The organism is Bacillaceae bacterium S4-13-56 (genome assembly GCA_040191315.1).
Classification (GTDB): Bacteria; Bacillota; Bacilli; order Bacillales; family JAWJLM01; genus JAWJLM01.
Map to the genome: position 1 here is coordinate 1 of JAWJLM010000034.1, position 49,607 is coordinate 49,607.

A 49,607-nucleotide genomic window follows, 5' to 3' on the forward strand; every position below is an offset into this window, starting at 1 on the left:
ACTTTCACCTGTTAGAGTTCGCCCATGCCGGGCGAACTAGAAAAGCTCGCCTTAAGGCGAGCTTGTTTAATCATCATTGTTCATACCGATAAAGATAAAAATGAAACGGGCTAACTCTAATACTGCTACAAGTGCAGCAGCAACATAAGTCCAAGCTGCAGCATTTAATACTTTTCGGGTTTCCCTTTCTTCGTCATTTCTAATAATTCCAGAGGAAACTAATTGTCCCATGGCACGATTGGATGCATCAAATTCAACTGGCAAAGTAATAAGTTGAAAAAGTACACCAGCTGCCATAAAGATAATTCCAAATAAGATCAAATTTGAAGCGTAGAAAATCATTCCTCCAAGAATAAATAACCAAGAGAGATTGGTACCTAAATTGGCTACAGGAACAAGTGCATGTCGAAATCTCAAAAACGCATAATCAGTAGCATCTTGAATAGCATGACCTACTTCATGAGCCGCAACCGCTGCGCCAGCCATGGATGGTTGATGAAAATTATCTGATGACAATCGAACGGTCTTTGTTCTTGGATCATAATGGTCGGATAATACGCCACGGACTTCCTCTACTTTTACATTGTAAAGTCCATTATCATCTAGAATTTTTCGAGCTACTTGTGCACCAGTCATATGTGATGATACATATTTCTTTGAAAAAGTTTTATAGGTGCTTCTCACTCTCATATTAGCCCAAATTGGTATAATCATTAAAAATGCTACATAAATAAGATATGCCCCAAATGACATGTTCGTACTACCTCCATGGTGTAATTTTCTTTATTACTAAGGTCAATTTTAGTCAAATTACACGTAATCGTCAACTAACAAACTCAGCTTTCCGCAAGAAATTTTCTCCAAGCCACATAACTTAATGTTGCAGTAAGAATACTGCCTATAGTTAATAATAACCTCCAAAAAGAATCATCCGCCTGTCGATGGGGAGATTGAGCAACGATGGCCCATTTATCTTCCATCGTCATAATCGCCTCTTCTGTGTTGTCATCAAATTCTTTGGAATTTATGATTTGTCCAACTAACTCACGGAGATCTTCCCATTCTTGTTGATTTTCAATTGCAGGGTACATCACATCGTATACAGCAAATAAGTTCTCATATTCCTGCTTAAGTTCTCCTTTTAATCGTCCCCAATTCTTATCTTTCTTATCGATTGATACTGAAATCTTCATCAGTTTTTGCTCAAACATGTTTTTTCTAACCTGCCAAAAATCCTCCGAGTTTTTCCCAATAGCTTGAACCAAATACGAAATTCTAACAGCCTTATCCTTTTTTATTTGATTTGAATAAACAGGTTGGTCAATGATTTGTTGTAATTCTATGACATTTGATAACAGTGTATTTCTTACATTTGATTTTTCCCTTTCTTTTAGCAGTTCATCTTGAAAATTCAAAAGAAGGTTGTCCGCTTTTTGCCATTCACCATTTTCAACATATTCAACTAATTCATTCGCAAAATGCTCATATTCGTTTGAATGTAAGGCATTGACCCTAGAGTTAGTGTTCGGAACCAGTATTTCTAAAAGAAGTACACTGGTAATGATCACATAGGCTAGTACAATTTTTTTCCTCATTAGGCTCCCCACTCCTCTATTGTTCTCATCACATTTTATTCAAAAGAGTGAGCGTTTATGCCTAATGAAAAAATCTGTATTGATGAATCATTGTTTTCCTTACAGTAAGTGCATACGCAAGCGCGATACAAGCCACGCTTAACCAGAATGTAAAATAACCAATTTCGTCCATATAGTGGGAGAGTGAACCATAGACAGGCATCATATGAAAGACATAGTCTATGATTTCGTTATGTAAAACCCATAAAGAAGCAACTACTAAGTGTCTTATCTTGATACGATAATACGGACTATATAAGATACCTTGAATAGCCATCGCTCCATGGGAAGCAATTAACATATACCCTGTCCAATGCAAAGAACCTGAAACAAATAACGTCAGCAAATTCATGACAACGGCCCATATCCCATATTTTAATAACGACACTAAAGCCAAGGCCTCCATATATGGGAAATGTTTTTTTAATAAAAAGGCTGTTAATACGAAAACAAAAAATAAACTGGCAGTTGGGCTATCTGGAACAAATAACAAAAATTCCATCGGGGTTCTTTTTAATTGGTCCATATACCAATAGTAGCCGTAGAGAGTCCCCACAAGGTTAGTAATCCACAACAGCCATAGAAACGAGCGATTCATTAATATTGAGTAAATCACTTGCTTTCCTCCATTCAAAAAGAAAGCTGACTTTTTAGTCAGCTTTCTTAAAATCATTACTTCTCATTCATTTTAACAATAAATTCTGCAAGTTGCTCAAGTTCTTCATCGGTACCTTTAAATACTCCTGCAGGCATAGCTCCCTTACCATTTACAGCAATATCTTTAATCTCTTCTGCTGTATAATCAATATCTAATAAAGGTGGAGCAGAATCACCTTGTAGATCTGATCCATGGCACATCAAACAGTTATTTTCATAAACAGCATAACCTGGATCTTCTTTATCAATTTCAACCGCTTCGACAATCTTAGCTGATTTTGCACGTTGTTCCCAATCGACATGTGCAGCAGATTCATATGTCAACCATGTAACAGAGGCTAAAGCAAGTAACATGAGCCCAGTTGTAATAGGGCGTCTTGTAGGACGTCTCTCAGGACCATTGTCAAGAAACGGAGTTAATAGAAGTGCTCCAAAAGCAAGTCCTGGTATAACTAGAGCACCAATTAGGATATAATCTCCACCGGCAAACTCGTATTTCAATAATTGATAAAGAAATAAGAAATACCAGTCTGGAAGGGGGATATAGCTTCCATCTGTTGGATCAGCAACTTTCTCTAACGGCGATGGGTGAGCTGCAGTTAAAGTTAAAAATCCCACCAAAAAAACTGCACCAATCAGCCATTCTTTCAATAAGAAGTTAGGCCAAAAAGCTTCTGTTTTTCCTGGATATTCTGAATAATCTTTCGGTATATGTGGTTTACGTTCAGCGGTGACTCGGGAATCACCGACAAACTTCATTCCTTTTCCTTTATGCACAGTGTTCCCTCCTTTTTCTTTGTCCTATTTACATTGGTCCGGAAATACCTTGTTTTCGAATCATAACAAAGTGTAATGCCATGAGTCCAAATAAGGCAGCCGGTAAAAAGAAAACATGGATGGCAAAGAAACGAGTGAGGGTTTGTGCACCAACAATTTCAGGGTCCCCAGCAAGTAATGTTTTCACTTGCTCTCCTATAAACGGAACTTGTTCTGCAATTTCTAAACCAACTTGTGTAGCAAAATATGCCTTATTATCCCAAGGTAATAGATAACCGGTAAATCCTAAACCTAATATAACAAAAAAGATAAGGACACCAACAATCCAGTTTAACTCACGGGGCTTTTTATAGGCACCTTGGAAGAAAACCCTTAATGTATGTAAGAACATCATAACGATGACAAGGCTTGCCCCCCAGTGATGCATTCCACGAACAATTTGTCCATAAGCCACTTCTTGTTGCAAATAAAAGACGGATTGCCATGCTCTTTCAATATCCGGTGTATAATACATAGTTAAAAACATACCTGATAACACTTGGATAACAGTTACAAAAAAGGTCAATCCTCCAAAACAATAAACGAAAGCAGAGAAGTGATATGCTGGATTAACATGTTCTGGTACTTCATGGTCTGCGATATCCCTCCAGAGAGGTGCTATGTCCAGACGATCATCTACCCAGTTATATAATTTTTGAATCACAATTTATGCCTCCCCTCTCGGCTTAGCTTTAGTACTTAGATATAGCATGCCATCATCGACTTGATGTTCATATCGATGAAGTGGCTCAGTAGGTGGTGTACCTTTAATGTTTGTTCCATCCTTCTCATAACGACCGCCATGACATGGACAGAAAAATTGATCAGGGTAATCTTCGTTCCCTTCCCAACTTACAGTACAACCTAAATGAGTACATACTGGCGACATCGCAATAATATCTTCATTTTCATCAATATACACCCATGCTGACTTTGTAACGGTAGAAGTATACCATGCATCTTCTTGTTCAAATTCAAAGTCGAAACGCTGAGGTTCATTCGTTAACTTCTCCACTTCTACTACTGAAATAAATTCACCCTTCTTTTTAGGCTGTAGTACAGGATCAATTGCAAATCGAACCATAGGTGCGAGCATTCCTGCTGCCATAAAACCACCCACACCTGTTAGTGTGTAGTTTAAAAACTGGCGTCGGGATACCTGTTGTTTTTTATCTGCCATTGTTTTCCCCCCTCTATCTCATCTTTCGTTTAAGAATAGATTTATACATGATTACTAGGACATTATCATGATAGCGTAAAGTCATAATCCGGTCAATAAATTATCATTATTTAGACAAATTTTAAGACTTCCAAATCATTTTCATGAATTGTGATACTTCATCCACTTGTGTTTGAATGATTTTCTTAACTTCTTGGTCCTGCAGTTCTTTAGTTGGAATGGAAGGAAACCATACAAAATAACCATCCATAAACTTTTCAACTAGTTTCCAGCTATGATCCGATGTAATAAACACAAAATATTTAAAGGGTAATGGAGCAAAAGATTGTTGCCACATCAGTAACCTTTCTTTTTCATTATTCCACAAATCCCCGGTAAAATATGTATAGGGTGGTGTAAGTAAACATCTTCCTTTATATTGATTTTCGATTTCATTCGAAAAGAGGGTTAGTAATTCATTTTGATCAGCTGTTTTTTTAGACTCATTTTCATTTTTCATAGATATAGGTAACAAAGGGATTAATAAGGTATCTATATATTCTTTTGCACTATAATATTGTTCCAAATCATGAGATTGATATAACATATTTTCATTCGTCCTTTCCTTTTCCATATCCCCATTCTACATGAAAAGTACCTTTCTGCACAAAAGAAAAAGGTCTGCCAAAAGCAGACCACCCTTGATAAAGTGAAACTTCAATCAGTGGGGGTTTTCTTCAGCCCCCACCGATTGTTAGTTAAACCAATCGGACATTTACGGGCAGTTTATCCCCCACCTACTCTTTTCGTTTCTCTTAAGAATTGAGGTGGGGGTATTACTGTTCGTTAATGCGGAATAAAACAATTTAGTTTGTAGACTGTTTTTGCTTGTTAAGCTGACTAGACAATTTCAGGAAAGTTTCCTGATCCCCATCATCTAATGCTTTATCAATGGCTTGCAGCAATTTCTCTTCTTGATATAGCTTAATACTTTCTTCTAAAAATTGTTCGGCAACTTGTTGATCCTTTTCTGTAATATAAAGATCCGTTGGAATAAAAGGATTTTCCTCTAACACAGCAGCATATTGAGCAGAGCGATTTGAATCCTTAAAGTTTAACTGGATGTAAACGGGTTCATCTCGGTTTAGCCTAATGTCATGAAAAGACTTCTCTGCATCTGTTGTCATAATCTGATCCTTGTAAAAACGGAAAGGAACGTCCTCTACACAATGGGTTGAGATAACAATACCCCTAGGACAAAATCTTGCTTCCTCAACAAAATGAACCTGTCTCATTAACGAATCATGATTCATTAAATAATTGAGAATCCAAACGCTCTCTCTGCGTTTCAATTGGAAATTATTTAAAAACCACCTGACAAACTCTTTTTTATCTTCGACAGACACAGGAATGTTCATCATTACCCCTCCTATACAGAGAAAGGCTTGTTAATTTACTTCTCCCGAAATTCGTTCAACCAGTTCATGAACTTCCATATCTGTAGGTTCATTTTCTAGATAGGAGCGTAAAATTTGAGAAGCCATATTTAACTTTCCTTCCTCGAGTAAGAAATAACCATATTCCTTTAAAAATTCTAAATCTTCCTTTAAAGAATTATATGCTTCGGTATAATCATTTAATGCATAAGAATATTCTTCAAGTCTCTGATAAGCTCTTGCGCGTTCCCAAAAATAAAGAGGATCTTCTTCCCCAAATTTAATGGTATCGGTAATTAGGTCTACTAACTCATCATCCATATCATTCTGTTTAAACAATTCAACCAAGTACATGACAGCTTCTTTGTACCCTGGATCAAAGGCAATGGCCTCTCTTATAAATTGAATAGCTTCCTCTACTTTGTTTAAACGAAAAGCCAGCTTCCCTGTATGATAAAACAATTGCTGATTATATTCATCTCTTTCTATACCCTTTTTTGCAATATTATAAGCTTCTTCGATCCTACCTTCTTCTTCTAACGCCTCCGAAAGCAGAGGATAAACAGAATGGTAATCCGGATCAACATTTATTAACTTTTTCCAGATTTGTATTGCTCGTTCAAAATTCTCTTGTTTCCATGCTGTAAATCCAAATTGAAACAAAGTGTCTGGTTCTTCATGCTCTGTTTTATCAAAGAAATCCAAAGCTTCTTCAAAGGATCCTGTCATAGCATATGCCTCTGCTAATCGTTGGGTCACATCTACATCCTCAATATGCAAATTTGAGTTTGCAACCTTTTCATAATACGAGATAGCTTTTTTATACTCCCCACTTGAAAAAGCTAATTCTCCTAAAGCAAAATCTAACAATCGTTCTTCAGGCGCTATCCTTTTAGCCTCTTGCAATTTTTGTTCAGCAACCTCAAACAATCCTTGAGACTGATATAAATCAGCCATTTGTAATAGGGCTTGAATATAAAAGTCATTCTCCTTATCAATATGATGGAGACGATCTAAAGCCCGATCATCCTCTTCCCATTCGATATAAATTTCAGCAAGCAGTAAGTCCAATTCATTTTCCTCAGGATATAATTCCTTTAAATCAAGAAAAATAGCTTCGGCATCATTTAATAGGCCCCATTGCAGAAATAATGTTCCAACTTCAAACTTTTCTTCATCTTTTGCATGTGGAATAAATAACTTCAATTCATTTATTGCCTTTTCCGTAAGTCCAATTTCCATTAAGTTCATTGCTTCTTCTATCTTATTCATAACGTACACACCTCGACTACTTTTTACGATGATCGAAAGAGATTAGGACTCGTCCCTGTATAGTATTCCCCAAATCCTGGTATATCTAAGAGTTCTGTACCTGACCTAATCACTTTCCCCCTTAATACAGTAACAGATGGGATTGCGGAATGGTAGTCTGATGAATCAGATAAATTCTTTCCATTCACATCCTCCTCGAGAAAAAGGTTGAAATCTGCGTCTTTATTATTATATAATTCTCCTTTTTTAGGTGAAATTCCTGTTTTTTTCAATGAATCTTTCGTTAAAGGTAGTTGCTGAAGAGGTGTATCAAGTGTGTATATACCTTGCTTTTTCATATCATGGATCAATGATGTATCCAAAGGATCATAATGAGGGACGATAGGAGTGGAATAATATCCTTGGGCTTGTTTGATCCAGTCCCAGACAGGATAACGATTATTGATTGGTTTTGTGATACTGATGAATGGGAGTTTATGATAGCCTGCATACCTAACCATCTCAGGTGTTAGATGGGAGCATGACAAGTGTGGTGCAATCATATAATCGATAGGAAGATGTTTCAGAGACTCTCTAAATTTTGGTAGTTGGGCTTTTAAATGTCTTAAGGAGGTTGTTGGCAAAAGAATAATTACTAAAGTACAACCCAAGTATAGAAATTTTTTTGCTAAAGATGGTATATCTGTGCACTGATAAAAAGAATCTTTCACATCAACGTAGACCTTTCCTGGTTTCATCAAAAATGAATCAAGCGAACACGGTATCCTTTTCATCATTTCATTGGAAATATGCCACTGCAATTTCCCTTCTTTCACTCCAAAACAAATGGAATCTTTCCCTTCGTTTTTTACGTAATACTCCATTGACATAATGAAGCCTCCATCCCTTGTAAGCAGATGCCTTTGTACAAGGTATGAAGGCTCATTCGGATTTATACTTATTTATGTTTTTCTTTCCTTTTTAGTTGTTCGAGGTGTTCGAAGAAATTCGGATAAGAAATATCAATCATCTCAACTTCTTTAAGGGTTACAGGCTCACTCGTAAGCAGGGAAGCAATAGCAACCATCATACCTATACGATGATCACTATATGTTTCAAATTCCCCCCCTCTAAGTTTGCTTGTTCCTTCTATACTTATTCCATCATCGAATGTAGTGACATTAACTCCTAGTTTTCGTAAAGTAGTAGCAACCGCTTCTATTCTATCTGTTTCTTTATATCTAAGTTCCTTTGCATCTTTAATAATGGTTGGACCCTCTGCCTGACTTGCGGCTAAAGCTAATATTGGGATTTCATCAATAAGTCTAGGGATAATATCTCCTTGAATAACAGTTCCTTTTAAAGGACTACCTTTCACCCTAATATCACCAACTGGCTCTTCCCCAATATTTCTTGTAGGAGTCACAGTAATATCAGCTCCCATTTGTAGGAGGATATCAATTACTCCAGTTCTGGTTGGATTTAAACCTACATCACGGATGGTGATGTCACTACCCGGTATAATGGCTGAAGCTACAATAAAGAATGCGGCTGAAGATATATCTCCAGGTATAGTAACATTTGTCCCCATCAATGATTGCTGATTCGTTATTGAAATCTGATTATCTTTAATGTCAATTTTCCCTCCAAAAGCAGGGAGCATTCTTTCCGTGTGATCTCTAGTTGGAACTGGTTCAATAACAGTAGTAGTTCCATCAGAAAACATACCAGCAAGCAAAATGGCTGTTTTTACTTGTGCACTATGTACAGGCAACTCATAAGTCATTCCCTTTAACTGTTTTCCTTCAATTGCAATCGGGAGTTTAGATCCATTAGATCTTCCATTAATACTAGCCCCCATTTGTTTTAAAGGGCTTACGACACGATCCATAGGCCTTTTGGAAAGAGAATAATCCCCATACACTACATAATGTCCTGGTATGGAGGAGAATAGTCCAATTAACAAACGAGCTGTAGTCCCGGAATTCCCAAAATAAATAGGTTCTGTTGGCTCTTTAAAAGAAGTTGGTCCCTGACTATCGATTTCGCAGGAAGTATCATTTACATCAATGGAAACTCCAAGGGCTTGAAAGGCTTTAACCGTTCGAAGACAGTCTTCACCTGTAAGTAAATTTGTGATATGTGTTTTCCCTTTAGAAAGGGCACCGAAAATAACAGCACGGTGGGACATGGATTTGTCCCCTGGCACGATGATTTCACCATAAACAGGTTGTTGAAATACTTCTAATGTTTTATCCAAAACTACCCCTCCTATCATTCACCTATTGATGTCTCATATCCATCAGCTTGAAGGATTTGCTGACTAGATAATCTGTCCTTCATTGTTTGGAAGCTAATTCTTAATGCGCCTGTTAAACCTTCTCTTGTTTCTAAAATTTGAATATTAACAATACTTATATCATGTTTAGCTAATAAATTAGTAACTTTAGCGAGGGCGCCAGGTTGGTCTTGAATATCTACATAGAGATCATAAAAAGATGGAATTGCACCTTTTCTAGATGGTAAAGTATCTCTGAACTCTTTAGCCTGTGACAAATAATTCAGCATCGAGCCCTTTTGTTCCGATTCTATCCAATCCTTTAGACCTTTCATTTCATGGATCCAATCTTCCAATAATGGCAACATATATTCTTTATTTGAAGAGAATATTGACTGCCACATAGATGGGTTACTACTTGCAATCCTAGTGATATCCCGAAAACCACCAGCTGCTAATTCATTAAGAAATGGAAACTGTTCATTCCACTTTTTCGCTTGGTGAACTAAAGAAGAAGCAATTAAATGCGGAAAGTGAGAAATTACCGCTGTCAATTGGTCATGAACAGGGGCTTCAATCTCAACAAAATGACTTTTTGTACTTGAAAGCAAGTCCTCTAAAGCCAACAGGTCCTCCTTTTTACATGAACGGGTTGGACATAAGACATAAAATGCATTTTCAAAAAGATGTGACTTTGCAGCTTCAATTCCTTTTTTATGAGAACCAGCCATTGGATGACCTCCAACAAAGTGGATGTTGGGATTATCCAATTGGTTTACTTTTTCTACAATTTGATTTTTGACTGAACAAACGTCAGATATAATAACTGGCTTATCGTAAGTTAAACCAAAAAGTTGCTCAAGCAGCACCAGAGTAATATCTATGGGGGTTGCTAATAATATAAAATCTGATAATATCGCACCTTCCCCTATAGAAGTGATCCCTTGATCTATAACTTGAGAGGAAAGTGCCTTTTCTACAGAATTAGGGTTAGAATCGTAACCAAGCACCTCCGCTTTATGATTTTCCTTAATGTTCTTGGCAATTGAGCCCCCGATAAGGCCCAGACCAATCACAAAAACCTTTTGTTTCATGAATTTTTCTCCATTTTCCTAATCTCGTTGACCTTCTTCTCTATCAATTTCGAAATAGAATCCAAGTCTTCTTCCGTCCCAATGGTGACCCTTATAGAATTCGGAACCCCCAACGCTTCTCCTGAACGTACAATATACCCATTTTTCATTAAATACTCAAACATCTCATCTCCACTGCATGGGAGATGGATGGTTAAAAAGTTTGCCTCAGAAGGATAATATGATAAGTTGAGTTCTTCACAAAACTGAATAAGTTTAGATCGTCCTTCTTTATTCTTGATAACAGTTTTCTTTATAAATTCTTGATCATCCATAGCTGCAGTTGCGGCTTGTTGAGCGAATCTTGAAGTGTTAAAAGGTTCTCGTGCTGGTTCGATAAGTTGAATAATTTCTTGAGAAGCAATACCATAACCAACCCTTAAGGAAGCTAAACCATATGCTTTCGAGAAAGTTCTTAATAGAACAAGGTTTGGATGCTTACTAAGTTCAGGAACTAATTCTGGATAATCATTAGCTGTCACATACTCATAATAGGCCTCATCTACTACTACAATGACATTTTTAGGACATCTCATTAAGAAGTCTTCCATTTGATTTTTTGCAATATATTTCCCAGTCGGATTATTTGGAGAACATAACCATACAATACGGGTTTGATCATTGATTGCATGTAACATACCCTCTAGGTCATGACTTCCATCTATAGCTGGCACTTCCTTAATCTCAGCACCCTCAATGAGAGCATTGTGCTTATATTGGGAAAAAGTTGGACTTGCCATAACAGTATTTGTACCTTTTTCAAGAATGGCTCGACTTAAAATTTGGACTATTTCATCCGAACCATTCCCAAAAATCAACATTTCAGGGGCAACCCCTAAATGAGAAGCTACCTTATTTCTCAATTCTGTAGCATATCCATCAGGATAAAGTGTAAGATTGTCGTACTCTCTTACAAGGGAATTTTTCACTTGAGGAGAGCATCCAAATGGATTCTCATTGGAAGCAAGTTTCACTACTTTTTCCAAACCATATTTTTGTTTAACTTGTTCCATAGTTCTTCCAGGTTGATATGGTTTTAGCTTTGACATGATTGGTTTTGCTTTCATTCTTTCGTTTCCTCCTGTTTGTGCTTTACTAAGTCTGGACGCAGCTTAACAGCTTCGTGTAAATAAATATGTTCAATCTCCTGTTGTTCTCTTTCTGTTTCAATATGCATCATAATTCTAATACATTTTTCTAATCCATTTGGAACTGGGATTTCCTGCATACACATTACCGGAACAAATTCCCAGCGTTTCAATTTGCGCAATGCTTTTGCAGGAAACCCTGCATTTATATCGTTGGTTACAGAAATAAAGACAGAGGCAACTTGGTCTGGAACAATTTGATTGAAATGAACCATTTCCCTAAGTAGCTCTTCCGTATAGTCTTCTATCATTATTTGGTTGTTCTCTGGTACAGTGGTTGCACCTCTTACTCCCCTAATCAATCCTTATCCCCTCCAACAGTATGGTACCCAATCAAATTTAGATAACCTAACCTTTTGTGAAATTAATTAATTCTTCTTTAACCAGGTTTTCATCCACGGGAAGTAATGCTGGATTCCCAATATTTTTTAATAAAACCATCCTTATCTCTCCACCAATCGTTTTTTTATCCATTTTCATCTTTTGTAGGAGAGAATCCGATTGAAGATTTTTTGAAATGGTTGGATAGTTAAGTTTTTGCATCCAATCCTTATAAGAGTCCATAGGTAAAGAAGTATTGAAAATCCTTGCACTAAGTTTCAATGCAAAATCAATTCCAATAGCAACTGCCTCACCGTGAGTTATCTTTCCATACCCCATTTCGGCTTCTATAGCATGGCCCAAGGTATGACCCAAATTCAAAAAGCTTCGAACTCCTTTTTCAAATACATCCTCTTCCACAATCCTTGCTTTAATCTGAATTCCCCTTTTTAAGCTCGAAACTAAGGAGGATGGACTGGGAGTTAATGTGGAAAGAGATTGAGTAACTTCATTATAAAAGTCTTGGTCAGCTATTAACCCATGTTTAATAATTTCCGCATAACCAGACCGAATCTCTTTTTCAGATAAAGTAGATAATGTGCTTACGTCATAGATAACCATTTCGGGATGATAAAAGTTGCCTATCAAATTTTTTCCTAATGGATGATTAATGGCCACTTTCCCACCTACACTACTATCGTGAGCAAGGATTGTGGTAGGAACTTGAATATAGTCAATCCCCCTCATATATGTGGCAGCAACAAATCCTGCTAAATCTCCCACTACTCCGCCCCCAAGGGCTAAAATAACAGATTCACGGTCTAGCCCAGCTTCAATTACTTTTGTTTGTGTTTGAAGGAACTGTTCAAAGGATTTTGATTTTTCCCCTTCAGGAATGATAAAAGAATATACCTTACCTTCAGTAGAGTGTAATATATCTTCTAAATATAAATTAGCGACTTTCTGGTCCGTAACTATAAAAATTTTCGTATACTTCTTCTTGAATAACTTATGAATCTCAAATCGAATGTCATGGCCTATATATACTGGGTATGTCTTTTCCTTTGTCTGAATCTTTATTTCTTCCATTAGAAAAGTCTAATCCTCTCTCTATATTCTTCTATAGATTTTTTCAACTGAGTGAATTCATCATGAGGAAAGGTCTCTAATACTGCTTTTGCTATTTCGAAAGCAACAACATGTTCCATCACTACAGCAGCAGCAGGAACGGCACAAGAGTCTGAACGCTCAATACTAGCTTCAAAAGGCTCTTTTGTTTCAATATCAACACTTTGTAAAGGTTTGTATAGGGTTGGTATTGGCTTCATTACTCCACGAACAACAATTGGCATTCCAGTGGTCATTCCACCTTCAAATCCACCTAGGCGATTTGTTTTTCGATAATATCCTTTTTCCTTCTCCCACGCTATCTCATCATGTACCTGGCTTCCATTTATATTAGCCGCTTCGAAACCAATACCAAACTCAACACCTTTAAAGGCATTTATGCTAACTACACTACCAGCTATACGACTGTCTAACTTACGATCATAATGAACATAGGATCCAATTCCAGCTGGTACTCCTTCCACATATACTTCGCAAACCCCACCAATAGAATCCCCTTCTTTTTTGGCAGTATCAATGGCATCCATCATTTTTTGTTCTACTTCTAAATCTAGGGTTCTTACGGGAGACTGATTTGACCTATCCTTTCTTTCCTGAAAAGAGAGATGATTCTGATCTTCGGCCACAATTCCTCCTATGTTTTTTACATATCCAATTACATCCACGCCAAGTTCTGATAGTAATTTTTTAGCAACCGCCCCTGCAGCTACTCTTGCAGCAGTTTCCCTTGCCGAAGACCGTTCTAAAACATTCCTTAAATCCCGATGCCCGTATTTGATAGCCCCATTTAAATCCGCATGACCTGGTCTTGGTCGACTTAGTTGTCGTTTAACCTCTTCATCTTCTTCCATTGGGTCTTCTCCCATAATGTTTCTCCAATGGGTAAAATCATCATTATGTACCACAAGGGTAATGGGAGAACCAAGGGTATATCCATGTCTTACCCCACTTGTAATTTCAACTAAATCTTTTTCAATTTCCATTCTTCTCCCGCGACCATACCCTTTTTGCCTACGTAAAAGTGATTCATTAATGTCCTCACGTAAAAGTGATAGATGGGAGGGAACACCCTCAATTATAGTCGTCAATTGTTTCCCATGAGATTCTCCTGCAGTTAAATAACGCATCGTTGCAGCTCCTTTTAATAGAATTGTTTGAATAGTTTGTATTACTATACCATATCATTTTTCATTTGTCGGCTTTCATATTTATTTTTATTTTTAACATTTCATTATGAAGGGTATACAAAAAAGCTGACTCCTTCAAGGCAGCTTTTTGTAAAAGAATGTATCTACTATATCAAAACCATAGGACTGAGGGTTAAAAATTTGCTCCGTACTGCCGACAAATAGAATTCCACCCGGTCTTAATGCATGATAAAAGTTTTGATAAATTTTATTCTTTGCTTCTTCGGTAAAATAAATGAGGACATTTCTGCAAATAATTAAGTCAAATGATTGATCATATGTATCAGCAAGTAAGTTATGTTTCTCAAAGGAAACAGCTCTTTTCATGGCATTAGAAATATGAAAAAAAGACCCATCTTGATTGAAGTATTTTTTTCGATAAAAATCCGGAACTTCCTGTAGACTACGTTCTGGATAGACACCTAGTTTGGCGCGCTCTATTATTTTCAAGTCGATATCAGTAGCCACAATTGTAGATTTATTTAATGAATGATAACGATCTAAGAGCATAGCTAAGGTATAAGGCTCCTCACCTGTCGAACATGCCGCACTCCATGCTTTAAAACTACTTTTCTGACTAAGAAGATCAGGAAGGATTTTCTTTTCTAATACCTCCCACCTCTTATAATTTCTAAAAAACTCAGAGACATTTATTGTCATCCTGTCCAAAAATTCAGCCAGTAGACCATGGTCTACAGAAATGGCCTTTTCATATTGTGAAAAAGTCGAAAATCCTCTCTTGTCCCTTAAAGAGGTTAATCTTCTTTTCATTTGTGCTTCTTTATACAACGACAAATCAATTCCTGTCTTCTTTTTAATACTTAATATAAATTGTCCATAATCATTCTCCATCGGGTACCCTCTCTATCTCATGAACTCTCTTTCTCTTATTATTTTACCGTATCTTTTAATAGACCAAAAGAAGATTTTAAAAAGGGTAGATGAAATCTCCCAGATAACACCAATACGGAAATACTAATATCAGGACACATGAGGATCAAACTTCCCTGCTATTCGTACAGCATGACAACTCCTATTATTACGCAAGCAAAAATCTTTTCCCACCAGCTTCTAATGCTTTTGCAGAGATACTTTACGAACATCTTTGACGTTAACCATAGTATCAAACACTAAGCCTTTTTTGCATCTTGAAGAGGTTCATCAAGGTTAGAAGGTGAAATCGCCATGGAATCGGCCAAATTTTTTAAAAAACAGAACATTCCCTATTTGGTGTCAGTTACTTTTTTCACATAATGGAAAGACAGGATAGCACGTCATGTTGCTGCAAATGTTTACATAAAATTACAAAAAAGAAACATGAGAACCGTCCACGTGTGTACGAGGTCAGTTCCCATGTTTCTTTATCTGCTTCACTATGATTTGATTTATATGCTTACGTCTTTTTCGATTGCGTTATGGTCATTGTATGTTTTGATGTCTAGTTTTTTCAAGATTCTAGAAGTTAATGTACCGGATAACATTGCTCCGTTAACGTTTAGCGCTGTACGACCCATGTCAATAAGTGGTTCTACCGAGATTAGTAAACCAGCTAATGCTACTGGTAGGTTCATGGAAGAAAGAACGATTAGTGCGGCGAATGTTGCACCGCCACCTACACCGGCAACACCAAATGAACTAATTCCGATAATAAGGATTAACTGCACAATGAATCCAGGTGTAAGTGGATCAATACCTTGAGAAGGTGCGATCATCACTGCTAGCATCGCAGGATAAATCCCCGCACAACCATTCTGGCCAATCGTAGCACCGAATGACGCAGACATGTTCGCAATCCCCTCGTGTACACCCAAACTATTCTTTTGTGCTTGAATGTTAAGTGGGATCGTACCTGCACTCGAACGAGAAGTGAAGGCGAATCCAAGAACTGGCAATACTTTTCGAAGGAATGTTAATGGATTCAATCCAAACAATCCTACAACGATTAAGTGAATAATAAACATTGCTAATAGTGCAACATACGATGCACCAACAAACTTTCCAAGTTCCAGAATTCCGGCAACATCAGTTCTTGCAACTGTAACTGCCATTAATCCTAGAATACCATATGGTGTTAAACGAAGAATTAGCGTAACGATACGCATCACTACGGCATAAACGGTATTCACCCAATCAATAAATCGAGCAGCTTCTTCCGGTTGCTTTCTTCGGACTCCAAGGACAGCCACCCCGATAATGAGGGAGAAAATCACGACAGCAATCGTGGAAGTTGCACGCGCACCTGTCATATCCGCGAATGGATTTGATGGAATAAAACTCAAAATCTGTTGTGGAATTGACATATCCTCCACCGTTGGCAATCGTTCTTCTAAAGCAATACCTCTGTCTGTTTCAGGTTGGCCTGCCTCAATTTGACTGGCATCCAAGTTAAAGATTGAAGCTGCTGAAATACCAACAATTGCTGCAACCATGGCTGTTGCAACAAGAATACCAATGATCCACGCAGCCATTTTCCCTAACTCTGCAGATTTCTCTAAATTGATGATCGATTGTACAATCGACACCATGATTAATGGAATAACGATCATCATAAGTAAACTTACATAACCTCTACCTACTATGTTGTACCATTCCGTAGTTGTACTAACAATAGCCGAATCTGGATTGTATGCTAGTTGTAAAAATGCACCGAGCAAAATCCCTAGCCCCAAACCAGCAAATACACGCTTACTGAAAGATAAGTGCTTTTTTTGCATGTAAAATAGAATACCAATAAGACCAAACATAATTGCAATATTAACCAAAATTAAAAAAGTATCCATACCATTTCCCCTCCTATTCTCCTATTCTTAAACATTTATATTCTACTAAATCATATAGGATTACTCGAATTAAAGCAAGTGGTGGAAACATAGGGTATGTGTCAAGTTTTTCTCGTCATGACATTAGTCCTAAGTAAAAGAAAACAGGTTCCTAATCTATCTCATCACCCTAATCTTTCAATCCTAATTGCAGCTTTTAACGAGGAAGATTATTTTGAAAAAACAATCAAGAAGATTTTATCAAACCAATATAAGGGGGATCTAGAAATCATTGTCATTAATGATTGTTTTACCGATTTTAAACTAGCAAGATTCTACACGAGTTAGAACGAGAATATTCACAACTTAAAGTGCTTAAATCTAAAGTGAATAGAGGTAAATCCGCTGCACTCAATCGCGTATTAAAAATAGCAAGCTATGGATTATATCGTCACTGTTGATGCAGATACGTAGTTGCACGAGCATGCATTATCCGTTAATCGTCAAGCCGATGTTTCATAGTAAACTTCGTGTTGGGGTAGTCGCTGGATCGATTGCTTAGATTCTTCATCACTCCATGAAATATATCGTATCAAAACCTGTCCAACTACATTGATGACATATGTGCTTTATATATGGGAGATTAGCCCCTCTCTTGCTAGTTCATCATCCTCGCAACATGTATATGCAAAAAAAAAGAGAGAATGTCAAAGGACATTCTCTTATACTCTAATTAATAAATCCAAGCATCCTGTTGCTTTTCATAACTTACTAATTCATTCTCAGAGAAGAAAAGATTTATTTCTCGATCTGCACTCTCTGGGGAATCGGATCCATGAATGATATTTTTCCCTACAGTAACACCAAAGTCTCCTCTAATCGTACCAGGTAATGCCTCTTGAGGATTGGTTTGTCCCATCATTTGACGGGCAGTTTTAATAACGTTTTCTCCCTCCCACACCATAGCAAAAACTGGTCCAGATGTAATAAACTCTACTAGTTCTCCGAAGAAAGGACGTTCCTTATGCTCTCCATAGTGAGTTTTTGCTAAATCTTTTGAGATTTGCATAAGTTTTCCACCGGATAGTTTGAAGCCTTTCTGTTCAAATCTGGAAACGATGTTACCAATGACATTTCGTTGCACACCGTCTGGTTTAACCATAATAAATGTTCTTTCCATACTCCCACCTCATTATGTATATTCTGAAAGCGCTTAAATCAATAAGCAGAATGATTTTATCAAAAAAAAAGAAAAATCGCAAACCATACTATGATTTGCGTTTCCCAATATATTTTGCAATGTTGACCAAGGCTTGCTTTGGCCTTGAATTAGGCAATATCTTTAATTCATTTAAAGCCTTTTGCAAATACCTCTCACTGATCTCAAGCGAATCGTCAATAGCCTTAGATTTTCTAAATTCGCTCAAAAATTTATCGATTTCTTTTGGGTCCCCTGAATAATCAGGGTCAAATAATTCTATAATTTTGTTTTTCATTACCTGATCTCGGAAGGCAAACAATACTGGGAGAGTAATATTCCCTTGCATCAAATCTCCACCAGCAGGTTTACCAAGCTCTTCTACGGAAGCCGTAAAATCCAATACATCATCAATAATTTGATAAGACATGCCTACGTAATATCCATACTTAAATAGGGCTTGTTCGTATTTCAAAGGAACCTTACCAGCGATAGCCCCTAACTGGCAACTAACAGATATAAGCAATGCGGTTTTTCGCTTAATTCGTCTTAAATACGTTCTTAAATTTTGGTCCCAATCATATTTAGACTTAATCTGCTCAATCTCACCTATACAAAGATCAACCATAGCTTTAGAAAGAACTTGATGTGCGCGAGTATCTTCAAGCTGACTCAAGCATTCTAACGAGCGAGCAAACATGTAATCCCCCGTATACATGGCAACTCTATTATCGTATTGCGATTTAATAGTCGGTTTTCCTCTTCTCAGCTCAGCATCATCAATAACATCGTCATGTACTAAGGAAGCCATATGAATAAGTTCCAAAGACACAGCAACAGATTTTATTCGCTCAAGATTGTATTCTCCAAATTTGCCGGATAATAAAACAAATACAGGACGAATGCGCTTTCCTCCTGCATTTAACAAATGAGTTGATGCTTCACGGAGAATAGGATTCTCTGCTTGAATCGTCTGATTTAGTTCTTTTTCTATTTGGTCTAGCTCTTGATTTAAAAAAGGATACATCATTGATAATTTCATTGTGTCACCCATCTACATTACCTTCTTTTATTTTTGCCCCATATGCATGGCAGCAACACCGGCAGTATAGCTTTTTACTTCAACATTGTTTAGGCCAACTTCTTCAAACAAACTTTTTAAATCCTCTCGGCCAGGAAAATCTCTAGCTGATTCATGGAGCCATTGATATTCTTTATAACTTTTAGCAAATAATCTTCCAAACAAAGGCATAAAATATTTAAAGTAAAAATAGTAAACTTGTCTAAAAACTGGAATAGTAGGCTGTGAGGTTTCTAAACAAACTACCTTACCACCTGGTTTTACTACCCTTCTCATTTCTCGAAGTACTTGTTCATAATCTGGAACATTACGCAAACCAAAACCAATAGTTACATAATCGAAGGAATTTTCTTGGAAAGGAAGCTTCATTGCATTCCCATGGATAAAGGAAACTTGTGAAATTTCAAGTTCTTTTATTTTTTTCTCACCAACGGATAGCATATTTTTGCTAAAATCTAACCCGATTACTTGTCCCCTAGTTCCAACCTTTTCAGCTAGAGCTAATGTCCAATCCCCTGTACCACAGCACACATCTAATGCTGTATCTCCAGAATCTACTCGCATTCTTTTCATTACATCCTTACGCCAAGCTTTATGTCGTTGGAAGGAAATGATAGAATTCATCACATCGTATTTTCCATAGATCTTTTCGAACACATGATGAACACGTTCTTCTTTTGATTGTTGCATTCTCTTACCCTTCTTCCACAACTTTTTGATTGCTATAAAAAAATGTACCGATCATATCTCTTAGATATGTTTTTAGTTCTTCTTGTTCAACCGGCATTTGAGTAATGGTTTGTTCTACTTTTTTAAGTGATTTATGAATGATATTATCGATAAATTGACTAACCGATAAATGAGATTGTGTAACAAAAGATTTAGTAAGACGGTCTATTATCATGGATGGTTGTCTATTTTGGTAAAGTGATTTTTCGTCCATTAATCTTTTGATAAGTAACCACTCTCCTGCAATTTCACGTAAAAGAGGGTTCTCAACAAAATCGGCTACTTTTTGAATTAATAAGGATTCTACTGAACGTAAAGAGTTAACAAATTGTTGCAAATTTGGGCGTTCCGATTGATACAGCTTCATTTTTTGTTCATTAATATCCTTTATAGCATTAGCCAATGTATGAATCATAGGTATATCATTTAACATGGATAACAAAAAGTAATAAAGACCACTGTAATAATCCCCTGCCAAAACAGTAAGTTGTCTATTTTTAAGCTTGGAAGAATTCTCATTTTGACCCGATAATGCAACTTTATCATGAGTATCAAGGGCAATTTGGACAAGCATTGTGGTTATAATATATTGCTCTCTCTTTTTATAGTCCAATGTTGAAGATTCCATTAAAGCAGCTAAAAATCGTATTTTATCTTCATTAATCACAGGATCATCAATAAAATTCATCAAATAGGGGTGATGAACATATGAGTGTATGGTTTCTATTATATTTGCAATGTTAATCTCAGATTGTCTCATGGTAATCACCTTAACCCTTCTTCCCCTAATAAACATGACTATTATAACATAATATTGATCAATAATTCTTCCTATCAAAACTTTGATTTATTAATTTCCATTTATATTAGGGCCATTTTAAAGTAAAAATTCAATCAGTGGCCGTACCCACTGATTGTTAGCGACCAAGGGTTAACCTAAAGACCCTTGAACCAATCGGACATTTACGGGCAGCCAACCATGAAGCAAGCTTCCCTAACAAGAATGAAAAAATTTAATATTTTATTTTCATGAGAGTTTATCCCCCACCTAATCTTTTGGTTTCACTTAAGACTCGAGGTTGAAGTATTACATGGGCTGCCCGGTTCATGCAGGATAAAAGCATTATATAGTAACAATAAGAAAAGCAGAGGGTTACTCTGCTTCTGTATGTATTTCACCATGACGAGTTTGAATAAAAGCTTTTCCTCTTACTTTCACAGCAGAAGTATGTTCTGTAAATTGAGCGATCATGACTTCACCTTTATCCAACTTTTCCGTATGATGGAATCTTGTGTCCGTACCTCTAGTTAAACCAATCACATTTACACCATTTTCTAAAGCCTTTATAACAAAAAAATCTGTCGCATCATTTGAAGCTGCCATATTAACTCCACCTTTATTTCTTTGTTTAACACTATTATAACCTGTTTTCTTTTAAAAATGGAAGCCAATGAAATATTATTAACGTATTGATAATTACTAAAATGGAAAAAGGGATGCTAATTAGCATCCCTTTTTAAGCCCTTATGTATGAATTATTTTACAACATCTTTAAGGGCTTTACCTGGTTTAAAAGCAGGTACTTTGCTAGCTGGAATTTCAATTTCATCACCGTTAAGTAGGAACCCGTCGCCTTGCCATATCGCTATGGTAGGTTTACTTGAACCTCTCTCGGAACCGTACGTGCAACTCTCGAAGCATACGGCTCCCCCTCTGAACAACTTAACCTATAACGAACCTGAATGTATTTTCCAATGACAATCTTTACATACAATCAAGGTTTTTCTATTTCTAGCTATCATTTCTTCCATCCATTTACTCTTTTTGGATTTCTTTTTCAAATCCTTGAGTTTATTAACATGGTGTATGTGAAATTCACCATCGATGTCCGAGAACCCGCAAATTTCACATTCACCCGCAGACAGCCTACTTTCGAGCTCTGTGCGTCCTCTGAACTTCATAAGGCTAAATACCTCGTCCACGTCTGAATCGGTTGTGTAAGGCATTCTAGACCTTTTAATGGGGTCGTTAAAGAAGTACATGAACTTCTTACCCTTTTTGGTGTTATATTCAACACCCCAACCTTTTCCTTTTCGCAACTCGGTTTTTATTTTACCCGTTGAAGATTTACGCTTTCTAGCCATTGTGCCTAAGCAACTATACTCTAGACCGTAAATGAGGGTGCTCATTTGTCTGTGGATATTCTTAGCTAATTTGAAATAGTTGTATATACCTCTGATTTCACTATTGTGAATCAGCAGTAATTCCAAATCCGATAGATTAGTGAGACTATATCTCGCCACAGGTTTCCATGTACCATCTTTGTTGAATTTAATGGCTCTCGCCTTTTTCAACCAATTAATTGCATAATCAGATGGCATGTAAAATTCTACGTTTCCGTTAGCTTTTCTCATAGCGCGACTATATTTAGTTTTTTCAATCTTAGGAGTTCTGGCGGTTATCTCGTATCCCAAGAATTTCGCACATTTAGTAACGTGAGTTACTAAAGTTTTCTCCTCCGACATTTCTAAAGCTAGTTCGTCTTTGAGAAATTTTCCAATCCTTCTTTTGATTCTTTCCGCATCTTTTTCTGAACCAATAACATTGATGATAAAGTCATCTGCGTATCGAACATAGTTCAGTCGCTTATAGGAAGTATCTTTTGGGTCGTAATAGGGTATTTTCCTTATCTCCTGTTCAAGGGATTTAATTTCTTGTAGAAGTTCCTTTGATGGCTCTTTTTCATACTTCTTCCGTCTACGGTACATCTTTGAGTATAATCTGACGTATACAGGGTTCTCTTTTCTGTCGCTATCCCCTTTATCAAAACCATTCTTTAAAGTTTCCATAAATTTATCTAACTCGTGTAGATAAATGTTGGCGAGAATAGGACTCATGATTCCACCTTGCGGTGTCCCTGAATGCGTTTTGTGATATACCCAGTCTTCCATATACCCAGATTTTAGAAATTTGTTAATTAGCCTTAATAATTTCTCATCCTTTATTCTTTTCTGAAGTAGCTTCAGTAGAATGTGATGATTGATATTGTCAAAGCAACCTTTAATGTCTCCTTCTACAAACCATTTTGTTCCAGTGAACAAAATGTCTATATCCCTTAGAGCAGTGTGACAGCTTCTTTTGGGTCTAAACCCGTGTGAAGTATCCCTGAAAATTGGTTCATAAATCGCTTCTAATAGAGATCTAATGACTTCTTGGACAAGTTTATCCTTAAAGTTCGGCATACCAAGCGGACGTTTCTTTCCGTTTTTCTTAGGTATGTAGACTCTCCGTAGTGGAGTAGGCTCATACGTTTCATTTCGTATGTCTTCGATAATTTTATCGATGTCTTTGTTGCTGAAACCGCTTATAGAGGTTCCATCACTTCCGACAGTGCCTGCTCCACTATTCGCGTAAATTTTCCCAATTGCCCTTAGATAAAAATCAGGATTGTACAGATTTCGTATTAATTTTTCGAACCTGTAGACCTCATCTTCGGCTTGGACGGCTAAGCTGTTCAATACTTTCTCAGAGTTTCTCATAGTGTCTCACACACTCCCTCTTGATTGGTATTGAACTGTTCAGACTGTTCCCCTTCGCCATGTAGTAGGCTTTCCCTACCTCGGACTACTACGGGAACTCCGTAACCATATTGAATTTTCAAAGGTCACATACCTTGGTTGCCCTTGGTATCATTCCTTATAGCTATATTTCAAGCGCTTCAACTTAGGTTATCCACCGTTATTCGCATCAGCTAGGTATGTTAATTTTCGGATAGGACTTCCGCTCTTTAATCTATCTTAGATTTGTGCCTATTTTGAATAGATGAATAATCGCCAAACCAGGTACGATTATTCCTAATAGGGAATGGGGCTATAATCCAAATACCCATTTGCCAACCCAATGCCACCGAGCTATCCTTCGGGTAGTATGACTCTTATCCTTATATTAACTTGGCGTTGCCCCTCAGTCGCAAATATTGGATTTATTTGACTTGGGATTTCACCGTCATGCTTTTGTCCTCCTATGAGTTTCCTCTCAGAGTAAGACGGTTCGCCTATGACCATCTATCATGTCATATGGTACCTTATGCCATTGTCCGATGCGAACGGCTTTATACCATCCCTTCAAATGTTATGAAGCAAGGGCATAAAGCGCATCGGTGCGCGCAGTTTGTGGATTACGACCTTTACGTGCAGCACGTTCACGTACTTCAAAGTTTCCGAAGCCGATTAATTGTACTTTTTGTCCATCTTTTAGTGAATCCATGATTGATTCAAAAACTGCATCTACAGCTTTAGTAGCGTCTTTCTTTGAAAGATCACTCTTTTCAGCTACAGCATTGATTAGATCTGTCTTGTTCATGACATTCACCTCCTCCCAATAGGGTTAACTTTCTAATTCGAACAACGATGTAGAACCAAATATTCCTACTTTCATTTGTTCACACTTTTTTGTCATTCTATACTTCTATCACACAATTTAATGGTGACATGCCTAATAATATACGAAGAAGCGCGGAAATTCAATACAATCCGCCAATATTCTTCATAATTTAACCAATGTTTCCAAAGAATAAAGTTGCTTTTGTTAAAAATAGGAAAAATAGATTGAAAATAAAGTAAAACTCCAATTGGAGGCCTTCCCCTACTGATTGTTAGCACCATGGGTATAACCTAAAGACCCTTAATCCAATAGGACATTTGCGGACAGCCAACCATGAAGCAAGCTTCCCCAGTTTATCCCCACCTACTCTTTTCATTTCCCTTAAGACTTGAGGCGGGAGAATTACCGCACTTTCATGCGGGATAAATTAAACTACTCAATCTTCATGAGAATTCCTGGTTTTATCATGTTTCTCCCCATTCGACACACCCCAACAAAATCCTCTTTTTGGGCAAAAAAATAGCGACTAATTAGTCGCTATAAAATGATGGCTATTAAGCCTCCTGATCCCTCATTTATGATTCTTTCAAGAGTTTCTTTCAATTTGTATCGGGCGTTTTCTGGCATTAGTGATAATTTAGCCTGAATACCCTCTCTTACAATAGAGCTTAGGGATCTGCCGAAGATATCAGATTTCCAAATGGATAATGGATCTTCCTCGAAATCTTGCATTAAGTATCTAACAAGCTCTTCACTTTGTTTTTCCGTACCAATAATTGGTGAAAATTCTGACTGTACATCAACTTTCACCATATGAATAGATGGAGCTACTGCTTTTAACCGAACTCCAAATCTAGAACCTTGACGAATAATTTCCGGCTCATCTAATGACATATCTTCCAATGTAGGGGCTGCAATTCCATAGCCGGTTTGTTTCACCATTGCGAGTGCATCTGCCACCTGATCATACTCACGTTTGGCAAAAGCAAAATCCTGCATTAGTTCCAGCAAGTGATCTTTCCCTCTAATTTCGACTCCTACGATTTCTTTTAAAACTTGATCATATAATAAATCCGGGGCTTCTAGATCAATTTCAGCGATCCCTTCACCCATTTCCATACCTGATAATTGGGCAGAATCAATAAAGTCATATTCATCGAAGAGCCCTACCACTCGATCTACATCACGAAGTCTCTTAATGTCTCGAACGGTTTCTTGAATGGCCTCTTGGAAATGTTCGCGAAGCCAGTGGTCGTCACGAAGTACCATTACCCAACTTGGCAGATTAACATTTACCTCAAGAACAGGGAATTCATACAATGCTTCCCTTAAAACATTTTCTACGTCATCTTCTCTCATGTTTTCTACACTGAGAGCCAAGACTGGGATATCGTATTTTTCAGCAAGCTCTTGTCTCAAGAGCTCTGTCTGTTGATGATGCGGCCGAACGGAATTCAATATCATAATAAATGGCTTCCCTACTTCTTTTAATTCCTCAATTACGCGTTCTTCTGGCTCAACGTAATCTTCCCTAGGGATATCCCCTATCGTCCCATCCGTTGTTACAACAACACCGATTGTTGAATGTTCTTGAATAACCTTACGAGTTCCAATTTCAGCTGCATCATGGAATGGAATTGGCTCCTCATACCAAGGAGTATTTATCATTCTTGGGCCATCATCATCCTCAAACCCTTTTGCCCCTGAAACAGCGTATCCAACACAATCCACAAGTCGAACATTTACTTCGAGGCCAGTGTCTACCTCAACCTTTACTGAATGATTCGGAACAAATTTCGGTTCCGTCGTCATTATTGTTTTTCCTGCAGCACTTTGCGGCAGTTCATCTTGAGCTCTCGCACGTTCTGCCTCTTCTTGAATATTTGGCAAAACAACAAGTTCCATAAATTTTTTAATAAATGTAGATTTACCAGTTCGTACTGCACCTACAACACCTAAATAAATATCACCGCCTGTCCGTTGAGCAATATCCTTAAAGATATCTACTTTTTCCAAATGATCCCCTCCGATCCATTTACTTAACCTCAGTATGCAAAAGAAATACATACATCGATTGTTGACATTACAAGTCTATGATTTAGTCCATCAGAATTATGACTTGTTCACAGAAAAATTCTATGCTTGTTTTACTTTATTATTAAATCTAGTAAAACATTCGTATTTTTTTGAAAAAAGATAGCAAAAAAATACGGTTTGAAATTCTAAATATGAATTTCAAACCGTATTTACCATTTCCCTCTGAATAAGTACAACTAAGGTATTCACCATAAAGCCTTGTTGAATACCTTAGTTTTCTAATAACATAAGAAAATTTATCTAGCTCCAGCGAAAAAGCCTCATCGAGTGATCTTCAAAGTTTTTGCCCCGAGTAAGGAAAGCTACATAGAGCTACTTCGCAGAAACAAGTGTCTTTCTTGTTTAGAAGGGCGCTTTCGCTTTTCTTATGTTATTTGGTTATATGAATGGGTGTCCCTAAAGCAACTTCTGCTGCTTCCATCGTAATCTCCCCTAAAGTTGGATGAGCGTGAATAGTCAATGCAAGATCTTCTGCCGTCATTCCTGCTTCAATTGCGAGACCTAATTCAGCAATCATGTCACTTGCATTAACTCCAGCTATTTGAGCTCCTATAATTAAACCATCTTCTTTACGAGTAACAAGCTTAACAAATCCATCACTCTCATTTAGAGAAAGGGCGCGACCATTTGCTGCAAATGGAAACTTAGCTGCATTTACTTCATATCCTTGGTCTTTCGCTTCTTTTTCTGTTAGTCCTACACTAGCTAATTCAGGGTCAGAGAATACAACAGCAGGGATACCTAAATAATCGATTTCAGATTTTTCTCCACTAATTGCTTCAGCTGCAATTTTTCCTTCATAAGAAGCTTTATGGGCTAGAGGAGGTCCTTCTACAATATCACCAATCGCATAAATGTTAGGGATATTAGTACGACATTGCTTATCTATCTTAATAATTCCTCGGTCTGTCTTTTCAACACCGAGCTCATCTAACCCAATTTCATCTGTATTTGGTTTACGACCAACAGTTACAAGAACATAATCAACTTCAAGAGTTTCCTCTTTTCCTTTAGCATCATAGGTAACTTTAACACCATTTTTCGTTTCCTCAGCACCTTTAGCCATCGCTTCGGTGATGATGTTAACACCTTTTTTCTTAAGGCGACGTTTTACTAAAGAGCTCATTTGTTTTTCAAATCCACCTAAAATTTCCTTAGTACCTTCAAGGATAGTTATTTCCGTACCAAAGTTAGCATAGGCAGTTCCGAGTTCGGTTCCTATATAGCCTCCACCAATGACCACCATACTTTTTGGTATCTCTTTTAAATTTAGAGCTCCTGTTGAATCTAAAATACGATCAGAAAACTTAAAGGATGGGATTTCAATAGGACGAGAACCTGTAGCAATAATACAGTTGTTAAATTTATAAGTCTGAGATGAATTTTCATCCATGATGCGAACTGTATTTTTATCTACAAAGTAAACCTCTCCTCTAATAATTTCCACTTTATTTCCTTTTAATAAACCTTCTACTCCGCCAGTTAATTTACTGACAACACTTTCTTTCCATTCTTGGACCTTTGAAAAATCGACTGTAACATTTTCAGCCTTAATTCCGATATCTTCGGAGTGCTTAGCATTCTCGTAACGATGTCCAGCGGAAATTAAAGCTTTAGATGGGATACATCCCACATTCAAACAAACTCCACCAAGTGTTCCTTTATCAGCAATAGCGACCTTTTGTCCCAGTTGTGCTGCGCGAATTGCAGCAACGTAACCTCCAGGACCGGCACCAACAACAAGTGTGTCTAGTTCAATCGGAAAATCTCCAACTACCATTGATTATCCCTCCATCATAATTAATTGTGGATCATTCAATAGACGCTTAATATGGTTTAGTGCATGCTGAGCAGTTGCGCCATCAATTAGACGATGATCAAAGCTTAAAGATACTGCTAATACAGGGGCCACGACAATTTGGCCGTCACGAACTACGGGTTTCTCAGCGATTCGACCAATGCCTAAGATAGCCGCTTCCGGATAATTAATAACCGGAGTAAACCATTGACCTCCTGCGGATCCAATATTCGTAATAGTACAAGAAGCTCCCTTCATTTCATCAGGAGATAATTTCCCATCACGGGCTTTTGTAGCCAACTCGTTAATTTCATTAGAAATTCTAAAAATGGATTTACGATCAGCATTTTTTACGACAGGTACCAATAATCCTTTTTCAGTATCTGCTGCTATTCCAATATTGTAGTAATGCTTCTGAACAATTTCTTCTGTTTCATCATCAATAGAAGCATTCAATATTGGATATTCACGTAAGGCGGAAACAAGAGCTTTCACAACGTATGGAAGATAAGTTAACTTTATTTCTTTTTCTGCTGCAACAGCCTTAAATTTCTTACGGTGAGCCACAAGCTCCGTTACATCTACTTCATCCATTAAAGTAACATGTGGTGCAGTTGTTTTAGACTTAACCATAGCTTTTGCAATAGATTTACGAATTCCACTCATCTTTTCACGTGTTTCTGGTAAATCCCCTTCAGGAATAGATGGTTTTGTCTCTTTTGGTGCTTTCGGTTCTTCTGTTGTTTCAGTCCCTTGTACTTTCTCTTCAGTTGCTTCTGGAGTCTCTCCATTTAAGAAAGCTTCGACGTCTTCTTTTAAAATACGCCCGTTTTTACCAGTCCCTTGTACTTGAGAGATCTCTACATTATTATCACGCGCATATTTACGAACGGAAGGCATTGCAATCACACGTGAACCATCACCTTCACCACCGCTCTCAGTTTGTGGTTTGCGTTCAGGTGATTTTTGTGTAGCTTCTTCCTTTGGAGTCTCTTCTTTCGTTGGTTCTTGAGCAGGTTTATCTTCTTGAGCAGGAGAATCCGCAGAATTTCCACCTTCTCCATCAAATGTAATAATTGTGTCTCCTACTACAGCCACCGAACCTTCTTCTACATTAATTTTTGTTACTTTCCCTTCAACAGGAGATGGGATTTCAACAACAGCTTTATCATTCTGAACTTCACAAAGAACGTCATCTTCTTTGACTTCGTCGCCCACTTTTACAAACCATTTTACGATCTCACCTTCGTGAATTCCTTCTCCAATGTCCGGCAATTTAAATTCATAAGCCACTATAGCAACCTCCTATCTATTCTTTCATTAAAAGTTTAGTACTTGATTTACTTTTTCAATAATGTCGTTATAATTTGGTAGCCAAACTTCTTCTGCTTGTGAGAATGGATAAACCGTATCAGGTGCTGTAACTCTTAGAACTGGCGCCTCTAAATACAAAATTGCCTGTTCTTGTATTTCTGCAACTACATTAGCGGATACACCAGCTTGACGCTGTGCTTCTTGAACAACCACTACACGGTTAGTTTTTTCTACTGATTTAAGAATGGTTTCATAATCAATAGGACTAACTGTTCGAAGATCAATAACTTCTGCACTTATTCCTTCTTTTTCGAGCTCTTCTGCTGCTTTCAAGCTGGAATGAACCATTGCACCGTAGGATACAAGAGTAACATCTGTTCCTTCTCTTTTCACATCTGCTTTCCCAATTTCAATCGTATATTCCTCTTCTGGAACTTCTTCGCGGAATGAACGGTAAAGTTTCATATGTTCCAAGAAGATAACTGGATCATTGTCGCGAATTGCTGAAATAAGCAGTCCCTTAGCCTCGTATGGAGTGGAAGGGATAACAACTTTTAATCCTGGCTGTTGGGCCAGTAGCCCCTCTAAACTATCTGCGTGTAATTCAGGTGTATGAACTCCGCCACCAAAAGGCGAACGAATAGTTATTGGCATATTATAGGTACCACCTGAACGATATCTCATACGAGCCATTTGACCAGAAATAGCGTCCATAGCTTCGTATACGAAGCCAAAGAACTGAATCTCTGGAACTGGACGGTATCCTTGCAACGCCAATCCAATAGCTAGCCCACCAATTCCTGACTCCGCAAGTGGAGTATCAAAAACACGTTCTTCCCCAAACTCCTTTTGAAGTCCATCAGTAGCACGGAACACACCACCATTTTGACCTACATCTTCCCCAAAGATCAAAACATTTTCATCATTTTTCAACTCAGTGTGTAACGCATTAGTGATAGCTTGAATCATTGTCATTTGTGCCATGATTTACTTCGACTCCTTTGCTTCGTACTCTTCCCGTTGTTTTTTTAGATTTGCAGGAAGTTCTTCATACATGAAATCAATTAGATCTGTAACTTTTTGTTTTGGCGCTTGATCAGCCTGCTTAATAGCAGCTTTCACATCTTCCTTCGCTTGATCAATTACTTTATTTTCTTCATCCTCAGACCAAAGTCCCTTAGCTTCTAAGAACTTACGGAAACGAACAAGTGGATCCTTCTTTTCCCATTCATTATCAAGGTCACTTGTACGGTAACGTGTCGGGTCATCACCAGCCATCGTATGAGGTCCATATCGGTATGTCATTGTCTCAATTAGAGTTGGACCTTCTCCGTTTACAGCTCTTTCACGAGCCTCTTTAGTAGCCGCATATACAGCTAAAACATCCATTCCATCTACTTGAATACCTTCGATACCAGCAGCAACTGCTTTTTGAGCTATAGTTTTCGCAGCAGATTGTTTCTCAACTGGAACTGAAATAGCAAAACGGTTATTTTGGACAATGAATACAGCAGGTGCTTTATAAGCTCCAGCAAAGTTCATACCTTCATAGAAGTCACCTTGGGATGCACCACCATCACCTGTATAAGTGATTGCTATATTTTTCTTTCCTCGTTTCTTCAAACCTAAAGCTACTCCTGCAGCTTGAACATACTGGGCTCCAATAATAATTTGTGGGCTTAATGCATTCACATCCTCCATTTGGTTTCCAGCAAAGTGTCCACGCGAAAATAAGAATGCTTTATAAAGCGGAAGACCATGCCAAATTAACTGAGGAACATCTCGATAGGCAGGAAGTATGAAATCCTCTTTATCAAGTACAAATTGTGTTCCAAGCTGTGATGCCTCTTGACCGGCAGTTGGCGCATAGAATCCTAATCTACCTTGACGATTTAAAGCAATACTTCTTTGATCAAGAATTCGAGTATAGACCATACGACGCATAAGTTCCTTTAGATCTTCATCCGAAAGATCAGGCATCAAATCTTCATTTACAACCTGACCATCTTCATTCAGAATTTGAAGCGTTTCATACTGATTTTCGATGTTTTCTAGTGTTCGTTTCAAAACGATTCACCTCTTCCTTTCTTCCATTCCAAATATTTTTACCTCATATTAGCATTCCCAAAAAGAGAAATTTTGTGTACCAAATTTAGCTTCTCTTCAAATACCCTCTTCTAATGGAATATAATCGCCTTTTTAGTTTTTCTCAGAAACTGTTATAATAAAATTAAGCGCTAAACTGATACAATTTTGCTTTTGATTGTAGTTTACATGAAATAACTTTGCTTAGTCAAACACTTTGTTTATATTTTTAATAGTTTAACACCACGATGATAGGAATAATCAAAAAGGCGGCTTCACGAAACTGTATTACCATTTTTATAACCCTGTACTATAAATAATAATTACTACTAATTTTTGATTAAGAAAAGCGCAAGCGGCCTTCAAAACAAGAAAAGCACTTGTTTCTGCGAAGTAGTTCTAAGTAGTTTTCCTTTGTGCGATTACTCGAGGCAAAAGCTTTGAAGATTACTCGATAAAGCTTTTTCGCTGGAACTAGACAAATTTTATGTTTTTTTGAAAATAAAAAACAGTCCTGCATTTTAGCAAGACTGTTTTTATACTTTTTTATCCCGCATTTACGGGCAGCCACCCATGAAGCAAGCTTTACAAACATGGATGAAAAATTTAATATTTTATTTTCATGGGAGTAATACCTCCCCCTCAAGTCTTAAGCAAAACGAAAAGAGTAGGTGGGATGAAATCCCCGTAAATTTCCGATTGAATCAAGGGTCTTTAGGTCATACCATTGGTTGCTAACAATCAGTGGGGACGGCCACTGATTGAAGTTTCACTTTATGAGTTTTCTGAATCACCATAGTCAACATTGAGATCGGTACTCTCATAAAACTCTCTTTTAGCTTCATTATATTCCTTAGTTAGATTATTAAATGTAGAATTCAACTCATTGACTTGATCGTAACTTGCATTGATTTTATCAATTTGTTGCTCCAATTCCTCTTTTTCTAGATCTTCTTTTTGAAGCATTGTATATAATTCCTTATCTAATTCCATAGAGGAAGCGTATGCATCATGTAAGTCATTATAGGCTTTATAACGATTTTCCATAGCTGTTTTAAGCTGGTTTACTTTTTCCTTTTGTTCATCTGTCTCTAAATCACTAATATATTGTTCTATTTTATCAAATTCTTGTTTAGCCGAATCAATACTTGCTTTCTCAAGTTCTAATTTAACTTCCCTTTGTTCAATGAGATTAATGGCTTCCTGGGATAATGTTTTAATTTGCTCAAAATCATTCATCCCAAGATCAATAATTTGATCATACAAATCTTTTTCTTGTTGCTCTAATTCAATTAATGGTTGTTGCTGTTCTTTAAAGCCTTCTTCCTGAGTAACGGCGTTCTCTAGATGGTTGTAAATTTCTTCTTCTGCATTTGGTTCATTAGAACAACCAATAAGAACAGCCGGAATTGCTAGCATCATTACTAATTGTTTTTTTAAGTTCAATGTAATATCCTCCTTAACCCTTACCATTAATCTGGTTGTTATGCTCATTAGTATATCATATCAAAATATAAAAAAGATTTATGAAACGATTTACTAAGAATAAAAAATTCTATTTGGTACAAGTTTATGTACTTCAATAGTAATGATGACATTTTTTAAGTGGGAAATCCAGAGGTTATTATGCTAAACTAAATATAAATTATGAATAAAATTAATATAGAATTCGAGGAGTGAACACCATGTCTGATTTGATTACCATGAAAGACATAATAAGAGAAGGTCATCCAGTTTTGCGACAAGTTGCTAACAAGGTTGATCTCCCACCAACAGAAGAAGAAAAGGAAACCTTATCACGCATGCTCGAGTTTTTAATAAATAGCCAAGATGAAAAATTAGCAGAAGAACTTCAACTAAGACCTGGAGTTGGTTTAGCAGCACCTCAAATTGGGATTTCAAAAAGAATGATTGCCGTACATTTTACTGATTATGATGAAAAGGAATATAGTTACGGTCTATTTAACCCAAAAATAGTTAGTCACTCTGTTGAAAAAAGCTATCTTTCAACTGGTGAAGGATGTTTATCTGTAGACAGAGATGTTCCAGGATACGTTCCTCGCCATAAAAAAATCACAGTTAAAGCTACTGATTTGGATGGAAATGAAGTAAGTCTTCGATTAAAAGGCTTAGCATCCATCATCTTCCAACATGAAATTGATCATTTAAATGGAATTATGTTCTATGATCATATTAATAAACAAGATCCTTATGCTGAACCTGAAAACTGCTCGCCTGTAGATAAATAACCAAAAGCCGCCCTTTTTAAAAGGGTGGCTTTTTGTATGGAAAGAATAAATCGAATCAATACTGCGAATTTTATAAAATAGATGATAGATTCTTCCAAGAAACATATTGTTTCTATACAATTATTGCTTATTTCGTACTATACTATAAGTAAGAGGAAAGGGTCGGTTGCGTTTAAAAAAGCTTTTCTTCGTATAAAGAAAGGAGATGTATGATATAATGTTAAAACGTTTAAGGGAAAAGCTAAAAAAAAGATGGAAAGATATTTTAGGTCGTAAAGATTATGCGTAATAAGGGTTAAACTTTCACAAATAAGTAACAAAAAGCCTTTAGGATCGTTGATATGGCTGTTCCACGGCAATTCATTTAACTAAAGTCAAATAAAGTTAATAATTATCAAATAAAAAAAAACATGCTATGATTGGATACGGAATAAAAATGTGGAAATATTGCTGGAATAGTTAGGAGAGATAATTATGATTTATAAGGTACTTTATCAGGAAATAGCCGGAGAAGTACCCGTTCGTGAACGGACTCAAGCCTTGTACATGGAGGCGAACTCAGAAGCAGATGTAAGAAAGAAATTAGCCGAAAGAAACCTTAATATTGAATTTATACAAGGGTTAGAAGAAGAACATCTAGCCTACGAACAAAACCATAATGAAGATTTTAAATTGGAGAAGGAGTAATCAATGAAATTTGTAAAAAACGACCAGACTGCAATTTTTGCATTGGGCGGGCTGGGTGAAATCGGAAAAAATACGTACGGGATTCAATTTCAAGATGAAATCATTTTGATTGACGCTGGAATTAAATTCCCTGAAGATGAACTGCTTGGAATCGACTACGTTATTCCTGATTACACTTATCTCGTCCAAAATCAGGATAAAATAAAGGGACTCTTCATCACTCATGGTCATGAAGACCATATTGGAGGAATTCCTTATTTGTTGAGGGAAATTAACATCCCAATATATGGAGGAAAGTTAGCGATTGGCCTAATTAAGAATAAACTAGACGAACATGGCCTTTTAAGAAATGCAAAACTTCATACCTATACAGAAGATGACGTTATTAAATTCCGCAAAACATCTGTTTCTTTCTTTAGAACCACCCATAGCATCCCGGATTCCTATGGTGTTGTTATAAAAACACCGCCAGGAAATATTGTACACACAGGAGATTTTAAATTTGACTTTACTCCTGTGGGTGAACCTGCCAACCTTACCAAAATGGCTGAAATCGGAAAAGAAGGTGTCCTATGCCTGCTTTCTGATAGTACAAATAGTGAGGTTCCAGGTTTCACTATGAGTGAACGTGTCGTGGGACAAAGTATTAGTGATATTTTTTCAAAAGCTAAAGGACGGTTGATATTTGCAACTTTCGCATCCAATATTCATCGTTTACAACAGATGGTGGAAGGTGCTGTTAAGCATAATCGGAAAGTAGCAGTTTTCGGAAGAAGTATGGAAGCTTCTATTTCCATTGGACTAGAGCTTGGTTATATACGAGCACCAAAAGATACTTTTATAGATGCTCATCAGATCAACCGATTGCCTAGTAGCGAGGTTGCGATTTTATGTACCGGTTCACAAGGTGAACCTATGGCTGCCCTTTCTCGAATTGCTAATGGAACACATCGTCAAATTCAAATCATTCCTGATGATACAGTTGTTTTCTCTTCTTCCCCTATTCCAGGTAACACTGTGAGCGTAAGTAAAACGATCAATATGTTGTTCCGTGCAGGTGCAGATGTAATCCACGGACCTTTAAGTGATATTCACACCTCTGGTCATGGAAGTCAGGAAGAACAGAAATTAATGCTTCGTCTTATCAAACCGAAGTACTTTATGCCGATTCACGGTGAATATCGTATGTTAAAAATGCATACAAAACTTGCTGAAGATTGTGGTATTCCTCTCGATAATAGTTTTATCATGGATAATGGTGATGTATTAGCTTTAGGAAAAGATAATGCTATGATTTCTGGTAAAATACCATCTGGAAATGTTTATGTAGATGGCAGCGGGATTGGAGACATCGGTAATATCGTGCTCCGTGACCGTCGAATCCTTTCTGAGGAAGGTCTTGTTATCATAGTGGTGAGCATAAATATGAAGGAATTCAAGGTAGCTGCTGGCCCTGATATCATCTCTAGAGGATTTGTTTATATGAGGGAATCAGAAGACCTTATCAATGAAGCACAAAAGTTAATTGCTAGCCATTTAGACAAAATTATGGAGCGTAAAACTACGCAATGGTCAGAAATCAAAAATGAAATTACTGATACAATAGCTCCTTTCCTTTACGAAAAAACCAAAAGAAAACCAATGATCTTACCAATTATCATGGAAGTATAAAGAAAAAGCATCAGCACTCTCGAAACAAGAAAAGCACTTGTTTCTTTGAAGAAGCTCTAAGTAGCTTCCCTTAGTGCGATTACTTGGGGGGAGCAAACTCTGAAGGTATTACGAAGAAATTTTTGCTGAAGCTAGACAGAAAAGGTGTTGGATTTCTCCAACACCTTTTTATTCTTCATCATCATTTACTAAGTTTTTCTCAAAGCGAGAGATATCCTGATCTGCACCAATAACAATCATAATATCATTTTCATTAATTTTTTCGGAAGCCATAGGAGAAACAATGATTTCCTTCCCCCTCTTAATCGCAACCACGTTACATCCATATTTTGCACGTATGTCTAATTCAATAAGGGTCCTTCCACTTATTTTCGTACCTGCTTTCACTTCCACAATACTATACTCGTCTGATAGCTCTAAGTAATCTAATACATTATTTGATATTAGATTATGAGCAATTCTCTTCCCCATATCTCTTTCAGGATGAACGACATGGTGGGCACCAATCTTATTCAATACTTTTTCATGATAATCATTTTGAGCTTTCACAGTGATCTTTTTTACCCCTATTTCTACAAGCATCAAAGTTGTTAAAATACTTGATTGTATATTGTCTCCAATGGCTACAATCACATGGTCAATATTACGAATCCCAAGTTCACGAAGCACATTCTCATCCGTTGTATCCGCAATTACTGCATGTGAGGCAACATCTTTAAACTCATTGACACGATCCTCATTTATGTCAATGGCTAATACATTCATGCCTTCCATACTTAACTCTTTACAAATACTTCCACCGAATCGTCCTAATCCAATAACTGCAAATTCTTTTTTCATATTCAATCCTCCAAAACAGCAACAATCTTCCCACCTAGTTTAGCATAAAAGTTTCTACTTTCCTATTCCTAAGAAAGCACAAGCGCCCTTCGAAACAAGAAAAGCACTTGTTTCTGCGAAGTAGCTCTATGTATCTTTCTTTCCTTACTTGGGGCAAAAGCTTCGAAGATTACTCGATGAAATTTTTCGCTGGAGCTAGACAAATTCTCTAACAACTCAGAAATAGCTGATAATATCAGAAAAGACGAGTACATATTGATGTACTCGTCTTTAACCATTTACATTGCATCCAACATTTCAAACTGTGTCTTAATTAAATGGTAATATTCTCCGTGTTGCTCCATTAATTCATTATGGTTCCCTTGTTCCTTTATTTCACCATGATCTAAGATATAAATATGATCTGCTTCGCGAATCGTGGAAAGACGGTGGGCAATAATAATAGATGTTCTTCCATGAAGAAGGCGTCTAAGAGCTTTTTGAATTTTGATTTCCGTTTCAGTATCAATACTTGCAGTTGCTTCATCTAAAATTAGAATTTTAGGGTCAGCTAGCAAGGCACGTGCAAAGGATAATAATTGTCTTTCACCGACGGAAAGTATATTACCTCTTTCTTCAACCTCTGTCATATACCCATCACTTAAACGTTGAATAAAATCATCAGCACCTACCATCTTCGCCGCTTCTATTACTTCCTCATCAGTTGCATCTGGTCGACCAAATCGGATATTATCCATAATCGTTCCAGAGAAAATAAACGTATCCTGTAAAACAATACTGATTTGCTGTCTTAAAGAATCTAATTTGATATCAACAATGGGATGGCCATCAATTTTAATTTGCCCACCCGTCACATCATAGAATCGACTGATTAAATTTGCAATAGTAGTCTTGCCAGAACCCGTATGACCGACCAATGCTACAGTTTGCCCCGCTTTTATCTCTAGCGAAATATCTTTTAAGGCCATTCGCCCCTCATCATAAGCAAATTGAACACGTTCGAATTCAATAAGGCCTTTCATTGGATCTAATATAATAGCATTTTCGCTCTCTTTCACATTTGGCTTTTCATCTAAAAATTCAAAAATACGTTCAGATGAGGCCATTGCCATTAGAAGTTGATTGTAAATTTGTCCTAATCTTGATATTGGATCCCAAAACATTCCTAGATAGAATGCGAAGGAAACAAAAACCCCAGTTGTAATTCCTCCTTGCTCTGGACCTACTTGGATCAAATAGGTACCATACCATATTAAAAGGGCAGTTCCAATAGCATTACTCATTTCCACAAAGGGACGAAACATTGCACTTTTCTTTGTAGCCGTTTGCCAACGTTGATAATTATCAGTATTTATCCCATTAAAAAACTCCGTATTTTCTTTCTCTTGTGCAAAGGATTGCGTAATTCTAATTCCTTGGATACTTTCGTTTAGGTGAGAATTTATTCTAGATTGCTGTATTCTTACATCCTGCCAGGATCGTCTTATATTTCTTCTCAATTTAGTTGAAATAAAGAACATTATTGGTAATATAATCATAATTGCCAATGTAAGTTTTGGACTAAGAGTAAACAAAATTACGAAAATACCAACTAGAGTGATGATATCCATAAGAAGGTTAATAATCCCATTTGTAAATAATTCCTGCAACGAGTTGATGTCATTTAATATACGGACCAGTATGGATCCTGCAGACCTAGAATCAAAGAAACGATGAGACAGACGTTGCACATGGGAGAATAAGTGATGTCGCAGATCATAGATAACATTTTGTCCTAGTTCATTTACCCATTTAATACGAAAAACATTTGCTAAGTAACTAAACAAATAAAGAACACTGATTAAAGCTACTAACTTCCAAAGGAGATTAAAATCTTTATTGGCTATAGCGTTATCCATCGTTTGAACCCCAATCACGATTGGGACAAATAATCGAACGGCTGTTGCAACTAACATGGCAATAATTGCTCCAGGTAATAACGTCTTTATATATGGTCGTAAATAACTTAATAGTCGTACCATTTGTTGCCAGTTAAAAGGTTTTTCAATTGCTTGATCAAGGGTATAATGAAATCTATTTAAATGACGATTCTCTTCTGGTTCTTTTGAATTTTTCTTAGTTCGAGCCATATCGTTCCCTCCTCCCCTATACCTCTTTGAGAATTCTTTCTCTATCCTGATATTGAATATTGAATATACGTTGATAAGGACCCTCTACTTGGACTAGCTCCTCATGAAGACCTCGATTAACTACTTCCCCTCCATCTAAGACCAAAATTTCATCTGCATGTTTCAGAGAAGAAATACGGTGCGCTATTATAAATGTGGTCCTGCCTTTCATGACTTCTTTAAGCGCTTTTTGAATTTTAAATTCCGTTTCCATATCTACTGCAGAAGTAGCATCATCCAATATGAGAATACTTGGGTCAATGAGGAGTGCTCTGGCAATAGCAATTCTTTGCTTTTGACCTCCTGATAGCCCCATCCCTCTTTCTCCTAACATCGTGTCATATCCATTTGGCATTTCCATAATAAAATCATGGGCCTGGGCACGCTTGGCAGCATCTATAATCTCATCCATGCTTGCATCGGGATTACCGTACGCAATATTTGCCTTAATCGATGTAGAAAAAAGAAATGCTTCTTGAAGAACTACTCCTATATTTTTCCTTAAAGTTGTTAAGGAATACTCGTTAACTGGTATTCCATCTATTAAAATATCACCTTTCACCGGTTCATAGAAACGTGTGATCAGCTGAGTTAAACTTGTTTTACCTGAACCAGTTGAGCCAATTAGACCGATTACTTTTCCTGGAGGTGCATCTAAAGTAATATCTTTTAACGCCTCATCATCATCCTCCTCGTATTTCAAGGTTACATTTTCAAAAGCAACATGCCCCTTCAAACGAGATTTTTCTACTGGTTGGTCAATCTCTGATATTTCCTCTTTGGATTCTAATATTTCAAGAAGTCTTTCCCCAGATGCCTTTGATTGAGAAAATTGATTAATGATAAAGCCAAGATTCATAATTGGCCACATAATATACCAAACTAAACTAAAAAATGCGACAAGCTCCCCATGCTGTAAGGAACCATCCATAACTAAGTATCCACCATATGCCAACAAGGCAACCACACAAACGTTCCCTATGAATTCCATTAAAGGAAAATATTTAGCCCAAACATAAGATGTGTTTAAATAATTTTGACGATAGTCATCATTGCTTGCTGTAAATCTATCAATCTCAAAGTTTTCTCTTGATAATGATTTAACAGTGTTAATCCCGCTAATATTTTCTTGAACCCTTGTATTCAGTCTTCCAAATGATTTTCTAATTCCTCGGAATCCCGGGTGAACAAGCTTATCGAATTTGTATACAACAATAGATAAAAATGGCATTGCTGCCATGGTTACAAGTGTTAAAGGTACGGAATAGTAAAACATAACAGCTAAACTTGCACTAACTAGCAACAAGAAACGAATAAACTCGGAAAATCCAAAGGAAAGAAAAAATCGAAAGCCTTCCACATCTGCGGTTAATCGAGACATTAAATCTCCCGTTCTAGCGTTATCATAATAACGGAAAGGTAAGCGTTGTAACTTTTGATAAAGTTCGTCTCTTAGTTTATAGACTGACTTAATTCCAAATAAATCTCCAAAGTATTGATTATAAAAAGTAGCAACCCCTTTGACTCCCATAATTAAAATAAATCCAATAGCTAAATAGGGTATTAATCCATATTCCCCTCCTAGGATAACTTCATCAATTGTAACTTGAAGTACAATTGGATAAATCACTGTGATCCCAGTAACAAAAAACAAGGAAAAAAGAGAAATGAAAAAATACTTTTTAAAGGGTAAGTAAAACATCTTTAGCTTCTTAAATGTGTTCAAAATGAAACCCTCCTTTATCTCTCTATGTAAAACCCAGTATATATAAATATAACGAGTTCCGAAATATTTTTCCACCCTTTCGACTTCATTTTTTTGAAAATATGAATTTGATAAAAATTGGGACACCTATAAATTGGTTTCCTTTTTTAATTATAGGGAACTTAATATTTGGAAGCATCCTTTGTTTTTCGATATAGTTAGACATGACCCATGAGGGAATAAGCACTAGGAGTGATGTGAATGAATATCTTTGAAAATGGATTTCAAATTAATTGGGAGGTACTGTCTGAATACTTGCTACAAGTTCTTGTACAAGCAGGACTTTTACTTATTTTGTTTGCCATCATCAAACCTATTGGCAAAAAAGTAATACATCGCCTCATTTCTAATTATGGAAAACATCAAAAGCTTACAGAAGGTAGACAAAAAACATTAGAAAAACTTCTTATTAATGTCTTTACTTATTTATTATCTTTTTTTCTCATTATTACATTATTAGGAATTTTGAATATTCCTATTGGACCATTCCTAGCCGGTGCAGGGATCATTGGATTAGCTATTAGTTTTGGAGCTCAAGGTTTAGTCAATGATGTGGTAACTGGATTCTTTATTTTGTTAGAACACCAAATTGATGTAGATGATTATGTAACTACTGCTGGTTATGATGGTGTCGTCGAAGAAGTTGGTTTCCGAACTACGAAAATAAGAGGATTTGACGGTACATTACATTTTATTCCTAACAGAAATATTTCAGGGGTAAGCAATCATTCTAGAGGAAATATGCGAGCACTTGTCGATATTGGAATTTCCTATGACGAAAATATTGATCAGGCAATAGAAGTTTTACAAAAAGTATGTGATGACTTTAGTCAAAATGACACGAGGATGAAGGAGGGACCTAATGTTCTTGGTGTTCAATCTCTTGGATCTTCTGACGTCGTCTTACGCATAATAGGAAAAACCGGAAATATGGAGCAATGGGCTGTGGAGCGCGACTTAAGAAGAAAAATGAAAGAAGCATTAGATCAAGCAGGAATTGAAATTCCATATCCACATCAAGTATATATAGAAAAAGAAAACAAATAAAGGTGAAACTTCAATCAGTGTCCGTTCCCCACTGATTGTTAGCACCCAAGGGTATGACCTAAAGGCCTTGAACCAATCGGACATTTACGGGTAGCCAACCATGAAGTAAGCTCCACCAACCAGGATGAAAAATGTAATGTTTTATTTTCATGGGAGTTTACCCCCCACCCACTCTTTTCGTTTCACTAAGACTTGAGGTGGGGGGGTGCGGGGTAAGAAAAGCGCGAAGCGCCCTTCGAAACAAGAAAAGCACTTGTTTCTGCGAAGTAGCTCAAAGTAGCTTTCCTTTGTGCGATTACTTGGGCAAAAACTTCGAAGATTATTCGATAATGCTTTTTCGCTGGAGCTAGACAGATTTTTCTTATCTTGTAAAGAAAGGAGCCTGGCACTTTGGTAGCCAAGCTCCTTTCTTATAATTAGATGGAATGATTTATAATCGGCTTTCTACTTCTTGAACAACCTGTTCAGCTGTTAAACCATCTGCATTAATGACAGATGCGTCCGTTGATCTTGTTGCCATTCCCATTACATTTTTATCCTGTCCTGTAATTACGCAACAGTCACAATTCTTAGCGTCTTCTTCTTGTTTTAATTCTACAATGTCATAGCCTTTTTCTTGTAAAGCATTACGTACATCGGATAAAGAGCCCTCTACACCAATGCGAGCCATGTAAATTCCTCCTTCAATAGGTTTCATAAGTATCTTATCCAAATATTTGAAGGGTATGCACATGACTTATATTGTGACTAAGAAGCCTTTTACTGCTTTATAGGCAACTTCTAACGCATCTTCCTTTGGCGCTAATTTTTCATTATGCAGACCATAAGGCGAATCCACACCAAGCCAAAACACAAAGCCTGGGATTTCTTTTAGCATGTATCCAAAATCTTCACCTGTCATCGCTGGTTTTGCTTCTTGATAGGTAAAATTGGAGCTCTGAATAGAAGTTTTAAATTTTTCAACCCATAGTGGATCATTATAAACTTGGTAATAATTTGATCCATAATCAATGGAAATCTGACACCGATGGGTAATTTCCGTTCCTTTAGCTAAACGCTCAAGATTTTCTTTCATGACATTCATTGTTTCAGGCTTCAGTGTGCGCATGGTTCCTTCAAGTCTAGCATGCTCGGCAATGGCATTCTGAACGAAACCGCCAGTAATTTTCCCGATCGTTAATACAGCAGAATCAAGAGGATCAACTTGCCTTGAAATGATTTGTTGAGCCTGAACCACAAATGAACTCGCAGCAGTCACCATATCAAAACTTAGATGTGGATAAGCCGCATGACCTCCTTTGCCATGAAAGTCAATGAACAACTCACTTGTGTTTGCAAATAATAATCCCGGACGAGAGGAAACTGTCCCCACTGGTAACTCAGGAGCAATATGGAGAGCCATAATTACATCAGGCTTCCATCTTTGAAGCATTTCAGACTTCAACATAGGAAGAGCACCACCAGGCCCTTCTTCGGCTGGCTGAAAGATGAATAAAAGATTGTGCTGATGCGGATTCTTAGCAAAGAAAGATAAAAGTGCTAGGGCAATCGTCATATGAAAATCATGACCACATGCATGCATCTTCCCTTCATGCATAGATGCATATGGCAAATTCGTGGTTTCTGTGATTGGCAGTCCATCGATATCTGCTCGATATCCTATCGTTTTTTCACCTACACTTCCTCTAACTCGAACAAACATTCCTGTTTTCCATTGGCTTATCTCAAGGTGTTCCTGTGGTAATGAAGAAATGAATTCTAATAAGTAAGACTGCGTTTTCACTTCTTGAAATCCTAGCTCTGGTATTTGATGGAGTGCTCTTCTGATTAAAATCATATCTTGTTTCTGCATTTCATTTATCCCCTTTTCCTTAGACCATTAGGAAAAAGAGCAGGGAGTCCCTGCTCTTTTGTTAATTTTGATTTAGATTACGTAAAGCTTGCATAATCTCCGTTTTTGATCTTGTTTGGTCATCAATTTCTTTAAGCACTCTTGCAGGAATACCAGCAACTAGCGTATTCGGTGGAACATCTTTTGTTACTACCGACCCTGCTGCGACAACCGATCCCTTTCCTACCGTAACACCTTCTAACACAACAGCATTTGCCCCAATGACAACGTCATCTTCAATCAATACTGGCTTTGCTGAAGGAGGCTCAATAACACCTGCCAAAACTGCTCCCGCTCCTATATGGCAGTTCTTTCCAACTGTTGCACGGCCACCCAAGACAACGTTCATATCAATCATAGTTCCTTCTCCTATGACTGATCCAATATTTATAACTGCCCCCATCATGATGACAGCTCCATCACCAATTTCAACTTGGTCACGAATAAAAGCGCCTGGCTCAATTCTTGCTTTGATATTTTTTAGATCAAGTAATGGGATTGCTGAATTCCTGCGATCATTTTCAAGAACATAATCTTGTATTTGATTTTCGTTAAGTTTTTCCTTAATATCGTTCCATTCTCCAAATAAAACACCTGTTTTTTCTTCGACAAAAGCTTGTACAGCATCTCCAAAATCGATCTGGCTTAATCCTTCACCTTTTATGTACACCTTGACAGGAGTTGATTTTTTACTTTCAGAAATAAATCTAATAATTTCGTGGGCATCCATCATTTTCATATATAAATCCTCCTATTTACTTATATTCATTTTCACTTTCTTAACTTTATCAAAGTGTCGATTTTATGACAAGAATTAGACTATTTAAGGATAAATAATAAAGTGCAACTTCAATCAGCGGCCGGCCCCCCACTGTTTGTTAGCGCCCAAGGGTATGATCTAAAGACCCTTGACCAATCGGACATTTACGGGCAATTTATCCACATCTACTATTTCCGTTTCACTTAAGACTTAAGAAAAGCGCAAGCACCCTTCGAAACAAGAAAATCGCTTGTTTCTGCGAAGTAGCTCTAAGTAGCTTTCCTTTGTGCGATTACTCGGGGCAAAAGCTTCGAAGATTATTCGAAGAAGCTTTTTCGCTGGAGCTAGACAAATTTTAGCTTTCGTAAAAAAATTGTTGGCAATAGCCAACAACTTTTTAACCTTTTAATTGTCTGCGTGAAGCATCTGATTTATTTTCTTTAGGATCGCCCTTCTCGTTAATAATCCATCAAACTGTTTTTTTTCATCCACTACACACACAAATGGATGATCGATAGTTTTCTTCAACCCTAAGGACAAGCTATCGTATTTTTTTAAGGTAGGAATATCATTTTTCATAATAGCATCAACCTTAATTACTGAAAGTCTTTCCATTTCAAATCGTTCCATGCCCAAAACTTCTTCTAGGATTATGGTTTTACTGATAATACCTTCGAGTTTATAGGAGGGAGTTAGTACTGGAACTGCTGAATAACCTGACTTAACCAATACTAAAAGGGCATGTTCTAGCGGATTTCCTATTTGTACATGAGCAATTTTTTCAGAGGGAATTATTAGTTCTTCAATAGTTGTTTCAGTGAACTGTTTTGTTGGTATTTCCATCATGGTTTTGCACTCTCCTTCATACGGAAGAGGGCTTATTTCTTCACGCATCGATACGAGTTATAAAACTCTTTCCAACATTAGTTTACCATAAATCAAAGGGGGCTTCCATACCTCCTTAAGAAACGATTACATCGTTTTTCGTTCATTATTTGTTTGCACTTGAATGAAAATAGGTGTTAAATTCGTCCTTCCACAAACTTCGCAACGATCTTTTTTTGTTGAGATATTAAGGCAATAGACACATTTATAATGCAAAATAAACTCCCCTTTTCCTTAAATGGTTTACAAATTGCTGTCATTAGTAGAATATGCTTTTATTACCGTTTTGTTCTGAAACTTGTTTATTAAAAACGCTTTAAGATTAAAATATATGCCACAAGCCTAAAAATTATGTTTGTTTTGACGGTGAGGCTTGACTAGTTTACTCGGGGCAAAAACTTCGAAGATTACTCGATGATGCTTTTTCGCTGGAGCTAGACAAATTTTATGCTTTCTTGTCTTATTAGAAAAACTTCACTTATCGTTATAGGGATTTTGAATGCGCGTTTTGATTTCTTAGAAGCCCTTAAACTCTTGATTGCAAGTCCTAATGAAGAAATCCTTAGTATAGCTGATAGTATAAAAAAGGAAGGGAAGTTTATATATTTCACCCTCCCCTTCCTCTATCTAGACATTTTCTTTAATTTTAAATGAAAATAGGTCTAAAGTCTAAAATGGATGTTGATTTAACCATTGGCCCCCATCCATAGTTACGACTTCTCCATTTATGAAAGAAGCTTTTTCAGACAATAAAAAGGCGGCTAGCTCAGCAATTTCCTCTGGTTTTCCGAGACGATGTAACGGAACAGATTGCAGGGTTCTTTTTGCTGCTTCTTCCGATTCCCACAGTTTCTCCGCTCCTCCTGTCCTTTCAATCGGTCCTGGGGCTATGGCATTCACCCTTATTCCATATCGACTCCCCCACTCAACAGCTAATGTACGAGTCATTGATAACACCCCCGCTTTTGCAGCTGCAGAGTGAACAACCCCAGCACCAGCACCCCAAGCATAAGTTGCCACCATATTAATGATTGATCCTTTTATGCCTTGTTTAATCCAATATTCCCCAATGGTTTTGCTACAGTAAAACGTGCCATTTAGAACTATATCTATAACGGCATTCCAACCATTGAGAGACAATTTTTCAGCAGGGCAAATAAAGTTTCCTGCAGCATTATTAATGAGAGCATCTACCGTTCCAAACTTTTCAACAGTAGATGAAAGTGTTCTTTCGATATCCTCTGGTTTTCTAACATCCATGACGATATAATGGATGTTAGATGTCTCCCCAATTTCATCCACTGCATTCTTTAATTTTTCTTCATTTCGCCCAGTAATGACAACAGACCAACCATCATTATACAGCTTCTTTGCCATATACTTTCCCATTCCACTTGATCCACCAGTTACTACAACAACCTTTTTCAATAATTTTCAACTCCCTTCTTTTTAAATACCATTCCATGAAAGGTTGCATATTCCTTCTTAAACTTAAAATATTAGGTAGCCAAAAAAATAAATTTAATATGTAGGAAAATGTGGGGTTTCGAGTAAGAGTTCACATGATATAATTCAACTACATGAATGAAATGAAGGATGAATGAAATGTCTAGTAAAGTTATAACAAGAAGATCATTTTTACGAAAAACCTTTGGCACTTTAGTGACCTTTCTGGGGTTGAGTGGTGGAGGATATTATTACGTACGATATTTTGAACCTGATTGGGTAGAAACTAATCATGTGAAAATATCCTCTAACAAAATACCTAAAAGCTTTGACCAATATAAAATTCTTCAGTTCAGTGATACTCATTTGGGTTTTAATTATCAAATACAGGAATTTGAATCTTTAATCAATAAGATGAATGAGCTGCATGCAGATCTTGTTTTATTTACAGGGGACCTAATCGATGCTCCTGATCGTTATCAACAATTTGATAAAGTTGGTCCTTTACTAAAAAAAATCCAATCAAAGGACGGTAAATACTGGATATATGGGAATCATGATCATGGAGGCTATGGTACGGAAATATTAAAAGATGTTATGACTGCAGGGGAATTTACATTATTACAAAATGAGCATCAACAAATTAAAAAAAACCGCGACTTCATTTTCTTATCAGGATTAGATGATGGAATGTTAGGTAAACCAGACTTAAATCTAGCTTTACAAGGAGTAAATCCTGAAACCTATACGATTTTAATGATGCACGAGCCGGATTTTGCTGACTTATACACACATTCATCAATAGACCTTATGCTATCTGGTCATAGTCATGGAGGGCAAGTTCAGCTCCCCTATTTAGGACACTTAATAGCTCCACCATATGGGCAAAAATATGTCAATGGAAGTTATAGTGTTGGAGAAAGCGATTTTCACCTGTATGTTAACAAGGGAATTGGAACGACCAGACTGCCCTATCGTTTTTTGTGTCGTCCAGAAATCACTTTATTTACATTAAATTCTTCAGTGTAAAAGTTACCTTTTGTTTTATGATTATGCTAAAATATCCATGAATTCTCAAAACATTGGGGGATATTAACATGAATAAGGCGCGGATTATACTTCTTTTCCTATTCATCTTCTCAATCCTTGCTCTTTCAGCTTGTTCTGAAAAGTATGAAGGAGATTTTAGTTATGAAGTAGAACCATTTAGTTTTACAAACCAAGACAATAAAGAAGTGTCAAAAGAAGATTTAGAAGGTGAATTTTGGATAGCCAATATGATTTTCACAAATTGCAATGATGTTTGCCCACCTATGACAGCAAATATGGCTAGGCTGCAAGAAAAATTAAAAGAAAATTCACTCCATGTACGACTCGTTTCCTTTTCAGTTGACCCTGAAGTTGATACACCATCTCTTTTAAAATCTTTCGCTGACAATTATGAAGCTGACTACACTAATTGGGATTTTCTAACAGGGTACTCCACTGAAACGATTCAAGAATTTTTGGTTAAATCTTTTAAAGCTCTTGCAGAAAAAACAGAAGATGGACAAGTTATCCATTCAACAAGGTTCTTTCTCGTTTCTCCCGAAGGAAATGCAATAAAAAAATATGATGGTCTTCGAGCAGATGAAATGGACAAGATCATAGGGGATTTAAAAACATACCTAGATAAATAAGTGTAAGAAAAGATACTAGTAATAATTATTATACTAGTCTCTAACATTTGAATTTTTTAAAAATTTTGTTGATTTTGCCTAGCAATTTCTATAGGATATAAACTATTATAGTAATAGGAAGGAGGAGAATCATTGACTTCATACATTAAACACTCCCAAATATCAACTAACGAAATTGCAAAAGCAGTTTTTGTAGTAAACCGGCACGCTAAGGTTGCTCCAGATCCACGCCACCTCTACAATTTAAAGAAACAAGCTATTCAAAAACTTTTAGTAGAAAACAAAGCGCAGAAAATAGGGTTGCACTTTTCTGAAAATCCTAAAAAAAGTCAACAATACTCTACTCTTCTCGTACAAATCGGTGAATTTTATTTTCATATTCCACCAGAAAAATCAGATTTTAAAAATAATAAACACTTAGGTCATCTTGATCAAACATACCGTAATCCTAAAGTGATCATGTCACTTTCTAAAGCTAAGAGAATTTTATACCAATATCTAAATATGAAACCTGAGGACATTAATGCACATCAAACCTCTCATTCATCATACTCCCAAACCAATTCAACTTTTCCTCCGTGGAAACCCTTATATTCTTCGGAAAGAAAAAGATTTCGAAAAAAATAAGGAGACATCTATAATTAATCATTTCTAATGATGAGATACACTATCAACCCAATTACTGGAAAAAATAATGTTCCAACTAATACAACTAAAGCATATTCCTTACTGTTCCCTTTGTGAATGGAATCACGATATGCCCACACACTAGTTATTACATTTAAAAATAACAAAATTATTCCAAAAAGAATAAACATAGTGAATATTGCAGTCATCTTTTTGTTAACCTCCCTTTTATAAATTATACGAAGGTGGAACAATAACGTTTCATAAGAAAAGCGCAAGCGCCCTCGATCATCGACGTA

General features: G+C 36.8%; 47 protein-coding genes and 2 pseudogenes. 8 read left to right on the plus strand and 41 right to left on the minus strand.

Going from position 1 to position 49,607, the window contains the following annotated elements:
* Positions 1 to 66: 66 nt before the first annotated feature.
* The 18 genes from RZN25_10550 to RZN25_10635 form a co-directional block, all read right to left on the minus strand.
* Positions 67 to 753, minus strand: a complete 687-nt coding sequence (locus RZN25_10550; protein MEQ6377261.1) for a zinc metallopeptidase — start codon at positions 751 to 753, stop codon at positions 67 to 69.
* 83 nt (positions 754 to 836) lie between these two features.
* Positions 837 to 1,595, minus strand: a complete 759-nt coding sequence (locus RZN25_10555) for a sporulation protein YpjB (protein ID MEQ6377262.1) — start codon at positions 1,593 to 1,595, stop codon at positions 837 to 839.
* Positions 1,596 to 1,656: 61 nt separating this feature from the next.
* Positions 1,657 to 2,232: a DUF1405 domain-containing protein gene (locus tag RZN25_10560; GenBank protein MEQ6377263.1), complete on the minus strand. Its 576-nt coding sequence runs from the start codon at positions 2,230 to 2,232 to the stop codon at positions 1,657 to 1,659.
* A gap of 74 nt (positions 2,233 to 2,306) precedes the next feature.
* Complete coding sequence (locus RZN25_10565) at positions 2,307 to 3,068, minus strand: c-type cytochrome (GenBank protein MEQ6377264.1); 762 nt, start codon at positions 3,066 to 3,068, stop codon at positions 2,307 to 2,309.
* A 28-nt stretch (positions 3,069 to 3,096) separates the two neighbouring features.
* Complete coding sequence (locus RZN25_10570) at positions 3,097 to 3,771, minus strand: cytochrome b6 (protein ID MEQ6377265.1); 675 nt, start codon at positions 3,769 to 3,771, stop codon at positions 3,097 to 3,099.
* Between the two features lie 3 nt (positions 3,772 to 3,774).
* Positions 3,775 to 4,287 (minus strand): ubiquinol-cytochrome c reductase iron-sulfur subunit, encoded by a 513-nt coding sequence (locus RZN25_10575; protein MEQ6377266.1) that lies wholly within the window; start codon positions 4,285 to 4,287, stop codon positions 3,775 to 3,777.
* Between the two features lie 121 nt (positions 4,288 to 4,408).
* Positions 4,409 to 4,900: a DUF2487 family protein gene (locus RZN25_10580; protein ID MEQ6377267.1), complete on the minus strand. Its 492-nt coding sequence runs from the start codon at positions 4,898 to 4,900 to the stop codon at positions 4,409 to 4,411.
* Positions 4,901 to 5,132: 232 nt separating this feature from the next.
* Entirely contained in the window at positions 5,133 to 5,684 is a 552-nt protein-coding gene (locus tag RZN25_10585; GenBank protein ID MEQ6377268.1) for a ReoY family proteolytic degradation factor, read from the minus strand.
* Positions 5,685 to 5,714: 30 nt separating this feature from the next.
* Positions 5,715 to 6,974 (minus strand): tetratricopeptide repeat protein, encoded by a 1,260-nt coding sequence (locus RZN25_10590; GenBank protein MEQ6377269.1) that lies wholly within the window; start codon positions 6,972 to 6,974, stop codon positions 5,715 to 5,717.
* A gap of 23 nt (positions 6,975 to 6,997) precedes the next feature.
* Positions 6,998 to 7,843 carry a hypothetical protein gene (locus RZN25_10595; protein MEQ6377270.1) on the minus strand — a complete coding sequence of 282 codons (846 nt, stop codon included), beginning with the start codon at positions 7,841 to 7,843 and terminating at the stop codon, positions 6,998 to 7,000.
* Positions 7,844 to 7,911: 68 nt separating this feature from the next.
* A complete protein-coding gene (aroA, locus tag RZN25_10600) occupies positions 7,912 to 9,213 on the minus strand; it encodes a 3-phosphoshikimate 1-carboxyvinyltransferase (protein ID MEQ6377271.1) in 1,302 nt (433 codons plus the stop codon).
* 14 nt (positions 9,214 to 9,227) lie between these two features.
* Entirely contained in the window at positions 9,228 to 10,325 is a 1,098-nt protein-coding gene (locus tag RZN25_10605) for a prephenate dehydrogenase (protein MEQ6377272.1), read from the minus strand.
* Entirely contained in the window at positions 10,322 to 11,431 is a 1,110-nt protein-coding gene (gene hisC / locus RZN25_10610) for a histidinol-phosphate transaminase (GenBank protein MEQ6377273.1), read from the minus strand. The genes RZN25_10605 and hisC overlap by 4 nt, the downstream gene beginning before the upstream one ends.
* Positions 11,428 to 11,814 (minus strand): chorismate mutase, encoded by a 387-nt coding sequence (gene aroH, locus RZN25_10615; GenBank protein ID MEQ6377274.1) that lies wholly within the window; start codon positions 11,812 to 11,814, stop codon positions 11,428 to 11,430. Before aroH ends, hisC begins: the two co-directional genes overlap by 4 nt.
* 46 nt (positions 11,815 to 11,860) lie before the next feature.
* Entirely contained in the window at positions 11,861 to 12,922 is a 1,062-nt protein-coding gene (aroB, locus tag RZN25_10620) for a 3-dehydroquinate synthase (GenBank protein ID MEQ6377275.1), read from the minus strand.
* Positions 12,922 to 14,088: a chorismate synthase gene (gene aroC / locus RZN25_10625; protein MEQ6377276.1), complete on the minus strand. Its 1,167-nt coding sequence runs from the start codon at positions 14,086 to 14,088 to the stop codon at positions 12,922 to 12,924. The genes aroB and aroC overlap by 1 nt, the downstream gene beginning before the upstream one ends.
* A 135-nt stretch (positions 14,089 to 14,223) precedes the next feature.
* Positions 14,224 to 15,000, minus strand: coding sequence for a protein-glutamate O-methyltransferase CheR (locus RZN25_10630; GenBank protein MEQ6377277.1), 777 nt, complete (start codon positions 14,998 to 15,000; stop codon positions 14,224 to 14,226).
* Between the two features lie 533 nt (positions 15,001 to 15,533).
* Positions 15,534 to 16,928 (minus strand): L-cystine transporter, encoded by a 1,395-nt coding sequence (locus RZN25_10635; GenBank protein ID MEQ6377278.1) that lies wholly within the window; start codon positions 16,926 to 16,928, stop codon positions 15,534 to 15,536.
* Positions 16,929 to 17,024: 96 nt separating this feature from the next.
* Here RZN25_10635 and RZN25_10640 point away from each other — a divergent pair, with 96 nt between their 5' ends.
* A complete protein-coding gene (locus RZN25_10640; GenBank protein MEQ6377279.1) occupies positions 17,025 to 17,255 on the plus strand; it encodes a glycosyltransferase in 231 nt (76 codons plus the stop codon).
* Positions 17,256 to 17,640: 385 nt separating this feature from the next.
* Here the strand turns inward: RZN25_10640 and ndk are convergent, their stop codons facing one another.
* The 14 genes and pseudogenes from ndk to RZN25_10710 all read right to left on the minus strand — a co-directional run bounded on the left by ndk (position 17,641) and on the right by RZN25_10710 (position 33,039).
* On the minus strand, positions 17,641 to 18,087 hold the full coding sequence (gene ndk / locus RZN25_10645; protein MEQ6377280.1) for a nucleoside-diphosphate kinase: 447 nt from the start codon (positions 18,085 to 18,087) through the stop codon (positions 17,641 to 17,643).
* Between the two features lie 88 nt (positions 18,088 to 18,175).
* Positions 18,176 to 19,147, minus strand: coding sequence for a heptaprenyl diphosphate synthase component II (gene hepT, locus RZN25_10650; protein MEQ6377281.1), 972 nt, complete (start codon positions 19,145 to 19,147; stop codon positions 18,176 to 18,178).
* 27 nt (positions 19,148 to 19,174) lie between these two features.
* A complete protein-coding gene (menG, locus tag RZN25_10655) occupies positions 19,175 to 19,876 on the minus strand; it encodes a demethylmenaquinone methyltransferase (protein ID MEQ6377282.1) in 702 nt (233 codons plus the stop codon).
* Between the two features lie 4 nt (positions 19,877 to 19,880).
* Positions 19,881 to 20,675: a heptaprenyl diphosphate synthase component 1 gene (locus tag RZN25_10660; GenBank protein ID MEQ6377283.1), complete on the minus strand. Its 795-nt coding sequence runs from the start codon at positions 20,673 to 20,675 to the stop codon at positions 19,881 to 19,883.
* A 393-nt stretch (positions 20,676 to 21,068) separates the two neighbouring features.
* A complete protein-coding gene (gene mtrB / locus RZN25_10665) occupies positions 21,069 to 21,299 on the minus strand; it encodes a trp RNA-binding attenuation protein MtrB (protein ID MEQ6377284.1) in 231 nt (76 codons plus the stop codon).
* Between the two features lie 152 nt (positions 21,300 to 21,451).
* Positions 21,452 to 21,529, minus strand: a pseudogene (locus RZN25_10670) (HU family DNA-binding protein).
* A gap of 114 nt (positions 21,530 to 21,643) precedes the next feature.
* Complete coding sequence (locus RZN25_10675; GenBank protein MEQ6377285.1) at positions 21,644 to 23,455, minus strand: reverse transcriptase domain-containing protein; 1,812 nt, start codon at positions 23,453 to 23,455, stop codon at positions 21,644 to 21,646.
* Positions 23,456 to 24,083: 628 nt separating this feature from the next.
* Positions 24,084 to 24,278 (minus strand): annotated as a pseudogene (locus RZN25_10680) (HU family DNA-binding protein).
* Positions 24,279 to 24,836: 558 nt separating this feature from the next.
* Positions 24,837 to 26,315, minus strand: a complete 1,479-nt coding sequence (spoIVA, locus tag RZN25_10685; GenBank protein MEQ6377286.1) for a stage IV sporulation protein A — start codon at positions 26,313 to 26,315, stop codon at positions 24,837 to 24,839.
* A gap of 451 nt (positions 26,316 to 26,766) precedes the next feature.
* Positions 26,767 to 28,176 carry a dihydrolipoyl dehydrogenase gene (gene lpdA, locus RZN25_10690; GenBank protein ID MEQ6377287.1) on the minus strand — a complete coding sequence of 470 codons (1,410 nt, stop codon included), beginning with the start codon at positions 28,174 to 28,176 and terminating at the stop codon, positions 26,767 to 26,769.
* 3 nt (positions 28,177 to 28,179) lie between these two features.
* A complete protein-coding gene (locus tag RZN25_10695) occupies positions 28,180 to 29,487 on the minus strand; it encodes a dihydrolipoamide acetyltransferase family protein (protein MEQ6377288.1) in 1,308 nt (435 codons plus the stop codon).
* Between the two features lie 27 nt (positions 29,488 to 29,514).
* On the minus strand, positions 29,515 to 30,492 hold the full coding sequence (locus RZN25_10700; protein ID MEQ6377289.1) for an alpha-ketoacid dehydrogenase subunit beta: 978 nt from the start codon (positions 30,490 to 30,492) through the stop codon (positions 29,515 to 29,517).
* A gap of 3 nt (positions 30,493 to 30,495) precedes the next feature.
* Positions 30,496 to 31,575, minus strand: a complete 1,080-nt coding sequence (gene pdhA / locus RZN25_10705; GenBank protein MEQ6377290.1) for a pyruvate dehydrogenase (acetyl-transferring) E1 component subunit alpha — start codon at positions 31,573 to 31,575, stop codon at positions 30,496 to 30,498.
* 792 nt (positions 31,576 to 32,367) lie between these two features.
* Complete coding sequence (locus RZN25_10710) at positions 32,368 to 33,039, minus strand: YkyA family protein (protein ID MEQ6377291.1); 672 nt, start codon at positions 33,037 to 33,039, stop codon at positions 32,368 to 32,370.
* A 248-nt stretch (positions 33,040 to 33,287) separates the two neighbouring features.
* Here RZN25_10710 and def point away from each other — a divergent pair, with 248 nt between their 5' ends.
* The 3 genes from def to rnjA all read left to right on the plus strand — a co-directional run bounded on the left by def (position 33,288) and on the right by rnjA (position 36,200).
* The gene (def, locus tag RZN25_10715) at positions 33,288 to 33,842 is read left to right on the plus strand and encodes a peptide deformylase (GenBank protein ID MEQ6377292.1); all 555 of its coding nucleotides are present in this window, start codon (positions 33,288 to 33,290) and stop codon (positions 33,840 to 33,842) included.
* 474 nt (positions 33,843 to 34,316) lie between these two features.
* Complete coding sequence (locus RZN25_10720; GenBank protein ID MEQ6377293.1) at positions 34,317 to 34,529, plus strand: RNA polymerase epsilon subunit; 213 nt, start codon at positions 34,317 to 34,319, stop codon at positions 34,527 to 34,529.
* A gap of 3 nt (positions 34,530 to 34,532) precedes the next feature.
* Entirely contained in the window at positions 34,533 to 36,200 is a 1,668-nt protein-coding gene (gene rnjA / locus RZN25_10725) for a ribonuclease J1 (protein ID MEQ6377294.1), read from the plus strand.
* A gap of 168 nt (positions 36,201 to 36,368) precedes the next feature.
* On the opposite strand, the gene RZN25_10730 is transcribed toward rnjA, so the two are convergent.
* The 3 genes from RZN25_10730 to RZN25_10740 form a co-directional block, all read right to left on the minus strand.
* Positions 36,369 to 37,040 (minus strand): TrkA family potassium uptake protein, encoded by a 672-nt coding sequence (locus tag RZN25_10730; protein ID MEQ6377295.1) that lies wholly within the window; start codon positions 37,038 to 37,040, stop codon positions 36,369 to 36,371.
* 278 nt (positions 37,041 to 37,318) lie between these two features.
* Complete coding sequence (locus tag RZN25_10735) at positions 37,319 to 39,169, minus strand: ABC transporter ATP-binding protein (GenBank protein ID MEQ6377296.1); 1,851 nt, start codon at positions 39,167 to 39,169, stop codon at positions 37,319 to 37,321.
* Between the two features lie 16 nt (positions 39,170 to 39,185).
* The gene (locus tag RZN25_10740) at positions 39,186 to 40,934 is read right to left on the minus strand and encodes an ABC transporter ATP-binding protein (protein MEQ6377297.1); all 1,749 of its coding nucleotides are present in this window, start codon (positions 40,932 to 40,934) and stop codon (positions 39,186 to 39,188) included.
* Between the two features lie 240 nt (positions 40,935 to 41,174).
* On the opposite strand from RZN25_10740, the gene RZN25_10745 reads away from it, so the two are divergent.
* Positions 41,175 to 42,020, plus strand: a complete 846-nt coding sequence (locus RZN25_10745) for a mechanosensitive ion channel family protein (GenBank protein MEQ6377298.1) — start codon at positions 41,175 to 41,177, stop codon at positions 42,018 to 42,020.
* Positions 42,021 to 42,450: 430 nt separating this feature from the next.
* Here RZN25_10745 and RZN25_10750 read toward each other — a convergent pair whose 3' ends face one another.
* From RZN25_10750 to fadH, 5 genes are all read right to left on the minus strand, one after another.
* Positions 42,451 to 42,690, minus strand: a complete 240-nt coding sequence (locus RZN25_10750) for a YkuS family protein (GenBank protein ID MEQ6377299.1) — start codon at positions 42,688 to 42,690, stop codon at positions 42,451 to 42,453.
* 66 nt (positions 42,691 to 42,756) lie between these two features.
* A complete protein-coding gene (locus tag RZN25_10755; GenBank protein ID MEQ6377300.1) occupies positions 42,757 to 43,872 on the minus strand; it encodes an N-acetyldiaminopimelate deacetylase in 1,116 nt (371 codons plus the stop codon).
* A gap of 61 nt (positions 43,873 to 43,933) precedes the next feature.
* On the minus strand, positions 43,934 to 44,650 hold the full coding sequence (gene dapD / locus RZN25_10760) for a 2,3,4,5-tetrahydropyridine-2,6-dicarboxylate N-acetyltransferase (GenBank protein MEQ6377301.1): 717 nt from the start codon (positions 44,648 to 44,650) through the stop codon (positions 43,934 to 43,936).
* A 426-nt stretch (positions 44,651 to 45,076) separates the two neighbouring features.
* Positions 45,077 to 45,517, minus strand: coding sequence for a cyclic-di-AMP-binding protein CbpB (gene cbpB / locus RZN25_10765; GenBank protein ID MEQ6377302.1), 441 nt, complete (start codon positions 45,515 to 45,517; stop codon positions 45,077 to 45,079).
* A gap of 708 nt (positions 45,518 to 46,225) precedes the next feature.
* Complete coding sequence (fadH, locus tag RZN25_10770) at positions 46,226 to 46,984, minus strand: 2,4-dienoyl-CoA reductase (protein ID MEQ6377303.1); 759 nt, start codon at positions 46,982 to 46,984, stop codon at positions 46,226 to 46,228.
* Positions 46,985 to 47,161: 177 nt separating this feature from the next.
* Between fadH and RZN25_10775 the strand changes: the two genes are divergently transcribed.
* The 3 genes from RZN25_10775 to RZN25_10785 all read left to right on the plus strand — a co-directional run bounded on the left by RZN25_10775 (position 47,162) and on the right by RZN25_10785 (position 49,308).
* The gene (locus tag RZN25_10775; protein MEQ6377304.1) at positions 47,162 to 48,031 is read left to right on the plus strand and encodes a metallophosphoesterase; all 870 of its coding nucleotides are present in this window, start codon (positions 47,162 to 47,164) and stop codon (positions 48,029 to 48,031) included.
* A gap of 68 nt (positions 48,032 to 48,099) precedes the next feature.
* Complete coding sequence (locus tag RZN25_10780) at positions 48,100 to 48,681, plus strand: SCO family protein (protein ID MEQ6377305.1); 582 nt, start codon at positions 48,100 to 48,102, stop codon at positions 48,679 to 48,681.
* Between the two features lie 132 nt (positions 48,682 to 48,813).
* Entirely contained in the window at positions 48,814 to 49,308 is a 495-nt protein-coding gene (locus tag RZN25_10785; protein ID MEQ6377306.1) for a YkyB family protein, read from the plus strand.
* A 14-nt stretch (positions 49,309 to 49,322) separates the two neighbouring features.
* Here the strand turns inward: RZN25_10785 and RZN25_10790 are convergent, their stop codons facing one another.
* Positions 49,323 to 49,517, minus strand: a complete 195-nt coding sequence (locus tag RZN25_10790) for a PLDc N-terminal domain-containing protein (GenBank protein ID MEQ6377307.1) — start codon at positions 49,515 to 49,517, stop codon at positions 49,323 to 49,325.
* Positions 49,518 to 49,607 lie beyond the last annotated feature (90 nt).

Bases quoted from the DNA above. Each gene is read 5' to 3' on its own strand.
- RZN25_10720 (MEQ6377293.1), top strand. From the start codon at position 34,317: ATGATTTATAAGGTACTTTATCAGGAAATAGCCGGAGAAGTACCCGTT.
- RZN25_10595 (MEQ6377270.1), bottom strand. From the start codon at position 7,843: ATGTCAATGGAGTATTACGTAAAAAACGAAGGGAAAGATTCCATTTGT.
- ndk (MEQ6377280.1), bottom strand. From the start codon at position 18,087: ATGGAAAGAACATTTATTATGGTTAAACCAGACGGTGTGCAACGAAAT.
- lpdA (MEQ6377287.1), bottom strand. From the start codon at position 28,176: ATGGTAGTTGGAGATTTTCCGATTGAACTAGACACACTTGTTGTTGGT.
- RZN25_10700 (MEQ6377289.1), bottom strand. From the start codon at position 30,492: ATGGCACAAATGACAATGATTCAAGCTATCACTAATGCGTTACACACT.
- RZN25_10575 (MEQ6377266.1), bottom strand. From the start codon at position 4,287: ATGGCAGATAAAAAACAACAGGTATCCCGACGCCAGTTTTTAAACTAC.
- RZN25_10750 (MEQ6377299.1), bottom strand. From the start codon at position 42,690: ATGGCTCGCATTGGTGTAGAGGGCTCTTTATCCGATGTACGTAATGCT.
- RZN25_10630 (MEQ6377277.1), bottom strand. From the start codon at position 15,000: ATGGAGAATGATTATGGACAATTTATATTAAGTATTAAAAAGAAGACA.
- RZN25_10755 (MEQ6377300.1), bottom strand. From the start codon at position 43,872: ATGCAGAAACAAGATATGATTTTAATCAGAAGAGCACTCCATCAAATA.
- RZN25_10780 (MEQ6377305.1), top strand. From the start codon at position 48,100: ATGAATAAGGCGCGGATTATACTTCTTTTCCTATTCATCTTCTCAATC.
- RZN25_10580 (MEQ6377267.1), bottom strand. From the start codon at position 4,900: ATGGAAAAGGAAAGGACGAATGAAAATATGTTATATCAATCTCATGAT.
- RZN25_10635 (MEQ6377278.1), bottom strand. From the start codon at position 16,928: ATGGATACTTTTTTAATTTTGGTTAATATTGCAATTATGTTTGGTCTT.
- RZN25_10660 (MEQ6377283.1), bottom strand. From the start codon at position 20,675: ATGAGACAATCTGAGATTAACATTGCAAATATAATAGAAACCATACAC.
- RZN25_10560 (MEQ6377263.1), bottom strand. From the start codon at position 2,232: ATGAATCGCTCGTTTCTATGGCTGTTGTGGATTACTAACCTTGTGGGG.
- RZN25_10590 (MEQ6377269.1), bottom strand. From the start codon at position 6,974: ATGAATAAGATAGAAGAAGCAATGAACTTAATGGAAATTGGACTTACG.
- RZN25_10605 (MEQ6377272.1), bottom strand. From the start codon at position 10,325: ATGAAACAAAAGGTTTTTGTGATTGGTCTGGGCCTTATCGGGGGCTCA.
- RZN25_10745 (MEQ6377298.1), top strand. From the start codon at position 41,175: ATGAATATCTTTGAAAATGGATTTCAAATTAATTGGGAGGTACTGTCT.
- aroB (MEQ6377275.1), bottom strand. From the start codon at position 12,922: ATGGAAGAAATAAAGATTCAGACAAAGGAAAAGACATACCCAGTATAT.
- hepT (MEQ6377281.1), bottom strand. From the start codon at position 19,147: ATGAAATTATCAATGATGTATCCTTTTTTAAATCAAGAGCTAGACCAA.
- RZN25_10640 (MEQ6377279.1), top strand. From the start codon at position 17,025: ATGTGTCAAGTTTTTCTCGTCATGACATTAGTCCTAAGTAAAAGAAAA.
- RZN25_10555 (MEQ6377262.1), bottom strand. From the start codon at position 1,595: ATGAGGAAAAAAATTGTACTAGCCTATGTGATCATTACCAGTGTACTT.
- dapD (MEQ6377301.1), bottom strand. From the start codon at position 44,650: ATGAAAATGATGGATGCCCACGAAATTATTAGATTTATTTCTGAAAGT.
- cbpB (MEQ6377302.1), bottom strand. From the start codon at position 45,517: ATGATGGAAATACCAACAAAACAGTTCACTGAAACAACTATTGAAGAA.
- RZN25_10730 (MEQ6377295.1), bottom strand. From the start codon at position 37,040: ATGAAAAAAGAATTTGCAGTTATTGGATTAGGACGATTCGGTGGAAGT.
- hisC (MEQ6377273.1), bottom strand. From the start codon at position 11,431: ATGAAAGCAAAACCAATCATGTCAAAGCTAAAACCATATCAACCTGGA.
- RZN25_10675 (MEQ6377285.1), bottom strand. From the start codon at position 23,455: ATGAGAAACTCTGAGAAAGTATTGAACAGCTTAGCCGTCCAAGCCGAA.
- menG (MEQ6377282.1), bottom strand. From the start codon at position 19,876: ATGCAACAATCAAAAGAAGAACGTGTTCATCATGTGTTCGAAAAGATC.
- RZN25_10735 (MEQ6377296.1), bottom strand. From the start codon at position 39,169: ATGGCTCGAACTAAGAAAAATTCAAAAGAACCAGAAGAGAATCGTCAT.
- RZN25_10585 (MEQ6377268.1), bottom strand. From the start codon at position 5,684: ATGAACATTCCTGTGTCTGTCGAAGATAAAAAAGAGTTTGTCAGGTGG.
- RZN25_10775 (MEQ6377304.1), top strand. From the start codon at position 47,162: ATGTCTAGTAAAGTTATAACAAGAAGATCATTTTTACGAAAAACCTTT.
- aroC (MEQ6377276.1), bottom strand. From the start codon at position 14,088: ATGCGTTATTTAACTGCAGGAGAATCTCATGGGAAACAATTGACGACT.
- RZN25_10790 (MEQ6377307.1), bottom strand. From the start codon at position 49,517: ATGACTGCAATATTCACTATGTTTATTCTTTTTGGAATAATTTTGTTA.
- RZN25_10550 (MEQ6377261.1), bottom strand. From the start codon at position 753: ATGTCATTTGGGGCATATCTTATTTATGTAGCATTTTTAATGATTATA.
- mtrB (MEQ6377284.1), bottom strand. From the start codon at position 21,299: ATGGCAGCTTCAAATGATGCGACAGATTTTTTTGTTATAAAGGCTTTA.
- rnjA (MEQ6377294.1), top strand. From the start codon at position 34,533: ATGAAATTTGTAAAAAACGACCAGACTGCAATTTTTGCATTGGGCGGG.